We start from the raw sequence: 55,869 nt of genomic DNA on the forward strand, positions 1-55,869 counted from the left end.
TCGTATTGTCGCGTGATATGCGTGGTTGGGTGGTGTGCTATGTGTTTTTGTTGGATGGGAGGCCGACCGAGTTCGAGCTCAGGGCGGCGTCACATGGGTAGAAGAGACAGGAAGAGACAGATCCCCGCCCCGATCAGCATCGCCAGTTGCGGGTGCTCACCCAGCACATCCAGCCCGCGCTTGACCCAACCACTGAGCGCATCGCCACCGCGATAGACCACCGTGTCGATGAAGTTCTTGGCGCGGTACTTCTGCTCGGCCGGCAGCACGGTGTACAGCATCTCGCGCCCCGGCCGTACCAGCGCATACTCCCCCGCACGGCGCACCACCATCACCACCACGAACACCGCAAACACCGGGGCCAGGGCCAGCCACAGGAAGCCGGCCACCATCACCAGCGGCACCGCCACCAGCAACACGCCCACCCCCATGCGCCGCGCGATGCGCCCTGTGAAAAACAACTGGGTGAGGATCGCCAGCGCCTGCACCACGGTGTCGATCAGGCCGAACACCTGGGTCTGGCGGGTGCGGTCGGTAAAGGTCTGTGCCACCAGCCGCGCCTGCTCGAAGTACAGGAAGGTACTGATGCTGGCCAGCAGCACCACGAACAGCGCCAGCATCAACAGGTAGGGCGAGCGAAGCACCTCGCCGGCCCCGGCAAACGGGTTGCCGCCCAGCGGCCGGGAGCGCGGGTGTTCGGCCTCCGCCGGCAAGGGCGCACGGTCGCGCCAGCGCTGCAGGTAGGTTGCCGCGCCGATGCTGCCCAGCAGAAACAGCGTGGCCAGCAGCACCAGCCCGGCATGCCCGACCACGCCCACCAGCAGGGTACCCAGTATCGGCCCCACCAGCCCGCCCAGGCTCGCACCGGCTGCCAGCAACCCGAACAGGCGCTTGGCCTGCTCGTTGCTGAACAGGTCGGCCAGTACGCTCCAGGCCAGCGAGATGCTCAGCAGGTTGAACACCGACAGCCAGATGTAGAACGCCCGGGCCACCCACAGGTTGTCGGGCTGCACCGCGAACACCAGGGCGAAGGCCAGCAGGTTGCTTGCCAGAAAGCCGTAGGTCCAGGGCAGGATCCTGCGCCGCCGGGCCCGCGCCACCACCCAGCCGAACAGCGGCAATGCCAGCAAGGTGACGATGAAGGTGCCAGTGAACAGCCATTGCAGGTTGTCGACGCCGCCGGCCACCCCCATGGTCTCGCGTACCGGTCGCAGCATGAAATAGCCGGCGAACAGCAGGAAGAACAGCGCAAGGCCGCCCACCACCGCCGGGGTTTCGTCGTCGTGAAAGGTGAACAGCCGGCCCAGCAGGCGCATCAGCCGAACATCTTGATCAGCGCCTGCTGCCGGGCCGTGTCGAGCAACGCGCCACTGCCGGCCTTGAGCTGGTCGCGTTGACGGTCCGGGCGGCTGGTGGCCGGGATCACGGTCGTCACTGCCGGGTGACTGAGGGCAAATTTGAGAAACAGCTGCGCCCAGCTGCCAATGCCGGCTTCGCCGGCCCAGCCCGGCAACGGCTGGCCCTTGACCCTGGCAAACAGCCTGCCGTCGTCGAAGGCGCGGTTGATCAGTACCGCCACGCCCTTGTCCTGTGCCAGCGGCAGCACCGTGCGCGCGGCGCCAGGCGCATTCACCGAATAGTGGATCTGGATGAAGTCCAGCGGCTCGCGGCGCAGGATGCGCTCCAGTTCGTCCAGCCCGCCATCGGTGTAATGGGTAACGCCCACGTAACGGGTCTTGCCCTGGGCCTTGAGTTCACGGGCGTAGGGCAGTTGGCGCTGCCAGTCGCGCAGGTTGTGCACCTGCAGCAGATCGACCTTTTCGGTGCGCAGGCTGCGCAGCGTCTGGGCCCATTGCGCCTGCGCCGCAGCCTGGCTGTCGGCGGCGATCTTGGTGGCCAGGAAGGTGCGCTCGCGCCAACCGCCCTCCTCCAACAACTGGCCCAGTATCGCGTCGGCGCCGCCATAGTTGGGCGAGGTATCGATGACCCGGCCGCCACCGTCGAAGAACACCTGCAGCACCGCTTTGAGCTGCTGGTACTCGGGGGAACCCGCCGTCACCTCGAAGCTGCCCGAGGTGCCGGCGCCGATCACCGGCAAGGCCTCGCCGGTGGACGGCACCTTGCGCTCGAGCAGCGCCGTGTGGGGCTGCGCCAGGGCGTGCGGGCGGCTCAGCAGCAGCCCCAGGCCAGCGGCCAGGGCAGCACTGGTGGCGAGAAAACGGCGACGCGTAGGCATGCGCAGGCCTCCTGCAAAGCGGCGTTGGAAGGGGTCAAAGGGTCAAGCATAGACCATGGCCCAACGGCGCCGATTTGCTCAATTGCCATGCGCTTCTATATTGAGCTAGTCCCTGTTGCGAGTGCCAAGCGTGGCCAGCACCGATCGGTTGATCATCTGCGAACACTGCGACTGCGTGTATGAACGGGTCGAGCTCGCCAAACACCAGAAAGCGCTATGCCTGCGTTGCGGCGCCGTGCTGCAGCGCCATAACGGCCTGGATGTACAGCAGCGCCTGGCGCTGAGCCTCACTGCAGCGATCCTGTGGATGTTCGCCAACTTCTACCCGGTGATGAGCATCAGCCTGCAAGGCCTGCACAACAGCGCCACGTTATGGGACTCGGTGCGCGCCCTGGCCACCGGGCCGATCACCTTCATCGCCCTGGTGGCCGCCATCGCGATCATCATCGCGCCGATGTTCCAGCTGTTGCTGCTGCTGTGGGTGCTGGTGCATGCCCTGGGCCGACGCCGCTCGCCGGCCTTCAGCCTGTGCATGCGCTGGCTGGAAACCCTGCGCCCGTGGAGCATGCTGGAGGTGTGCCTGCTGGGGTCGATGGTGGCGGTGTTCAAGCTGGCCGGGCTGCTCGATGTGCTGCCAGGCCTGGGGTTGATCGCCCTGGCCGCCCTGAGCCTGCTGATGATCCGCCTGGCCGGGCGCGATATCCGCGACCTGTGGGTGTACCTGTCTTGAACGCGCCGCCGCTGGCCAGCGAGCTGGGCCTGGTGCTGTGCCATGCCTGCGGGCTGGCCTGCGACAACCGCGACCACCCCACCCAGTGCCCTCGCTGCGCAGCGCCGCTGCATGAGCGCAAGCCCGAGTCGCTGACCCGAACCTGGGCGTACCTGATCGCCGCCCTGGTGTTCTACATCCCGGCCAACCTGCTGCCGGTGATGAACACCAAGCTGTTCGGTGCCGGCGACGACAGCACCATCATGAGCGGCGTGCTCGAGTTCTGGGCCCATGGCTCATGGGACATCGCACTGATCATCTTCATCGCCAGCATCGCGGTGCCGGCCACCAAGTTCGTGGCCCTGGGCCTGCTGCTGGTGACGGTGCAGCGCGGCAGTACCTGGGCCCAGCGCCAGCGTTCGAAGCTGTTCCGCTTCGTCGAGCTGATCGGCTACTGGTCGATGCTCGATGTGATCGTGGTGGCGCTGGTTGCCGCACTGGTCAAGTTCCAGGCCCTGGGCGACATCGAGCCGCGCCTGGGCATTCTGTTTTTCGGCATGGTGGTGGTGTTCACCATGCTCGCGGCCATGAGCTTCGACCCCCGCCTGATCTGGCAACCGCCCAACGGCAAGGAACCCGCGCATGAGTGAAGACAGCAACCACAGCGCGGCACAACCGGCTCGCCCGGCGGTGCAGACCCGGCGCTTCAGCGTGTCGCTGGTGTGGATCGTGCCGATCGTGGCAGTGCTGGTGGGCATCTCGCTGGTGGTGCACAACTGGCTGCAGGAAGGCCCCAGTATCCAGGTCACCTTCAAGACCGGCCAGGGGCTGGAGGCCAACAAGACAGCAGTGAAGTACCGCAACGTGGTGATCGGCCAGGTCAGCGAAGTGGAGCTCAGCCAGGACCAGAAGAGCGTCACCGCCACCATCAAGCTGGTCAAGCAGGCCGAGAACTTCACCCGCCAGGACTCGCTGTTCTGGGTGGTGCGCCCGCGCATCGGTGCGGGCGGCGTAACGGGTATCGACACGCTGTTCTCCGGTGACTTCATCGGCGCCGATGCCGGGCAGTCGGACACCCGCGCCAAGACCTTCACCGGCCTGGAGACACCACCGCCAATCACCTACGGCGAACCCGGCAAGCGCTTCAACCTGCATGCCTCCGACCTCGGCTCGCTGGGCGTCGGCTCGCCGGTGTACTACCGCAAGATCCAGGTCGGCCAGGTGGTGTCGTACGCGCTGGACGCCAACGGCAAAGGGGTCAATGTCGAAGTGTTCGTGCACGCCCCCAACGATGCCTTCGTCACCGACAACACGCGGTTCTGGAACGCCAGCGGCGTGGATGTCGAGGTGGGTGCCAACGGCTTTGCCCTGCGCACCGAGTCGCTGTCGTCGCTGATGGTCGGCGGCGTGGCCTTCAGGGCCCCGGACTACAGCCCCGACGACCAGCCGGCAGCCGAGGACAAGACCTTCGAGCTGTTCGACGACCGCCCCGCAGCCCTCGCCCCGCCGGCGGGCAAGGCGCAGTACCTGGCGCTGCGCTTCGACCAGTCGCTGCGCGGGCTCAAGGTGGGCGCACCGGTGGAGTTCCTGGGCATGGAATTCGGCCGGGTAGTCGCCATCAACCTCGACTTCGACGCCAAGACCCGCACTTTTCCGGTGAATGTGGGCATCGTGATCTACCCGCAACGCCTGGGCCAGGCGCATACCAAGATGCTCAAGGTGCTCAATCACAACCCTGACGATGAACAGGCCGGCGTCCGCCTGATGGGCACCTTCATCGACAACGGCCTGCGCGCCCAGGCCCGCAGCGGCAACCTGTTGACCGGGCAGTTGTACATCGCCCTGGATTTCTACCCCAAGGCGCCCAAGGTGACCTTCGACCCGACCGCGCGCCCCATCACCATCCCGACCATCCCCAGCAGCCTGGAGCAACTGCAGGAGCAGTTCCAGGCCATGGTCGAGAAGATCAACAAGCTGCCCATCGAACGCATCGCCGGCAACCTGGACGCCAACCTGGTGGAGCTGCGCAAGGCGCTCAAGCAGTTCAACGGCAAGACCCTGCCCGGCATCGAGGGCACCCTGCAGGACATGAGCACCACGCTCAAGAGTGCCAATGCGACCCTGGCCGACGACTCGCCACAGCGCGAGCAGCTGTCGCAGACCCTGGACGACCTGGGCCGCATGACGCGCTCGATGCGCGAGCTGGCCGACTACCTCAAGCGCAACCCCGAGTCGCTGCTGCGCGGGCGGCCCGACAATGCCCCTGCCGATGCCTTGCAACCTTCCTCGCGCCAATGAGCACTGGAGCCCGCCCCATGACCTATCTGCTCAAACCTTCGCTGCTTGGCATCGCGCTGTTGCTGGCGGCCTGTCGCAGCGAGCCGGTGCACTACCACACCCTGGTGCCTGCGCAGCTACAGGCCGGGGCGACCCGTGCGGTAGACGTACGCATAGAGTCCATCAGCGTGCCGCCCCAGGTCGACCGCGAGCAGATTGTCGTGCGTCAGGGCGACAGCGGCCTGGCGGTGCTCGACAGTGAATGGTGGGGCGCCAGCCTGGTGGATGAACTGCGCAGCGCCTTGAGCGGCCAGCTCAACAGCAATGCACCGCGCACCCTGGGCCTGCGCCTGGAGGTGCAGCGCTTCGACTCGGTACCCGGGCAATACGCCCTGCTTGAGGCGCGCTGGCGCCTGCGTACGCTGGGCGGCGATGCCAACCGCCCCGCCCTGCGCTGCCACAGCCTGGTACGCAGTGCGGCGGGCACCGGGATTGCCGAGCTGGTAGCAGCCCAGCAACGCAACGTGGCGCGCCTTGCAGGGCTCATAGCCCAGGCGGCCGATGACACCCGGGCCGGGTGCCCGGCCTCCGGTTCCTGAGGCATCGGGCCGGTCAGCTCACTGGGCCGTGCCCACCGGCATGCCCTGCGGCCCCGGTGTGACCACCACGTCCAGGTCGATATGCTTGAACTCGGGCTTGGCACCAAGGCGTGCATTGAAGCGGTAGTTGAAACTGAACGGATCGTTGGTCGGCACGTTGAGCGCGTGTCCGTAGATCGGCTCGACCGCCGCGGCGTCATACCCCAGCAACTGCAGCAGCGTGGGAAAGATGTTGTAGTGGCTGGAGCGGTCCTTGTTGGTCGCCAGTTGCGCCTGCCAGTCCAGGGTCTTCAGGCCCTGGCCCTGGATCACCACCAGCGGCACCAGGCCCTCTTCCTCCACCGGGTTCTCGCCACAGTGGGTGTTGAGCCCCGGGTTGCCGCGTTCATGCAGGTCCTGGCCATGGTCGGAGGTGTAGATGATCACCGCCTGGCTCAGGTCGGCCTGGGCAAACAGGCGCTTGAAGAATTCGCCCACGCTCCACAGCACGCTGTTCTTGTACGAGTTGCGGTACAGCACCCAGTCCTGCGGGGTACCACTGAACCCGTCGCGCTGACCGGTATCGGCGATGTCGGCATAGTGGCCCCGCGGCAACGCCGGCGTGTAGGTCATGAACGCATCCGGGTACTTGTCGTGCACCGGAAAATGCACCCCCACCTTGTTGATCACGATCAGTTGCGGCTTGCCGTCGCCCAGCAGCTCCACGAGCTTTTGCAGTGCGGCCATGTCGCGGTCGCGCACCGGGGTGGTATCGAACTGGATGAACTGGTCGATGTCGCGCTTTTCGGTGGCATCCATCAGGTTCTGCAGGTTGCCGCCGGTGCGCTGGCTGTCGATGTAGACGGTGCCAAGCCCGGCCTGTTTGGCGTACTGCCAGATCGACGGCAGGGTCGAGTTGATGCGCAGGTAATCGCTGCGGGTGCCGCCGTAGCGCAGCGTGACGTTGGTGTCGGCGCTGCAATTGGCGATGGAGGCGGCATAGCCGTAGTTGAAGATGCTGGCCCCCGGCTGGGGGTGGGTGAGGTTGCTGGTGACCCCGTTGGGGGTATTGAGGTCCAGGTAGTTGCCCGAAACGCTCTCGTCGATGATCAGCACGATATCGCGCGCCAATGGCGGGCCGCTGCGCGCCAGTGTCACTGGCTGGCGCGGGCCCACGCTGTCGTGCAGCGATTCGTAGAGGAACAGGTTCAGGTAGGCCAGCGGCGTGTACATCACCGGCAGGCCGCGTGCGCCCTCGCCGGCACGCACGAACAGGATGCCGGTCAACAGCGCCAGGCCCAGCAGCGGTGCGGCCCACGCCAGGGTGCCGGGCAGCCGCTGCACCGGGTCCGGGCGCAGGCCCAGCCCCAGCAGCAACAGCAGCCCCTTGGCCGCGACCCCCAGGATCACGCTGTGGTACTGCTCAAGCGCCTCGCCGATGAACCCACCCGAATACACCATCGAAACGAAGGCGCTGTAGGTGAGGTACTCGGCGGTTATGCGCGTATAGGCGTCGAAAAACACCGCGCTGGCACAGAACCCCACTGCAAACAGCCAGCGCACCAGGCCCTGGCGTATGTTCGCGCACAGCCACAGGGCAGCCACCAGCAGCACGAACACACCGGCATACAACACCAGTGCCACCCCCAGCCCGATCGCCTCGAGACGCTCGAGGTAGTACGCATGGAAACTCAGAAGGTAGACCAGCAGCAACAGTCCCTTGATGTAAACGCGCATGACTTCCCCGCCAGAAATGTTTCCCCCCAGCCCACTGAGGTTTCCCACACGGTAGCAGGATGCCGACAAAGCGCAAACCACAGTTTGTCAAAAAAATGACGAAATGCAGGGCGCCGATTATGACGTTTTTCAAGCGGGAATCTGATGCATTCGCGAAACAACCCACATTCCACGAGCCACGTTTTACGCGGGCTACGACCGTTCATCGCATTGACAACCGGCCAAGTGCCAGCCCATTTCGACGCTAAGGTACGGATTGGAAAAGGGTTGATGGCAAAACAGTGGAACTCCTACCACCTGTAACTCTACAGATACATGCCATAGGTTTGACACAAACCGGCTCAGCTGGTCTATACCGAATTCACACCCGCTGTTTCACTTTCATTACTCCATACGAGGCACGCCAGCATGGATGTGAGCGTATTTGGCACCGGTTATGTCGGACTTGTGCAAGCTGCCGCCTTGGCTGACGTAGGTCACCGGGTACTTTGTGTCGATGTAGACGCCCATAAAATCAGTCAGTTGCGACAAGGTGTTCCACCTATTCATGAGCCTGGCCTGTCGGGCATGCTCGAGGAAAACATCAAGGAAGGTCGGCTGTCGTTCAGTACCCAGGCCAGCGATGCCGTCGCCCACGCCGAGCTGATCTTCATTGCAGTCGGCACCCCACCGGACGAAGACGGCTCGGCCGACCTTTCCCACGTGCTGGGCGTCACCCGGCAGATCGCCGGCCTGATGGGGGCGCACCGCACCCTGATCATCAAGTCCACCGTGCCGGTGGGCACCGCCGACAAGGTGGCCGCGCTCGCCCGCGAGGAGCTCGACCGGCTGGGCAAGCATCAACTGCAGGTGCGCGTGGTCTCCAACCCCGAGTTTCTCAAGGAAGGCAGCGCCCTGGCCGACTGCATGCGCCCGGATCGGATCATCGTCGGTACCGCCGATGACCAGGCCCAGCAGCAGTTGTCCGAGCTGTACGCGCCGTTCTGCCGCAATCATGAAAAGCTCATGTTCATGGACAACCGCAGCGCCGAGCTGACCAAGTACGCAGCCAACGCCATGCTCGCCACGCGCATCAGCTTCATGAACGAACTGGCCAACCTCAGCGAGTTCCTCGGCGCCGACATCGAATCGGTGCGCAAGGGCATCGGCTCGGACCCACGCATCGGCTACCACTTCATCTACCCGGGCTGTGGCTTTGGCGGGTCGTGCTTCCCCAAGGACCTGCGTGCGCTGCTGCATACCGCCGAACACAGCGGCATGCCGCTGCGCCTGCTGCAGAGCGTGAGCGAAATCAACGACAGCCAGCGCCAGATCCTGTTCAGCAAGCTCAAGCGCAGCTTCCCCGGCAGCCTGAAGGGCAAATCCATCGCCCTGTGGGGTCTGGCCTTCAAACCCAATACCGACGACATGCGCGAAGCCCCCAGCCGCTACCTGATGGAGGCGCTGTGGGCCGAGGGCGCCACGGTGCGCGCCTTCGACCCCGAAGCCATGGCCGAATGCCGGCGCCTGTATGGCTACCGCGACGACCTGCAACTGTGCGCCACCCGTGACGACACCCTGGAAGATGCCGATGCGCTGGTGATCTGCACCGAGTGGAAGACCTTCCGCGTGGTGGATTTCAACCTGCTGGCGCAAAAGCTGCGCCAACGCCTGATCATCGACGGACGCAACCTCTACAGCCCCGAACAGGTGGCAACCTTCGGCCTGACCTACAGCGGCATCGGCCTGCGCCAGGTACAACCGCAGGTATCGGCGCCATGAGAATACTGGTCACCGGTGCGGCCGGCTTCGTCGGCGCACACTGCACACTGCGCCTGTTGCGCGACGGCCATCAGGTCGTGGGCCTGGACAATTTCAACGACTACTACGACCCCGCGCTCAAGCAAGACCGCGTGCGCTGGGTCCAGGCCCAGGCCGGCGATTTCGACCTGCGCCGCCTGGACCTGGCCGACGGCCCAGGCATCGAGGCGCTGTTCGCCGAGTTCGCCCCCGAGGTGGTGATCCACCTGGCCGCCCAGGCCGGGGTGCGCTATTCGCTGGACAACCCGCGCGCCTACGTGGACAGCAACCTGGTGGGTTTCCTCAACATGCTCGAGGCCTGCCGCCGCCATCCGGTGCAGCACCTGCTGTATGCCTCCTCAAGCTCGGTGTACGGCAGCAACCAGCGCACACCCTATGCCGTGCAGGACGCAGTGGACCATCCGCTGTCGCTGTACGCCGCGAGCAAGAAGGCCAACGAACTGATGGCCCACAGCTACAGCCACCTGTTCGCCATCCCCACCACCGGGCTGCGCTTTTTCACCGTGTACGGCCCCTGGGGGCGCCCGGACATGTCGCCCATCCAGTTCGCCCAGGCCATCAGCCAGGGCCACCCGCTCAAGCTGTTCAACTACGGCCAGCACCAGCGCGACTTCACCTACATCGACGACATCGTCGAAAGCCTGGTGCGCCTGATCCCGCTGGCCCCGGTCAGCGACCCGGCCTGGGACCGCCTGGCCAGCGACCCGGCCAGCAGCCACGCGCCCTGGCGCATCTACAACATCGGCGGGCAACGGCCGGTGGCCCTGACCGACTACGTGGCGCTGCTGGAAAAACACCTGCAGCGCACCGCCCAGGTCGAGTTGCTGCCCCTGCAGCCAGGTGACGTGCTGGACACCTGCGCCGATGCCAGTGCCCTGGCCCAGGCCACCGGCTTCACCCCGTGCATCTCGCTGGACGAAGGGCTGCGCCGCTTCGTCGCCTGGTTCGTCGATTATTACGCGCACACGCCCGACGACGCTGTGCGGTCCATCGGGCAAACGCCGGTTGCCGCGCCCGAGCATCAACGGAGGGTGGTATGACAGGCCAACAGAAAAGTGCTGAAACCCAGGCCCTGCGCCAGGACAAACGCATGGACCCCAATCACCGCATGCGCATCGATGCGGCGATTCACATGCAGGGCCGTGGCTGGATGACCGGGCGCGCCGGCGGGCGGCCGTGGACGCTGTCGCGCACCAACCGCGTACTGTCGTTCATCGGTGCGCTGATGATCGTGCTGTTGATTTCACCGCTGCTGCTGGTGCTGGCCGTGCTGGTCAAGCTGAGCAGCCCCGGCCCGGTGTTCTTCGTGCAGCAGCGCACCGGCTACCGCGGGCGCAGCTTCGGCATGTACAAGTTCCGCACCATGGTCGCCAACGCCGAGGACCTCAAGGAGTCGGTGCGCCACCTGAACAAGCACGGCGCCGACGCCATCGACTTCAAGATCGACAAGGACCCGCGCGTAACCCGCATCGGCAGCTTCCTGCGGCGCAGCAGCCTGGACGAGCTGCCCAACCTGTTCAACGTGATCCGCGGCGAAATGCGCCTGGTGGGCCCTCGCCCGACCTCCTTCAACGCCTATCGCTACAAGGACAGCCACCTGGCGCGCCTGAGCATCTACCCCGGCATGACCGGCCTGTGGCAGATCTCGGGGCGCAGCAACATCGACTTCGACCAGCGGGTCGAGCTTGACCTGAGTTACATCGCCGAACAGAGCTTGAGCCTGGACCTGAAGATCCTGCTCAAGACCCCCTTCAAAGTCTTCAGCGGCCACGGAGCAAGTTGAATGGACGGTTCTACTTCGAGAAGTCTGACCATCGCCACCCCCAGCGAAACCAACCTGACGTCCACCGTGCTGGACCAGGAGCAGCGCGTGCTGCTGCTGACCGCGGCCAATACCGGCAGCGGTACCAGCACCAGTGCGCTGGCCTTCGCCAAGCAGCTGACGCTGATGAGCGGCGGACCGGTACTGCTGGTGGACAGCAGCCCTACCAGCAACAGCCTGACCCAGCAGATGGGCCTGCAGAAGCTGCCCGGCTTTCGCGACCTGCTGTTCGAGCAGGACACCCCGCCCGTGCTGCAGGACTGCCTGGTGCGGGTGTCAGACCAGCCTTTCGACATGTTGCCGTGCGGCCAGTACCGGCGTGGCAACGAACGCCTCAACCCGGACCGCCTGCGTGCCCTGCTGAGCCAGCTCAGCGCGCACTACCGCTTCGTGGTCATCGACGGCGAGGCGGTGTACTCCAGCGTCGACAGCCTGGTGATCGGCACCCTGGTCGATGGCGTGATCCTGGTGGTCACCGCCGAGGACACCCGCTGGGAGGTCGCCCAGGCCGCCGCCCAGCGCCTGACCCAGGCCGGCGCCAAGCTGATCGGCAGCGTGTTCAACCGACGCCGCTACTACATGCCCAAATGGCTTTACAACAATCTCTGAGCAGCCAGGCTAAGGATGACGCTATGAATGTGAATCTGTTCGCCCTGCTGGCGCTGCTGCCTCTGGCAGCCTGCACCAGCCAGGAGCCACGCCAGATGCCGGTGCAGATCATGACTGCCAACGCGGCCAACGCCCAGGACACCGAGCTGCCACGCGGCGAGCAGGCGCTGCGCCCGGGGGACGTGCTCGATGTGATCTTCCATATCAGCACCAGCGGCTCGCAGGCCTATCGCATCCAGCCCGGTGACACCGTCGGCCTGGGCTTCCTTGCGGCCAGCTCGCTCAACGGCAACCAGCTGGTGCTGCCCGATGGCACCATCGAACTGCCACGGGCCAACACCTCGGTGAACGTCGCCGGGATGACCCCGGACGAAGCGCGCCAGGCCATCCAGCAGGCCTACCGCAACAAGCGCCTGTTCCAGCCCAACCGCGACCAGATGACCGTGCAGGTGATCAGCCCGCTGACCAACGAACAGAACCTCAAGAGCGCACTCAACCACCCCGCCACCGGCATGAGCCGCGAGATCACCGTGGGCACCGACGGCCAGGCCAGCTTTCCGGAGGTGGGCGCCGTGCCGCTGCAGGGCATGACCGTCACCCAGCTGCAGACCTTCCTCAACAAGCGCTACGCCGACCTGCCCGGGCGCATGACGGTGGACGTGATGCTCAAGTCCACTGCGGTCAACGAGATCTATGTGCTCGGTGAGGTGGCCCAGCCCGGCGCCTATCCGATCCGGCGCCCGGTATCGGTGCTCGAAGCCCTGACCCTGGCCCGCGGGCCCAGCCTCAAGGCCCGGCTCGACTCGGTGGTGATCATGCGGCGCAACGGCAACCAGGTGCAGGCCGTGCCCTACAACGTCGACAAGGCCCTGGACGCCAGCGCCGCGCAGGTGGCCTACCTGCAGCCCGACGACATGCTCTACGTGCCCAAGACCAAGCTGGCCAGCGCCGGCGAACTGGCCCGGCAACTGGCCGACGTGGTGCTGTTCCAGGGGGTGGGCTTCAGCTTCTCCTACCGCGTCGACAACAAAGACAGCGATAACTAAACCCAGGCAGGTGCACGCGCATGACTACCAAAGAAAACTACCTGCATGAATTCTTCAGGATCCTCTTCGCCAACCGTCAGTTGGTGAAGCGGGTATTCCTGGTGTTCGCAGTGATTGCCCTGTTGCTGCCGCTGGTGCTCAAGCAGAGCTTCGACATCACGGCCGAAGTGATCGTGCAGTCGAAAAAGCTCTCCCAGAGCGATACCAACACCGCCCTGGCTCAGGAGACCGACAAGTTCATTCCGCCTTCGCTGGCCGACATGGAGACCGAGAGCAACATCCTGCGTTCACCCACGCTGATCCGCCAGACCATCACCCAGCTGCGCGACGAGGGCCTGTATGACGTGCCCCCCGGCCTGCTGCAGCGCCTGGTGTTCGGGCCGATCCGCAGCCTGATCGTCAACCCGCTGCGCGAGTATGTGGTCAACCCGGTGCGCAGCCTGTTCGGGCTGGAGGTCGACCCGGTACGCGATACCCAGCTCGACACCCTGACCGACGACGCGATCAAGGACCTGAAGATCGAGACCCTGCCCGGCTCCAACGTGGTATCGATCACCTACAGCTTCCCCGACCCCAAGGTCGGTACGCTGTTTGTCAGCCGTCTGCTCGACAACTACCTGCGCAACCGCCAGAACCTGCAGTCCAACGAACTGCCGCAGGAGTTCTACGAGCAGAAGAAGATGCAGTACCAGGTGCGCATGGATGACCTGGAAAGCAAGCGCCTGGGCATGCTCGAAGGCATCGGCTCGTCCGACCCCAAGGAAGAGATCACCTTCCGCCTCAATGCCATCAACACTGAGGAACAGGCACTCAACCAGTACCGCGATCGCCTGCTGCAGAGCCAGCAGTGGCTGGAATACCTCAAGACCAGCCTGGCTGCGGCCAGCAACGCCAACATGCGCGACTTCGCCTTCCCCTTCACCTTCACCCAGACCGTCGACAACGTGGCCTTCGAGGACCGCGAGATCAAGCAACTGGGCGAGCAGCTGACCACCCAGGTACTGACCTACGTCAGCGACCTGGCAGTGTTCCAGCCCGGCAGCGAGCAGATGCTGTTGCAGCGCGAGCAGATCGCCAAGACCCGCCAGCAGTTTCTCAAGATCGTCGCCAACCGTATCCAGGAGCGCGAGAAGGACCTGGCCGTGGTGCAGAACGTGATCGCGCAGAAAACCCAGCGCATCGCCGACTACAAGAGCCGCGTGCACCAGTTGCAGGAAACCCAGAGCAAGGCGCGTCAGCTGGATACCGAGATCGATGCCCTGCACAAGGCGTTCTTCACCTACACCCAGCGCTACGAGGAAGCCCGTGGCGAGCGCCTGCTGTCGGGTGACGTGTCCAACGCACGGATTCTCAGTGCGCCCTATGAGCCCGCCGAGCCGGCCTTTCCCAAACCGATGCTGATCATTCCGTTCGGCATGCTCACCGGCCTGCTGCTGGGCATCGCTCTGGTGTACGTGCGCGAGTTCTTCGACCATCGCTTCAAGCACCCGGCGCAGATCACCCAGCAGCTGGGCTTGCCGGTACTGCTGGTGATCAACGACCAGACCCCGGAAACGCACAACCCGCACAAGGGCTGGTCGCTGCCACGGCTTGTGCACTGGGTGCGCAATTGAACGCAGCCATGAGCCCGCAGCGGCCGATCATCCACCTGCTGGGCAGTGGCGGCTTCTATGGCGCCGAACGGATGTTGCTGGACCACTGCCAGGCCACCCCGGGACAGCACGTGGTGCTGTTTCTGGGCGCGCCGCAGACGCTGGTGGCGCGGTTTGCCGCCGCCGGCGTGGACTGTCGCACCTGCAACGGGCTGGGCGAGGTGTTGCGGGCGCTGGACCAGTACCGCAGCCAGCAGCCGCTGATCAACAGCCACAACTTCAAGGGCATGCTGTTCGGCTGGGTGGGCGCCACCCTGTGGCGCCTGCCGATGGTCGCCACCCAGCACGGCTTCACCCCCAGCAGCCGCAAGCAGCGGCTGTACACCTGGCTGAGCCTGCAACTGTGCCGCACCGCCACCATCGGCAAGGTGGTGTGCGTGGCCGAGAGCATCCGCCGGATCCACCTGCGTGCCGGCGTGGCGCAGCGCAAGCTCGATGTCATCCCCAACGGCCTGCCGGATGCTGGCGCCCTGCCCGCCCATGCCCACGGCCACGAACGCTGGCTGGCCGGCTACGTGGGGCGCCTGAGCAGCGAAAAGGGCCCTGACCTGTTCCTCGATACGCTGATCCCGCTGTGCCAGCGCCACCCGCATCTGGACGCGGTGATGCTCGGCGACGGCCCGGAACGCGAAGCCCTGCAGGCCCGCGTCGATGCCGCCGGGCTGCACGAGCGCATCCGCCTGCCAGGCTTTCAGGAAGACATGCGCCAATGGATGGCGCGCCTGGATGCGCTGGTGATCAGCTCGCGCACCGAAGGCACCCCGATGATCCTGCTCGAAGCCATGCAGGATGGTGTGCCGGTGGTGGCCTTTGGTGTCGGCGGCATCCCCGACGTGATCGAGCACGGGCGCAGCGGGCTGCTGGCACCGCCCCTGGCGGTGGACGAACTGGCCGCCCAGCTCGAAGCGCTGATGCTCGACCCGGCCCAGGCCGGCGAGCTGATCGCCCAGGCACGACGCACCCAACGTGAACGTTATCACCTGCCGACGCTGGCGCAACGCTGGGCCCAGGTCTATCGCGGCACGGCAGGTGCGGCCAAGGAGACCTGCGCATGATCATTCCCCTGTCCCTGATCGGCCTGCTGGCGATCGTCAGCGTGGTACTGCTGGCCAGCCCCTACCCGTTCCTGGCCCCCGGCGCGGTGATCGGCCTGGCGGGCGTGCTGGTGCTGTACCGCCGCCCGGCGTGGGGCCTGCTGGCCATCATCACCCTGGTGCCGCTGGAGGGCCTGTTCAAGGACAGCGAGCTGACCGCCTCGAAATTCATCGGCGCCGCGCTGGCCATGGTGCTGCTGCTGCAACTGGCCGTGGGGCAACTGCCGGGCGAACGCCTGCGCAGCTCCATGTGGCGCCTGCTGCTGGCCTTTATGGCGCTTTACCTGCTGAGCTTTCTGGCCAGTGAAAGCAGCGAGATGTCCATGGGGCACTTTCGCGAACTGGCGGTGGGCCTGGTGCTGTTCGTGCTCACCCTGCTGATCGGGCGCGAACTCAACCTGCCGATGATGTACCGCCTGGTGACCCTGAGCGTGGGCGTCACCTGTGCCATGGCGATGTTCTCGGCCAAGTACCAGGACGAAGGCCGCGCCTCGGGCCTGCTCGAAGACCCCAACGTGTTCGCCATGCTCATCGCCATCGCGGTGCCCATGGCCCTGTGGCTGGTGTTCAGCAGCCCCAACCGCCTGCAGCGGCTGTTCTGGCTGGCCTGCGTGGTGCTGTTGCTGGCCGGCATGACCAAGACCAACTCACGTTCCGGGCTGGTGGTGCTGGCCATCAGCCTGGTGATCGGCCTGGTGCACTACCGCGAAAAACTCACGCACCTGCGCCCGCGCCACCTGGGCTTCGCCATGCTCGGCCTGGCCATCGTGCTGCCTGTGGCGGTCGCGGTGATGCCGGCCAGCTACATCGAGCGTATCCAGTCGCTGGCCTTGCTCAAGTCCGGGGTCAATGCCTACAAGGACGACTCCCTGGGCCGGCGTTCGTCCTACATCGTGGTGGGCAGCAAGATGATCCGCGAACATCCGCTGCTGGGCACCGGCCCCGGTACCTTCCCGCTGGAATACGCCACCACCGGCTACGCCAAGGCGTTCTCGGCCAACCGCAAGGTCGGCGACCTGTACCGCCGTGCCCACAACACCTACCTGGAAATCTTCAGCGAAGTCGGCGTACCGGCGGGCCTGGCATTCGTCGGCATGGTCATGCTGGCCCTGTACAACCTCTGGCATGCACGGCGCCTGTGGCTGCAAAAGGGTGATCAGGGGCAGGCCGACATGCTCACGCACCTGTCCACCAGCATGCTTGCCATCGGCCTGTTCCTGATGTTCCTCAGTGCGCCGAACCACAAGTACCTGTGGATTCTGCTGGCGCTTTCCAGCGTGCTGCGCCTCAAGGCCGAACAGGCGCGCCCCGTGCAGGTGGCCGGATGAAGATCAGTATCGTGATGCCGATGTTCAACGAGGCACGCCATATTGCCCGCACCCTTCACTCGGCGCGTCGGGCCGCCGACCTTGCCGGCCTGGACTGCGAGCTGATCGTGGTGGACAACGGCTCCTCCGACGATGGCCCGCAGATTGCCCGTAACCTCAGCGCCAAGGTGCTCGACCTGCCGGGGCTGACCATCGGCGCCTTGCGCAACCGGGGCGTGCAGGCCAGCTCCGGGGAATGGGTGGCGTTTCTGGATGCCGACATCGAGGTGCCGGAGCAGTGGCTGAGCCTGCTGCTGGACCTGCATGCCCAGGGCCGTGGCGATGTATTCGCGCTGGACTGCGACACCCCGCGCCAGGCGCCCTGGTTCGCCCGCGCCTGGCAGCGACGCACACTGCGCGCCGGCCGGCCGGCGCTGCACAGCATGCAATGGCTGCCCACCCCCAACCTGCTGATGCGCCGCGACTGGTTCGACCGGGTGGGCGGTTTCAACGAAACCCTGCGCACCGGCGAAGACAAGGACTTCACCTGGCGCCTGGCCCAGGCCGGTGCCCGCCTGCTGGCCCTGCGCGCACCGGTGGTACTGCACTGGGGCTACGAGGGCAGCTGGAGCGAATGGCTGGGCAAGGAGCTGTGGCGCCAGGGCAGCAACCTGCAACTGCTGCGCAGCAATGGCGCGAGCCTGCGCCTGCTGCGCTTCCCGTTGCTGTCCCTCGGGGCCTGGGTGCTCGATGCGCTGGCATTGTCCGCGCTGCTCGACGGCTTTCCGCATCTGGCAATGCTGCTGCTGTTCTTCACCAGCCTGCCGGCGCTGGCGCTGAGCCTGCGCCAGAGTCTCAAACACCGCGACCCGGTGTTCACCCTGCAACTGTGGGGCCTGCACTGGGTTCGCCTGCACCTGGCTGGAGCGGCCTTCGTGCTCAGCCTGTTCAACTGGAACGCAAGGAGGCCCGCACGTGGCTGAGTTCATTTTCTGGCTTTGCCTGCTGTTGCCTTTCTATGCCTGGCTGGGCTACCCGCTGCTGCTCACACTGGTGGGGCCGCTGTTCCCGCGGCACACCCCGCCGCCGCTGCCGCCGCAACGGGTCAGCGTGGTGGTTGCGGCGCACAACGAGGCGCGCAACATCGAGAACAAGCTGCGCAACCTGCTGGAGCAGGACTGTCCGCTCGCCAGCCTGCAGATCGTGGTGGCCAGCGACGGCTCCAGTGACCAGACCGTGGCGCTGGCGCGCACCTTCGACGACCCGCGCATCCTGGTGCTGGACCTGCCACGGATGGGCAAGAACCGCGTGCTCAATGCCGCCGTCGAGCACTGCAGCGGCGACATTCTGGTGTTCACCGATGCCGACGTGCACTGGGTGGAGGGCACCTTCGCCGCACTGCTCGCGCCCTTCGCCGACCCCGAGGTGGGCGGCACCGTGGGCAACATGACCATCCCGGTGGCAGGCAAGGGCCTGAGCCTGGGCGAGAGCCTGTACCGCCACTACGAAGCCTGGCTGCGCCGGGTCGAAAGCCGCACCGGCTGCACGGTGTCGGCCGACGGTGCGTTGCAGGCCCTGCGCCGCGAGCTGTACCAGCCGATCCCGGACCGGGTCAACGACGACTTCTTCATCAATACCTGCGCCCCGGTGGCACACAAGCGCGTGGTCTACGTCGACCAGGCCAGGGTGCTGGACTACGGCGTGGACGAGGCCGAGCGCCAGTTCAGTCGCCGCCAGCGCGTCACCGTCGGCGGGCTGATCAGCCTGGCGGCCCGGCGCGAACTGCTCAACCCGCTGCGCCACGGGCTCTACGCCATCGCCCTGATCAGCCACAAGCTGGTACGCCGCCTGGCCCCCGTGCTGCTGGTGCCCCTGCTGCTGGCCAACCTGTGGCTGCTCGACGGCCAAGGTTTCTATCGCCTGACCCTGGCCGCCCAGCTGCTGGGTTATGCCATCGCCGTGGTCGGCCTGCTGGACAAGGGCCACCGCCTGCCCAAGCCGTTTCGCCTGGCCGCCTTCGTGCTGGTGACCCTGGCCGGCATGAGCGTGGGCCTGTGGCAGTTCCTGCGCGGGCACAGCTACAACCAATGGAACCCCGACCAGACCCGATGAGTGCCTTCATGCCGATCAAGACCAGTCTCAAGCGCGCCAGCGGTTGGTTGTACCTGCACTCCCCGAAGGGCCGCAGCCAGCTGCGCGGCGCCGGGGTCATCCTGATGCTGCACCGGGTGCTGGCCGACGACGCCAGCGCGGCCCTGCCCCATCGCAACGAACTGTGCGTGGGCCCGCAGGCCTTCGAGCGCCTGCTGCGCTGGCTGCGCCAGCACTTCGATTGCGTGCACCTGATGGACCTGCTCAAGGACCATCAGCAGCCCAGGGGCGACAGCCGCCCCAAGGTTGCCCTGACCTTCGACGACGGCTGGCGCGACAACGCGCTCAATGCGTTCCCGTTGCTGCAGCAGTACCAGGTACCGGCCAGCATCTTCCTGTCCACCGACTACATCGGCAGCCGCCAGCGCTTCTGGTGGGAGAGCCTGGGCGAAACCCTGTGGGGCAGCCATGGCGAAGGCCCGCGCCACACCCTGATCGAAGCGTTGCGCAAGATCGGCCGGCCGCTGCCGGCTGCCTACTTCATGAACCAGCGGCCCAACGCCCGCAGCCAGCCGCTGGCCGGCTACCTGCAAAGCCTCAAGACCCTGAGCCCGGCCGCCCTGCATCAACTGACAGACGCCTGCCCGGCCGAATCCCTGCCCCAGGCCCTGGACTGGCAGCAGGTACGCGAACTGGAAGGCTCCGGGCTGATCAGCTTCGGCCCGCACGGGGCCAGTCACGCGCTGCTGCCGGGGCTGGACAACCAGCGCCTGGATGAAGAACTCAGCCGCAGCCACCACGCCTTGCAGCAAGGCTGCCAGCAGCCGCTGCCGGTGTACTGCTACCCCAACGGCGACCATGACGCCCGGGTACGCGCGCGCCTGGCCGCCCATCGCTACCCCTTCGCCCTGAGCACCCGCGCCGGGATCTGCCAGGGTCATGACGACCCACTGGCGTTGCCGCGCATCGGCGTGAGCCAGCGCAACGCCAGCCGCCCCTCGCTGCTGGCCTGGCGCATCAGCCGCGGAGGCCGCTCATGAGTCGAGGCAACTACCTGCGCCACCTGCTGCTGAGCATGGGCACACGCCTGGCGATGATCGCCCTGCGCCTGGCGCGCAACGTGCTGCTGGCGCGCATCCTGGGGCCCAGCGAGCGCGGCCTGTTCGCCCTGCTCAGCACCCTGCCCGACCTGATCAGTGCCGCCACCAGCGGCGGGCTGAACACCGCGGTGGGCTATCAGGCGGCGCAGCAACGCTCGATGGGCCTGCTGCTGAGCCAGGTGCTGATCTACGGGTGCCTGCTGGCCGGGGTGCTGACCCTGATCTGCGTGGCGCTGATGCGCGAATTCGGCACTGAACTGGAAGTGACCCTGCAACTGGGCCTGCTGGCCTGGCTGTTGCTGCTGGCGGTGCCGCTGACGGTGCTCAAGAGCGGCCTGCTCACCCTGCACAACGCCACCGGCGGGGTGGGCGCATTCAACGCACTGCGCCTGACCGAATCGCTGGTGCCGCTGCTGCTGTTCGTGGGCATGTTCTGGATGTGGCAGCACGCCGCGCTGGAGGCCGCGCTGATCAGTTGGCTGCTGGGCTTGGGGCTGGTCGCGCTGCTGGGCCTGGTGTGGCTGGGCCGCCAGCACGACATCACGCTGTGCTGGAACCGCGGCGGGCAGCGCGAGCTGCTGGCCTACAGTGCGCGCAGCCACCCGGACGTGCTGTTCCAGCAGGTCATCCTGCGCTCGGACTACCTGTTCATCAGTGCCTTCCTGGGCAGCGCCGCCCTGGGGCACTACGCCATGGCCAGCGCCGCCGCCGAACTGCTGCTGATCATCCCCGAGGCCGTCACCACCCCGCTGATGAAGCGCCTGCTGCAGCAGGATGCCGGCATGGACAAGCTCACCCCGCTGGCCCTGCGCCTGACTGCCACCGTGATGCTGGGGGCCTGCCTGAGCATGGCCCTGGTGGGCGAATGGCTGATCGTCACCCTGTTCGGCGCGGCCTACCAGCCGGCCTACCCGGCCCTGCTGGCACTGCTTCCCGGCTTGTTCGGCCTGTGCTACGCAAGCATCCTGCGCCTGGACCTGCTGGGCAAGAATCGCCCCGGCGCGGTCTCGCTGATGATGGGGGTGGGCGCGGCGGCAAACCTGATTCTCAACGTGGTCCTGATTCCCCGTTTTGGCATCGCGGGTGCGGCCCTGGCCTCCTCCATCGCCTACCTTGGGGTGACGGTGGCCATGCTCGTGCTGTACTGCAGGCTGAGCGGCGTACCGTTGCTGCGGACCTTGTTTGTGTTGCCTAGCGATCTGTTGCCTTTGCGCCAGATGCTGCAACGGAGAACGGTATGAAACGTACATGGATGTTGTTACCCGGCCTGCTGCTGGCCGCCACTGCCCACGCCGCCACCCTGCGCTGGCCGGACATTCGCGACGGCAGCCTGTACCTGGCGCCGCAGCGCAGCGCCCCGCTGCAACTGAGCTGGGTGCCGGCCTGGCAGGCCGATGCCAACCAGGAACAGGTGTACCTGCTCGACGCCACCGGCAAGCTCGATGCGCAACGCATCATTGCCCCCCATGAAGGCCGCGGCCAGCTGAGCTGGCCACTCACCGCCGGCACCGGCACCTACCAGGTGGCCATCCCCGGCTACAGTTTCAGGCGCTACCGCCTCGAATACGACGACACCACCAGCGCCCAGTTCGCCCCCGCCAAGGTGCACTTCAGCCTCGAACTAGACCGCGCCACCACCCTGTACTTTCGCGTCAAAGCCGGTGAAACGGCAGTGCTTGCCGGCAAGTATCACGACGGCGTGCGCAACCTGACCCTGGAGCGTGTTTACGATGGCAAGCGCCTCAGGCTGGCGCTGCTCGAACACCGGGCCTACTGGCAGTTCGATCAGGTGAACCTGCCCGCAAGCGCCCAGGACCAGACATGGCGCCTGAACTTCGAAGGCACCGGCAAGGTGGCCTTCTGGCTGGACGGCAGCGCCAACCTGTTCGCCCTGCGCCCCCAGGACCTCGCCCCACTGGTGCACCGCGACGGCCAGGTAAGCCTGCGCAGCAGTGCCAAGGTACTGGGCCCCACGCCCAGGCTGGGCAACAACCTGCCCTACGTGATGCCGCCACCGTCCAGCCATGCGGTGATCGATGCGCTGCAACTGCAGGCCGCCGGCTACTACACCTTTGCCGACGTGCTGGCACGCAAGCCGCGCTACGAACTGCCGTTTCGCCAGCTGTACCAGGAACGCTTCGGCATTCACCACGACATCACCCTGATGGCCGCCACCGGGCGCAAGTCCGACCTGATGCGCAGCCGCGCCAACGATGGCGCGCTGGACGACTGGCTGGCCACCAGCGTCGCCCTGGGCGGCAAGGGCCTGCATTACATCGCCTTTGCCGACGAACCCAACCTCAACTACGCCGACTACGCCACCTACCGCACCTTCTTCGCGGCCATGGCCCAGCGTGTGCGCGCCTACCCCGGCGCCCATGAAGCCGGCGTGCGCATCGCCATGCCGGCCAGCTCGCGGCTGGTCAACGGCCCGTTGCGCGGCGATGCGGCGCAGCGCGTCGGCCTGGACTGGGCACGGCGCCTGCTCAAGGAATTCGAACCGCAGATCGACGCCATGGCCTGGCACGAGTGGATGGTCCGCGACCTGCTCGCCACCCGCACCTACCGCGACTCGGTACGCCGCGCCGCCGAACTGGTGGGGCTGGACGCCAACGGTCGCCCGCGCAAGGCGCTGCTGCTCGACCAGACCAACCTGTCCAGTGGCTCGACCCTGAGCCTGTACGAGCAGAACACCCACTATGCCGGCGTATGGTGGGCCTCGGTGGTCATCAATGCGTCCCAGGACGGCCTGCTGGACATGCTCAACTGGTTCCACATCGCCGACGAGCCCGAGTGGCCCAAAGGCATGGTCAAGGTGCTGGGCAACAACCGCTTCGAGCTCAAGCCGGTGGGCCTGGCCCAGCAGTTCATCGCCCAGCACTGGCTCGACCAGGTGCTGCACCTGGACAACGACGCCTTCGAGGTCGATGCACTGGCCATGGCACGCGGCGCACAGCGCAGCCTGCTGGGCGTCAACAAGGGCGAACGCCTGCAACACGTCAGCTTCGCCACCCCGGCCAGCCGATGCCCGCAGGCCGCTGCCACGCTCACCCTGTTCGGGCCGGACAACCAGCCGCGCGCCGCGGCACTGGATTGCCAGCACGGCCAGGTACGTTTCGAACTGCCCGGGCAGACCCTGTTTGCCCTGCGATGGAGCGCCTCATGAACACAGTGCCGAAGATCTCTTCCCCTGCCGGATACGGGAGCCACCATGAATATCGTCAGCAAGTTCAGCCAGCGCGTACACCAGAAAGGCCTGCGCGCCACCCTTCGCAGCGCGTACAAGCGCTACGTGTTCTTTCACTGGGAGCTGCTGTGGATGGAGCGCGACCTGGTCAGCCCGGTGCCGCCGCATACCCTCAAGCCCTATGCGCCACTACGCGTGGAGCGCATCACGGTGCACAACGTGCAAGGCTTTGCCAAGCACTTCGGCGACCGTGTCGAAACCATGCGTGAACTGGCCGCCGAAGGGCATACCGGGCTGATGTTCCTGGACGAAGACAGCCACGTGGTGGCGTTCATCTGGGGCAGCCCGCGTCACTACCACGACCGTCATTACTATGGCTGCTGGTTCCCGGTCGAGCCGGGCGAGTTCTTCGAGTTCGGCGGTGAACTGGCGCGCCAGTACTGGGGTACGTCGCTGTCGGTCGACCTGCAACTGGCCCTGTGGCGCGCCATGGCCGAACAGGGCTGCGACAAGGTGGTCGACGTGTGCGAGACCCACAACATTCCGGCGCTCAAGCTGCACCTGCGCATGGGCTACGTCGAGCAGGGCCGTGTGATGCACGTGTACTGCCTGTTCGGTCGCTGGAAATTCTTCCGCGAAACGCGCTACAGCGGCTCGCGCCTGGATGCCTTGCGCAAACCGGCGCCGCGCAGCACTACTGCCACGGTGTCCTGAACCGATGACCCTGACCTTTACCTGGCACGCCTCGTTGCGTGCCGACGACTTCCCCGCCGACGCCTACGAGCAGTTGCGCGAGCGGCTGCCCGCTGCCACCCCCTTCAACAGCCTGGCCTGGCTGCGCGCCGCCGAGGCTGCCTTGCCGGCCAGCCAGCACCTGCAGGTACTGCTGGGGCACGCACAAGGACGCCTGGTGCTGTGCCTGCCGTTGGTCCGCACCCTTGAGCGCCACGGGCCGCTGGACTTTGCCGTGGTGCACCACCTGGGCTACCCCATGAGCGACCGCATCGGCCTGCTCATCGACCTGCCGACCAGTGCCGCCGGCCAGGTACTGGCAGCCATTCGCACGCGCCTGCCCCATGCCCTGCTGCAACTCAACGAGGTAACGGGCGATTCGCCCTGGCTGCAGCAGTGGGCACGCCGCAGTTCCACCCACGAACAGCGCACCGCCTGCCGTGCGCCGGTGCACCAGATAAGCGAGGCCGACCGCCAGGAAGTCAGTGGCGACCCGCGCTACAAGTTGCGCCGCGCGCGCAAGCGCATCGCCGCCTGCGGGGCACAGGTGCGCCGAGTAACCCCCGATACCGCCAACGCAGCTTCCTGGCTGGAAGCCGTCAGCGCGGTCGAGGCCGTGAGCTGGAAAGGCGACGACGGGGTCGGCATCTTCTCGGTGCCCGCACAGCGCCAATGGATGTTCCAGGCCTTCACCGCGCTGGCGGCCGATGGCCGTCTGCGCCTGGTGGTGCTGGAACTGGACGGGCGCTGCATCAGCTACCGCCTGGGCCTGCTCGAACGGGGCCGCCTGTACGACTACAACCTCGCCTTCGTGCCGCAGTATGCCGACCTTGGCAGCGGCCGGGTGCTGCTGCAGGAATGGATCGACTGGGGGCTGGACGAAGGCTGGACGTGGATCGACGCTTCAAGGGTGAGCCTGGAGAACTCCAGCCACCAGCTGCATGAGCGCATGACCGGCCAGGTCGAGCACCTGCGCCACAGTTTCTACAGCTGGCGCCCGTCGGGCCTGTGCCTGGGCATGGCGCTGCGCCTGTGGCAACGCATCAAGCCCTGGCTCAAACGCCGCCAACAGCAGCCCGTGCCGGCACCTGCCACTTCCCCCACTGCCACACCCACAGCACAGGAGCGCCCGGATGCCGTCCCAAGTCATAGTCAACGCTGACGATTTTGGCCTCAACGAACACACCAACGCGGTGATTCTGCGCGCGTTCCAGTGCGGCCTGATCAGCTCTGCCACCGCCATGGCCAGCATGCCGGCATTCAAGGCCGCCTGCGCGCTGGCCCAGCAACCGGCCCTGCGCGGGCGCGTGGGCCTGCATTTCAACCTGACCTACGGGCGCCCGCTGAGCGAGCCGATCCGCGCGCTGGCGCAGTTCTGCAATGCCGAGGGCGAGTTCGACCTGGGCCTGTCGCGCAAGCGCCTGTGGCTGGGGCGCGCGGCCCGCCAGGCGGTGCACGAGGAACTGGCCGCGCAATGGCAGCGCTGCCTGGACCATGGGCTGACCCCCAGCCACCTGGACTCCCACCAGCACGTGCACAACCTGTGGCCCATCGGCGAAATCGTCGCCCGCTTCGCCGCCCGCGAAGGGGTGCCGATACGCCTGGCCCGCAACGTGGGGCACAACATCGGCCCGGCAAAACGCCTGTTCAAGACGTTGCTCAACCAGCGCCTGCGCCAGTTGGCCAGGCTGACCGCCGACCATGTGTGTACCCCCGTCGACCTGCGTGACGGTCTGGCCCCACGCCATGGCGTGCTCGAAGTGGTGGCGCACCCCAGTGCCCTGGGCAGCCACGACTTCGGCGATGCCTACCTGGGCAGTGGCGAGTCCTTGCAGGCCTTGCTCGACCAGCGCCTGGCGGGCGTGCCCAGGGTCGGCTACGCGTCGCTGCGCGAGGCGCGCCAGAGCACCCTGGGCACTGCCTCCAACAGATAACTACCACCGCTTCGCCCGGCTGATCGGTTGTGCTGTCGGTCCACGGACTGGAGCACGACCATGCCTACCTCCCCTTCACGCATTCCCCACTCACCGTTCATCGTCCAGCGCCTGCCCACCTGGCTGAAACACACCAGCGCCCAGGACGCCGAAGACCTTCGGCGCCATCTGGCCCTGACCCATGTCATCCCCGATGCCGAACCGGACTGGCTGGCCAACGGCCTGCCCGATCAGCGTGACGCCGTGCGTGCAGCCAGGCGTCGCTATCGGCGGGCCAGCCAGACACTGGCAGGCACCCTCAAGGCCTTCCAGGGGTTGCTGGCATTTGCCGAGCCGCTGCTGCAGGCGCGCCTTGACGCCGAACTTGGCGAAACCCTGAACCTGCACACCACCGACCTGGTGCAGTTTCACGAAGAGGCCGACCTCTGGCAGCTCGCCACACGTACCACCTACCAGAAGCAGAGCCTGCTGCAGGCAGCGCTGCAAAACTTCGGTGACGACGTGACCTTCCTCGGCAAGAGTGCGATCACCCTGCAAGGCCATTTCCACCTCGACCTGACCGACGCCGGCCTTGCCTACCGCTATCCCCGCCATCGCCTGTCACCGGCCGTGTTCGCCCGCCTGTGCCGCGAACTGGACCTGGGCGCCCGCTACCAGCAGCACCTGCAGGCAGTGTTCGAAACACCTGCCACGCAAGACAGGGTGCGTCGCGACTCGATCGATGCCAATCGCCAGTTGCTACGCCTGGGGGTCACCGTGGCGAAAGCGCGCCAGCGCATCGGGCCAACCGCCTGCCGCCGGTTGCTGGCGCTGCTGGACGCGCCCGCCGCAGCAGGCGCCGAGGCCCCGCCAGTGCAGGCGAGCCTGCTGAGCATGAGCGGCGTACCGTTGCACGACATCCTGCTGTTTGCCCTGGCATCTGAGCAGCAGGCAGACAGCCTGCTGCTGTACCTGCCCGGCGACCCGGACGATGCCCTCACCGAGCATGCGTCGATGCCGGCGCTGGAGCGCTACCTCAAAGGGCGCCTCAACCACCCCGGGTTTCGCAGACTGTTTCAGCGCTACGTACCGCTGCAACAGCAGCAACACCTGTTCGATGTGCTCGGACACAACCTGGCCCGGCAGGTGGTCGACAAGGACGGACCGTGGCACTCGCAGGAGCAGGACAGCCTGTACCTGAGCCTTGCCCCGGTTGCCGGCGAGCTGTTCGGCGTGCTGCAGGACCGCCACCTGCAACGCCTGAAGGATGAAGCACGGGTACTCATGGTGCCCACCGCTGAAGCCGACGAGAAAGCGCGCAAGGCCCGCCTGGAACAATGGGAGACACGCGCGCTGAACGTGCTCAATGCCGCGGCGATGTTCGTTCCCGCGTTGGGCCCGGTCATGCTGGCGGTCACTGCGGTACAGCTGATCAAGGAGGTGTATGAAGGCGTGGAGGACTGGCAGGACGGCGACGTCGAGGGCGCCATGGCGCACCTGCAGTCGGTGGCGATCACTGCCGGCATGCTGGCCGGTTCGGTGCTGGCGATCAAGGCAGCACCAGCGCTGGTCGATGCGTTGATCGAAGTGCCACTGCCCGATGGCAGTAGGCGCCTGTACCTGCCCGACCTGGCACCCTACCGACTGGACACGCCGCTGCCCGCCGAGGTGACAGCCAACGACCAGGGCCAGTACCGGCACGCGAACCGGCACTACATCAGGCTCGGCGCCGACCTGTACGAGCAGCAGTTCGATGCGCACCAGCAGCAATGGCAACTGCGCCACCCCGAGCGTGAAGACGCCTATCGCCCCGCGCTGGAGCACAACGGCCAGGGTGCCTGGCGCAGCGTGCATGAACAGCCGCTGAGCTGGTCGCGGGCCACCCTGCTGCGCCGTCTGGGCCCGCTTGCGCAAGGCCTGAGCGATGCAGAACTCGAACAGGCCTGCCAGGTCAGCGGCACCCGCGAAGACGCGCTGCGTCGGTTGCACGCCGCCAATCTGGGCCTGCCACCCTTGCTGGCCGATACGCTGCAACGGCTCAGGATCGTCCGGCAACTGCGCGCCGAAAACGTCCCGGGCAGCGTCGGCAAGGCCCTGTTCGAGCAGCGTTACCTGGCCCTGGTGCCCCCGCAGCCGCACATCACGGCCCTGTGCGCACGCTTGCCCGGGTTGAGCCCGGTGCTGGCCCGCAGCCTGCTGGACACAGTCGGCCCGGCCCGGCTGGCACGCTGGGTGCCACCGGCAGCCATCCCCACCAAATTGCTGGAAGAGGCCGCCACGCTGGCCGCCCGTGTTCCCCTGGTACGCGCGACCGAAGGCCTGTACTGGCCAACCCTGGCAACGCCGCAAAGCACGCGCCTGGCGCTGTTGTGCCTGGAGCACGCCCCCGGCTGGGACACCTCGGTGGTGCTGGAAGCACGCACGGGTGGCCCGCGCGGCCCCCTGCTGCAGCGCGTGGGTCGTGCCACCCAGGCGCAGCGCAGGGTTCTGGTGCACGGTGCAGAAGGCTACCAGACCTTCAAGGACGACCTCCCGCTGCACGCGCCCGGCGACGACCTGTTCGCGGCCCTGCATGACAGCATCGCTCCCCGCTATCGCCAGGTGCTGGGCCTGGACACCAGGGCGGCGCTGCAGCAACGCGTGCTGTCGATGCTCGAACGCCCCCGCGGCGAACTTGCCACCTGGCTGTGGTCCGGCGAGGTCCGCGGCTGGGCCAGCGAAGCACGCCTGCTGGGCGGCAGTGACCGCCCCGGCTACCCGCCGGTGTCGCCTGCCAGCTCCTCACAGGAGGCCCGCTACCGCACGCTCTACCCGCATGCCAGCGGCGAAGAGGCGCGTGCCACACTGGCGGCCTGGGAGGCCAGCGAGATTCCTGCACAGGCGCGCTTGCGCACGCTCGAACAAACCCTGCAACGCCTGAAAAGCGCGTTGACCCTGTGGGCCCTGCCCAGTACAGCCCGGCAATCAGCGCGGGAAGAAATCATCGCCGCCTGGCAGCGCCTGTCGGTGCGCGAGGTCGCCGACGGCGAAGCCATCATTCAACTGAACCTGGACTTTCTAGACCTGACCGACGGTGACCTGGAAAGCTTCCCTGTGCTGGAGTCCAACTTCGATCACGTGAATGAGCTGTCGCTGGAGCAGAACTCCCTGACCCGGCTGCCTGACGCCTTCCTGCGCCACTTCACCCAGCTGCAGCGCGTCAGCCTGAACGGCTGCGAACTCACCAGCCTGCCCACCGGGCTGGGTGATCGGCTCAGCGTGCTGGACCTGGCCAACAACCGCCTGGTCTGGGACGAGCACCTGCAGCACGCCCTCGAAGGTTACCCGCAGTTGCGCGACCTGAGCCTGGCGAACAACCCGCTGGCCACCCCGCCCGACTTCGCCCGCCTGAACCGGCTGCAGGGCGTGGACCTGTACAACTGCAGCCTGGCGACCTATCCGGCAGGGCTCGATCAGCTGGACGCGCCGAACCTGGTGGACCTGTCCGGCAACCAGCTGCAGGAGCTGCCACCGACCGCCATCCTCTCACCTCCGCTGGCCCGGGCGCTGCGCCTGGAACACAATCCGCTGAGCGATGCTGCCCTGCAGGCGGCCGATGCCTACTACACCACCCACCGTATCGACCTGCTGGTGGCCGAGATCGATTACAACGAACTGCTCGACGACGCCACGCCACAACAGCGGGCCAGCTGGCAACGACTGCAGCAGAGCCTGCCGTCGGGGTTCTTCCGGGACCTGCGTGCCATGTTCGACAGCCCGCCCTACATCGTCGCCCCACTGACCTACCGGCGCCGCCTGTGGCGCCTGCTGACCTGGATGGACGCCAATGCGCCCCTGCGTGAGCAGATTCTCGCCCGCACAGGCGGCACCCTGCTCGACCTCGAACAGTTGGGCGAGGTGTCACAGGCCCTGGCCATCCCGGACCTGGCAACCCGCTCGCGCACCCTGCTGGCGACCATCGTCAACCACGTGCGTCTCAGAAAGCTCGGCTTCGGCGTGCTGAGCCTTTCTTTCAACATGTCCGAAGACAGCTACGCGACGCTCTACCAGTGGGCGCTCAAACGTATCACCCGCCTGCCGGGCCTGGACCTGGCCCAGGCGGCGCGTGCCGACGAGCCGGTGATCATCGACGCACTGGTCGATGTGATGCCGCTGCCGGGCGAAGCCTGGATAGAACAGCAGCGCAACTTGCTGCTGGCGGTCGACCCGACCACCTCCCACGGCCTGGACGAAGTACTGGCCATGAACCATGAAGAGGAACCGGTCTACCCTGCATGGGAGCACCACTTGCGCGAACGCTTCGCCGCACAGTTCGCCGCCTCGCGGGCAGCGCTGGACGACAGCCTGGAGCAGGCAGCCGAAACGCTGAGCGAAGGTGAACTGCTGGTGGAGGCGCAGCGCTTGCGGCAGGTGTACGAACAACGCCTCGTCGACCTGCGCAGAACCCTGACCGAGGGAGTGGCGCGAGGCACCATCGACTGACAGGCGGGCGCCGGCCCGGAGCGCACCCGGGCCAGGCTGGCTTTTGTGCCGGGGCCGGCGTTATGCTCGGCTGAACCGTTTCATTCACCATGGAAAAGAGGTATTGCGTCATGGATCGTCTGGACTCGCTGTTTCCCGCTGCCACGGATATCCCCGAGGCCTATCGCCTGGGCGACCCGCTCGAGCAGCGCGACTACCTGGTGGATGGGCAGCTGCACCGCTGGGAAGGCCCGCTGGCCACGGTGCGCAGCCCGGTGTGGCTCAAGACCGACGACGGTGAGCAGCAGGTGATACTCGGCAGCGCCCCGCTGCTGGACGCCGATACCGCCCTCACCGCCCTGGACGCCGCCGTGCGTGCCTACGACAAGGGCCGCGGCGTGTGGCCGAACATGCGCGTGGCCGAGCGCATCCAGCATGTGGAGGCGTTCCTGGCCCGCATGCGCGAGCAGCGCGCGGTGGTGGTCAAGTGGCTGATGTGGGAGATCGGCAAGAACCTCAAGGACTCCGAGAAGGAGTTCGACCGCACCTGCGACTACATCGTCGAGACCATCGGCGCCCTCAAGGAACTCGACCGGCGCTCCAGTCGCTTCGAACTGGAGCAGGACACCCTCGGCCAGATCCGTCGCGCGCCCCTGGGCGTGGCGCTGTGCATGGGCCCCTACAACTACCCGCTCAACGAGACCTTCACCACCTTGATCCCGGCGCTGATCATGGGCAACACCGTGGTGTTCAAGCCGGCCAAGTTCGGCGTGCTGCTGATTCGCCCGTTGCTGGAGGCGTTTCGCGACAGCTTCCCGGCCGGGGTGATCAATGTCATCTACGGGCGTGGCCGCGAGACCGTCAGCGCGCTGATGGCCAGCGGCAAGGTCGACGTGTTCGCCTTCATCGGCACCAACAAGGCCGCCAGCGACCTGAAGAAGCTTCACCCGCGCCCGCACCGCCTGCGCGCCGCGCTGGGGCTGGACGCCAAGAACCCGGGCATCGTGCTGCCCGAGGTCGACCTGGACAACGCGGTCAACGAGGCGGTCACCGGCGCCCTCTCGTTCAACGGCCAGCGCTGCACGGCGCTGAAGATCCTGTTCGTGCACGAGCAGGTGGTGGACGCCTTTCTCGACAAGTTCCAGCGCAAGCTGGCCGACCTCAAGCCCGGCATGCCATGGGACCCGGGCGTCAGCCTGACCCCGTTGCCCGAAGCAGGCAAGGTCGACTACCTGGGCGGCCTGGTAACCGATGCAGTAGCCCACGGTGCCAAGGTGATCAACCAGGGCGGCGGCCAGAGCCGCGGTTCGTTCTTCTACCCGGCGCTGCTGTACCCGGTGAACCCACAGATGCGCGTGTACCACGAAGAGCAGTTCGGGCCGGTGATCCCGGTGGTGCCCTACCGCGACCTGCAGACAGTGATCGACTACGTGCTGGATTCGGATTTCGGTCAGCAGTTGAGCATTTTCGGCACCGATTCGGCCACCGTGGGCCGGCTGGTCGACACCTTCGCCAACCAGGTCGGGCGCATCAACCTCAACGCCCAGTGCCAGCGCGGGCCGGACACCTACCCCTTCAACGGGCGCAAGAACTCGGCCGAAGGCACCTTGTCGGTGCATGACGCATTGCGCGTGTTCTCGATCCGCACCCTGGTGGCCACCAAGTTCCAGGAGGCCAACAAGCAGTTGATCAGCCAGATCATCCGCAACCGCGAGTCGAGTTTCCTGACGACTGACTACATCTTCTGATTGCGTGGTGGGCAAAACGGTACAAGCATAGGCTTGGATCGCGGCGCACCTATCGCGGGTCAAGCCCGCTCCCACAAAGGCAGTGATGAACACGTGGGAGCGGGCTTGACCCGCGATAGGGCCCGTGTAGGCAACACACTTTTTGCGTACCAATGGAGGAAAAAATGGCCACCCAACCCATCCCCGACGGTCAGCACAGCATCACCCCCTACCTGGGCATCAAGGACGCTGCCAGGGCCATCGACTTCTACAAGGCCGCCTTTGGCGCCACCGAAATGTTCCGCCTCGACGCCCCCGATGGCCGTATCGGCCATGCCGAGCTGAAAATCGGCGATTCCTCGCTGATGCTGGCCGACCCCTGCGACCAGGCCGGCGGGCTCACCAGCAGCCAATCCCTGCAGGGCAGCGCCATCGGCCTGCACCTGTACGTCGAAGATGTCGACGCTACCTTCGCCCAGGCGCTGAAGGCCGGCGCCACCCAGGTCAACGCCGTGCAGAACCAGTTCTACGGCGACCGCAGCGGCACCCTCAAGGACCCGTTCGGCAACCTCTGGTTCGTCGCCACCCACGTCGAAGACGTGTCGGTCGAGGAAATCCGCGCCCGCGCGGCAAAAATGTTCAGCCCGCAATGAACGCCACCTGCACGCGGCGATGGTCGCGTGCAGGGCTTTGAATTAAGGTGGCATGCACAGGAAGGCTGGCCAGGATCGTCCATGCGAATCATCGAGAAAAACGCCGCGCTGGTGCGCACCCTTACCCCCGCCGAAGAGGAACTGCTGCGCGGGTTCGTGCTGGGCGCCCTGGAGGGCCCGCGGCTGCTGCAGGCCAACCAGTTGCTGATGAAGGTACGCGCCGCCGGGCAGTGGCTGGCCTGCGACTGCCAGCCCAAAAGCATGCCGGTACTCAACGTCAACCTCAACGGCAGCACCGGCACGCTGTTTCTCAAGAACAACCCCGGCACCACCGAACATGCGCCGGGCTGTGCCTTCACCAAGGACGAACGCGACACCGACGCCAGCCACAACGAGGCCGACACCCCGCCGGCGGCCTGGCTGGCACCGGACGCGCCGTTGCGCCTGATCGGCGATTTCCAGCGTGCCGCTGCCGGCAGTGGCGACGGCAACGGCAGCGGCGACAGGCGCGAACAGCATCGCCTGCTCTCGCTGCTGCTGACCCTGATCGAAGCCAGCGGCCTGAACGTCTATGCCACCCACCTCAAAAAGGACCTGACCGCCCAGTTCGCCGAACTGCGCAGCGTCGCCACCCGCTACCCGCTGATCGACCGCGTGCCCGCCAGCAACTACCTGGAAACCCGCCCGGACATGAAGCACATGATGATGCTCAAGGCACGTCTGCGCGACACCACGGTGTTCGGCACACATCGGCGCCATGGCCTGCTGCTGGACTGCGTCAGCCAGATCAAGGCGCGCAAGGTGCTCACCGAGCGCAGCGAAGACGGGTTCGACTTCCAGGGCCACCACCTGCTGTGGGGCGGTAGCCGCACCCCCGGCCCGCTGCTGGCGCTGGCTATCTATTCCCCCGCCACCGCCGGCAGCCACTTCTACGAGCTGATCCATGTGGCCAGCGTGCCGGTGCTGTCGCGCGCTCACCTGTTCCCGGTGTACCGCGACGAAGAGCGCGAACCGCTGAAGATGCTCGTCTCGCTGATCGACTGGATGGCCGGCAAGGGTGTGAAGGTGGTGATGCGCCGGCCGGTGATCGGCGGTCGAGTGATGGACGAACTGGTGCTCAGTTCCGACCAGGACAGGGTGCTGTCCGTGTCGCTGACCGAACAGCCGCTGGGCCCGGAGCCCGAAACGGAAAACTTCAGGCGCTTTGCCGATTTCAAAGGCCTGGACACCTTCCGCAAGTACGTGGCGGGCTTCTTCATGCGGGGTCGCGACTAGACCGTCCGTCGCTCACGCCGCACCCTCGGCGCATGACGACGGACCAATGTCAGGTAGCCCACATGAAAGGAGTTCGACCATGACCCGCACCCCGATCACCGCTCTGCTGTTCGCCGCGCTGCTGGGCGCCCAGGCCACCGTGGCCCTGGCCGCAGGTACCGGCCCGACCAACCCTGCCCCCGGCAACGGCGTGCCCAACTCCACCCTTCCTGGGGCCGGGGTGGATGTACCGGCCCCGTCCAACGAGCCGTCCATGCCCAACGGCACCGACCCACGTACCCAGGGCAACGATGACGGCCGCCAGGGCGGCATGAACACCGATGACACCCGTGGGCAGATGCCCGAGGGCACCGGTTCCGAGAGAAATGGCCACGAAGGCTCCGAAAGCAACAACCGCGGCGGTGTCAGCGGCCCGGCTGGCAGTTGACCGCTGCGCCCGCAAGCTGGCTCCTACCGGCGATACACACCCTGTAGGAGCCGGCCTTGCCGGCGAAGGCCCAAGCACTGCAACCGCTTGAGTGCCGCCCCTGCTGCCCCTATCATCCCCAGCCTCTTCCACCTGGGGCTCCCCGTGTCTGACCCTCGCCTGAAACGCCTTGGCGCTTGCCTGCTGGCAATCCTTGGCAGCGCCTACCTGGCGCAGAACATCGTGCCGTGGCGCCAATTGATGGCCGATGAACGCACCGGGCCGGCCCAGACACGCCTGCTGCAATTGAGCGATGGCAGCCAGCTTGCGCTCAACCACGCCACCCATGTGGACATCCGCTTCACCGCGCAGCAACGACGCCTGGTGCTGCACGACGGCGAAGTGCTGGTGCAGGCCAGCAGCGACCCGCGCCCGCTGATCGTCGAAACCCCGAGCGGTGAAGTCCGCGCACACTCCGGGACGTTCAGTGTCGATCATCTGCACAGGGGCTCCCAGGTCAACGCCTACGCGGCTGATGTACAGGTCCTGCCACGGCTGGGCACCCCCAGCCTGCTGCCCAGCGGCAGCGGGCTATGGTTGCGCCGCGCCGGCAGCAGCTGGCAATGGCCAGCCCGGCCCAGCCGAATCAACACCCGGGCCTGGCCCGCCGGCAGCTAGCAGTCGAAGCGGTCCACCGCGCGGCGCCGCTCGTTGTCGTCGCGCATGTCGTAGTTGGCCGTGGTCTGGATGTTGCTGTGATGCGCCAGCTTCTGCGCTATCGACAGGTCGTGCTCCTCGATCACCCGGGTGATGAACGAACGGCGAAAATCGTGGGGCATGATCTTTACGCCCACCTGGGTTCCGCGTTGGCGGGCGATGTAGTAGATCGCGTGCTTGGTGATGCGCTCGCGGGTGATATGGCTGCCGCGGCGGATGCGGTTGAACAGGAAGGTATCGTCGGCCTGGCCCTCGGGCAGCTGCGAGCGGCGAAACTCCAGCCAGGCATTGAGCTTGTCGAAGGCCCACACCGGGGCGTACTTGATCAGCTGCTTGTTGCCCTTGCCCAGCACCTGCAGGCTGCGCTCGGCAAAGTCGATCTGCCTGAGGTCGAGGTTGACCGACTCGCTCTTGCGCATGCCGGTGCCGTACAGCAAGGCGATCACCGCCGCGTCGCGCAGCCCCTGCGGGCGCGGGTCGGCAGCGCAGGCCTCCATCAGTTCGCGGATCAGCGTGCGCTTGAGGTTGCGCCCCACCGGCAGGCGCGTGCCCTGGGCGGCCTTGACCGTGCGCATGCGCAGCAGCTGGTCCTGGCTGATCAGGCCCAGGCGCCAGGCTTCGTTCATCACCCCGCGAATCGCGTTGACGTACAGCGACGTGGTGTTGGGCGCATAGCCGTCGGCGCGCAACGCCGCCACCAGCGCAGTGACATGCCCCGGTTCGAGCAAGTGCCAGGGCACCTCCTTGATGTCGATGTCCTCGAAGTCCAGACGGTCGGCGGCGTCCTGCAGGATGTACTTCATGGTCAACTGGCTCGACGGGGCCAGTCGGGCGAGGTATTGCAGCAGGGGGTTGTGGAGCGATGCGTGCAGTGAATCAGGCAAACCGTGGGGTTCCTCTAGCGCAGTAGGGCAAATTCAGCTGGGGATGATACCCCTAGTCCACCAGGTAAAGCTTGATGGTTTCCCGGGTCAGCGAGATCACCTCGTGGGTGTAGCCCTCGGCATCGCTGGTGCCGTATTCCAGATACCCGTCCTTGCGCTGGATCACGTAGGCCACGCGTGGCAGCGGCCTGCCGGTTTCGCTGTCGGTGATGGGCAGGCGTGCACTGTAGAGCGGCGCCTCGACCTGCCTGGCGAAGGGTGCCAGCGGCGTGGCGTCGTCCAGCGTCGGCGCGGCCCACACAAAAGGTGGTATGTACGGGCTGTAGTCGTGCTTGTTCACTTCGGCCAGCAGCACCGAAACCGGGATGCGCATCACCAGTGAAAAGTACGCGTGATACGGGAACGCGGTGATGTACAGCTTGCACGGGATTGTGGTTCTGTTCTCGAGCAGGCGCTGGATGGTTTCGCGGGTCAGTTCAGTGCTGCTGGAGCGGCTCGGCAGGGTCTTGTCGAAGCTCATCTGCGCCAGGTAGTTGAAACTGCCATCGGGCGCGCGGCTTTCGAACTCGGGCGAGCCGGACAGGTTGTAGGTGATGACGTGTTCGAGGTCGAAGTTCTCGTCGCCGTCCAGCGCGCACACCAGCCGCTCGCTGATCTGGCCATTGCCGGTGTGGCGTTCGAACAGGCTGAGCAGGTCTTCGTCGGCCTGAAAACGCAGGTCGTAGCGGTACGGGTTGTCGCTGAACGACACAAAGCGCAGGGGCAACGGGTCGATGCCGTGGTCCTTGACGCAGCCACTGCTCAACAGTGCACCGGCGGCCAGCGTGAAGCCGAGGGCGAAGCGGTGAAACACAGGCATGCGCCCTTCTTCCATGAGTGTGGCGGGCGCGCAGGATGCCCTAGCAGGCACTCTGCGGCAAGTGTCACGGTGCTTTGTGCAATGCCTCGTGAACCGCTGGCGCAGCGTGACCAACTGGTGTATCAAGGCGCCCTCCCGCCCCCATGGATGACACATGCGCCTGCTTCCACTGATCGTACTTGGCCTGCTGGCTGCCCAGCTCAGTGCCTGTTCACTGTTCATCCCGCGCGCCAAGGCCACGGTCGAACCGATTTCCCTGCAAAAGCAGCTCGACAGCAACCACAGTGTGTACACCCTGACCTTCGCGGCAGATGTGGATGTGCTCGACGCCTTCCGGGGCAAGACCAGCCAGTTGGGCACGCGCATCGAATGCTCGATCACCGAGGATGAGAACCTCGCCTATGACCACCGCATGACGTATTCGCTGATCGGTGAGATCGAACGCGATGACCGACCGCCCCGTGATGGCCTGTTCACCTCGAAACTGAGCTTTCAGAAAAAAGACCAGTACCGCGACCTGAGCGACGCAGCGGCCCTCGACATGCTGGCAAGAAAGCCGGTACTGCCATGCACCATGAAGGCGTCCGGCTTCTTTGTGGGCTACTACTATTCGAAGCCGTTCACCTTGCAGGCCAGCGACCTGATCCGACTGATCAAGGGGCCGGTGCCTTCGCAGCGCCTATTTCTCAAACACTACTGAAGAACGTGCGGCGCCCTTGAAAACAGGTGCTTGACCTCAACCTAACTTGAGGTTTTACCCTTGCGCCTCCCTTGAGTGGAGTCGCCCCATGAGCACCAGCCAACCCGCTGTATTTGTGTTGTCCAACCCCGAAGGCCTGTACGACCCCAGCGCCAATGCCTATTCACACGTGGCCGAGGTCAGCACCGCCGCCAAGCTGCTGTACATCGCCGGCCAGGGGGGTGAAGACCCTGCCGGTACGCTGTCGCCCGACTTTGCCGAACAGGCGCGCCAGGCACTGCTCAACCTGCGCACCGCGCTGGAATCCAGAGGTGCGAGCCTGGCCGATGTATTCAAGCTGACCCTGCTGATCGTGGACCATAGCGAAGCCAGGCTGGCGCTGTGGGCGGCGGCTGCCAACGCCGCCTGGGGCCAGCTCAGCAAACCGACCTGCACCCTGATACCCGTGCCGCGCCTGGCACTGGACGGCATGCAGATCGAAGTCGATGCCGTGGCGGCCCTGCCCGCTTCGAGCTGATGGCCCCTAGCGCAGCGTGCACTGCGTCTGCACGATCGAGCGGTTGATGCGGTCCAGCTCGCTCTCGGCAACGACCCTGTTGTGGACGTTGAAGGCCATTTCATAGGCCTGGTTGGCAAACGCGGTGCAGTTGGGCCGTTCGAGAATCACCGCATCCATGCGCAACGCGTAGATGACCAGGGCGTCCGCCGACTGACCGGCGCGTTCGCGGTAGGCATAGCGTTGCTGGCGGGCCTGCTCGAAGTTGGCCTGCACTGCCTTTTCATAGTTGGCCTTTTGCGTGCGCTGCACAGTGGCCACCGGCACAGTGAGCAATTGATACACCGCCTGCTCGTAGGTCTTGGGGAAGCGGACTTCGTTGGTTTCGTGCAGCAACGTCTGGTTCATCACGTACAAGGTGGTGGTCGGACAGTAGTCGAAGCGCCCGCAGGCCTTGCTTGCCTTGGCTTGCAGGGCATCTGGCTGAAACCGCTGCGCCGACCAGCCCAGGGCCAGGTTGTACTGCTTGAGCGCCGTGTAATCGGCCTTCAACGCCTTGTTGAACGCCGCGAAGCACGCCGTGGTCTGCGCCGTCTGCGCATCGCCACAGCCTTTCACGCCAGAGATGTCGTCCAGCGAGTCGCCGCTGTAGTCGAGGGTCAGCGCTGGCCGTGCAGGCGTTGTCGACACCGCCACACCCTGGGTCTTGAGTGCACTGTAGCGGGCCGTCATTGCTTGCAACCTGGTACCGTCGGCTTTCTGCACGGCGGCGATTTCCAGCAGTTGCTTGACCGCGTCGAGGTCCTGGGGCTTGAGGTCCTTGTTGCCGGTCAGTGCCTCCAGCAGGTCCAGCGTGGCATTGGCATCACCGGCTTCGGAGTCCATGCGCAGCGCGCTCAAGGTCGACGCATAGCGGCTCTGTTGCACGAACTCGCCAAGGTTCATTTCTTCAAGGCTTGCGTACTTGAGCGGCTGTGCAATCTGCTGGCTCATGTCCTGGGCACACGCCAGCGAGGCGTACAGCAGGGTGATGGCAAGGGTAAGGCTGGTCTTCATGGACGTCCTGACAAGGCAACGCCACCGCAATGGTCGCGGTGGCCCACACCTGCATCGGCACGGCTGGCGCTTCCTTTAACTCAGTACACGGCCCCCACCGGGTACACGAATGCATTCACGTCATAGAAGGGCGTGCGCTGGTAAAACCAGTGCAGGCGCGCACTCGGGCTGTCGGCGAACGCCTTGTCGTCCTTGAGGCGGGCCTCGAACTCGGCCTTGAGTGCCGGGCTCGCGGCCAGCATCTTGCGCGCCATCGGCTCCATCACGTATTCCTCTGGCTCCTCCGCCGCCACCAGGGTCGCGTTGAAGAAACCCCAGGCCCAGAACGAGTCGGGGCTTTGCGGGTGCAACAGATTGATCGCCAGCACACCCAGCGGCTGGTCGACGTCGATCAGCACCGAACCCGCCGCAAAGGTCTGCATACGCTCCAGCGGGTTGGCCACGCCACTGACCAGCAGATGCCCTTCATAGCCCGGAATCTCGTTGGCTGCCGCACGGTCCGGCTCGAAGCCACCGGCCACCTTCACCTCATCCATGCGGTACAGCGTCACCGCCATCGCCGTGGGCTGCTCGAGGGTGCGCATGCGGATGCCATGCGCCTTGAGCCGCGCGATCACCTCGGCCCACTGCGCCGGCACCACGTACTGGCGTGGGCGCTTGACCACCAGGTCGGGCTCGGTGTTGCCAGTGACCGGCACCGTCAGCGGCTTGGGCACGTTGCCCCACACGATCGTCCTGGCACCGGTGATCGGCGACTGTTCGTAGCGGTAGTCGCCCACCTTGAAGTCCACCTGCTCCTCCTTGCCCGGCTTCCAGGTCAGCACCACCTCGCGCTGGGCCGCGAGCCGGGCACGGTCACTGGCAATGGCCTGCTGCAGCGAAGCGGCCTGTTCGCCGAGCACCTGGAACATCGTCTTGAGCATCACGTAGTTGCCCAGCACCTGGGTCTGATACGGGTGCAGTGCATGCTGCTCGATCAGAATCGACGGCACGTTGCGGATATCGCCGTACTGGTTGGAGAAGCGCGCCAGGTCGGTGCGGTACGGGTAGTAGCCCTGGGTCGGGTCCTGGTTGTCGTTCATGCTGATGCACTCGTGCACCACATGCCCCTCGCCCTCCAGCGCCTGGTACACCGGCGCACGCATCACCGTGTCCATCCACGCGCTGCTGGCCGGCGACCAGCCATTGCCGTTATGGCAATACGAGCTGTCGTAGGGGTACATCGCGCCATCGGTGGAGTGGGTGTCGGCGAAGAAGCTCAGCTCGTAGGTGTTGAACACCCAGGCCACGTTGCGGATCTCGGCGCTGTCGAGCTTGGTGAAATCGCGGTTCAGGTTGAGGTTGCGCCCGTTCACGCGCCAGCCACTCTGGCGGGGGCCGTTCTGGTTGATTCGGCCATAGGCGCTGCGACGGATATCGCCGTCCACGTTGACACTGGGGATGAACAGGATGTTGACCTTCTGCAGCAGGCCGGCCAGCGGCTTGCTGCCGGTGGTCATGTCGCGCAGCAGCATGAACATCGCGTCCTTGCCGTTGGACTCGCCGGGGTGGATACCGGCCTCGATAAAGAGCGTCGGCTTGCCGGAACGCTTGAGCGCGGCGGGTGACTTGTCGGCCTCCAGCGAGGCCACCACCAGCAGCATCGGGTGGCCCTCGGCGCTTTTCTCCGGCAGCTCGCTGAGCACGATGGCGCCATTGGCGGCGGATGCCAGTTGCTGAAGGTAATCGCGGGTTTGCGCGTAGGTGCTGGTGTCGGCAAAGCCGGTGGCTTCGGCGACGGTGATCAGGGGGTTGCCGGCGGGCGCGATACAGCGGGTGCTGGTGAGGGTCTGCTCGAACATTGCCGGCAGAATGCGTTGCTTGGCGGCCTCGGGGTAGCCGCTGTCATCGATATAGGCCGGGGCGCCGGGCAAGGCCGCAAGGGCGGGCAGGCTGCCGAGCAGCAGCAAGGTGGCCAGCAGGGGCTGCGGGTGCAGGTCGTTCATGATGGGTCCTTATCATGCGTAAGCAGGCAACCTTAGCTGATAAGGGGCAATGTCACCGCGATGGGATGCCGGCGAAGCGCCGCGCGAGCGGCGCTCGGTGCCGGGAGCGCCGTTGCGCCACGCCGTTCTACCGCGCCGCCAACCCCATCTGCCAGAAATCCGCCTCCAGCCGCGACGCCTGGGCAAAGATCGCCACCAGCTCGGTGAAGCGCTGCTCGGTCATGCTGCGCGCCGCCAGTTCGTCCAGGTGCAGGCGCGCTGCAGCAGCCACGCCCTGATACCCCTCCCCGGCATACTCGCCAATCCACTCGCGGTACGGATGATCACCCAGCGCCGCCACCCCGTCGGGGCTCAGCGCCCGGCCGATCTCGGCGTAGCCAATCACACAGGGCGACAGCGCCACATGCAGGTCCAGCAAGTCGCCCGCCGCGCCGCAATCGAGCACGAAGCGCGTATAGGCCACGGTGGCCTGGTGCTCCGGCGCGGCCTCGATGTCAGCCTTGGACAAGCCCCAGCGCGCGCACAGGCGTACATGCAGGTCGGTCTCGTCCAGAATCGCCGCAAGCCCCGCCTGGGCGGCACGGATGTCCGAAGGCCGGCGGCTCTTGTACGCGGCCAGCGCCCAGGCCCGCGCGAACTGGATCAGGAACAGGTAATCCTGCACCAGGTAGGTACGAAACGCCGTTTCGGGCAAGCTGCCCTGGCCCATCTGGCGCACGAAGCTGTGGTCCACGTAACTGGCCCACTCGGTCGGTGCAGCAGCTTTCAAACGGTCGAAAATATCCATCGTTCACTCCCCCTGTGGGTACACGGCATCGAAAAACTCAAGCTCCAGCGCCACGGCACGCAAGAAGAAATCGGTGCTCAGCGCCTCTTCCTGGGGGCCCACACGGTCGAGTTCGGCACCCAGGAACGCAACGAAGTCGGCGAAGGCCGGGTTGTCGTGCAAGGTGATCCACTCGGCGTGCACGAAGTTGTCCGGCAGCGGCCTGGGCGCCTTGAGCGCCCAGTCCAGGTACAGGCCCTCGGCCACGTTGAGCACCGCCAGCACCGCCGCATAGGATCGGGTGGCCGCCGCCTGGCGCATGATCGCCTTGAAGCCGGCCGTGGGCTGTGTGTCGGCCGGCGCGGTGCGTTGCGCCTCGCTCACGCCCAGTGCCTCAAAGGCGCGCAGGAAATAGGTGTTTTCATCGCTGGCGATCATGCCGGCGAAACGCGCCAGGCGCAGGCGCGCATCGAAGGTGTCGGCGGTGGCAATGGCCGCGCCGAGCAGGGTCAGGAAGCTGTCGATGAAGCGATGGTCCTGCACCAGGTAACGCACCATCACCGGGTCCGGCAGGCTGCCGTCGCACAGCTGGGTGACGAAACGGTGGCCGACGGCGGCCGACCAGGTGGGTTCGCTTTGTTTGCGCAGGTGTTCGGTGAAACGTGGGGCAGTCATGGAGCGGCCTCGCAGTGAGACCGGCAAAGAAGGCAGGCGCTAGATCCCATCCCTTCGCCGGCATGATCCGGATCAGGTTCGAAGGGTCACCGCGCTGCAGATGCCAGCGGTTTCTCAGCCCGTTGCCGGGGCTCCCCTTGGTGCGCACACTGTATACAGCGATGTGGGCAATGTGCAATGCGCAGGCACCGCATCGATGCCATCGCGGGTCAAGCCCGCTCCCACAGGAGCTGGCGCCGTCCTTGTGGGAGCGGGCTTGACCCGCGATAGGCATTCACACCGAAACCGCTTTCAACATCCCCCGCTCGACAATGAACCCGATCACCGCCTGCAAACCCTGCCCCGTCTTCAGGTTGCTGAACGTCCACGGCCGCTCGGGCCGCATGCGCCGGGTGTCCTTTTCCATGACCTCCAGCGACGCACCCACATAGGGCGCCAGGTCGATCTTGTTGATCACCAGAAAATCCGACTTGGTGATCCCCGGCCCGCCCTTGCGCGGGATCTTCTCGCCCTCGGCCACGTCGATCACGTAGATCGTCAGGTCGGCCAGCTCCGGGCTGAAGGTGGCACTCAGGTTGTCACCGCCACTCTCGACGAAGATCACTTCCAGGTTGCCGAACTTGCGCGCCAGATCCTCCACCGCCGCCAGGTTCATCGAGGCATCTTCACGGATCGCGGTATGCGGGCAGCCGCCGGTCTCCACGCCGACGATGCGCTCGGGCTCGAGCGCGCCGGCTTCGGTAAGGATGCGCTGGTCTTCCTTGGTGTAGATGTCGTTGGTGACCACGGCAATCTGGTAGTCATCGCGCATGGCCTTGCACAGCGCTTCGAGCAGCGCGGTCTTGCCGGAGCCGACCGGGCCGCCGACACCGACGCGCAGGGGTTGCTGGTAGCTTTGCATGGCAGTTTCCTCAGGATCGGAACAATCGGGTGTATTGGGTTTCATGGCGGGCAGAGGCAATCGCCAGCAACGGCAGGCCGCCGCCCAGGTGTTCATCAGGTACGTCCAGCGCCCACTCCAGTACCGCAGGCAGCTCCTCGCACAACTCGCGCAGTAGGGTCTGGGCCGCCTGCTGACCGAACGGCACCAGCTTGACCCCGGCCATCACCGCCCCTTCCAGCCAGGCAAAGCCATGCCCCAGGGCCAGCTCACGCAGCGGGATCTGCCAGTGCACGGCCAGCCAGGCCATGCCGCCCAGCTGGCTCAGCTCGACGCTGCTGCGCCAGGCCGGCGCCTGACACAGCTGCCAGCCATCGAGCAGGCGCGCCAGGGCCTTGCCGCGCTGGCGTTCCTCCAGGCGCAGCTCGGCGGTTTCGCGGTTGGCCAGCAAAAAGCTGCTCCAGTGGGCGAACGCATCGGCATCTTGCGCGCGGCACGCGCTGTACAGCCGTTGCAGCAGCGGCCAGTCGAGGTGGCCGAGGGTGTCGTGCAACTGCTCGCGCTGCCAGGCGCCAAAGCCGTCGGCCCCCGTCACCCAGCCCGCCTCCACCGCCCACTCCAACCCCTGGGAATAGGTGAAGCCCCCCACCGGCAGGTTGGCGCTGACCAGTTGCAGCAGGCGCAGCAACTGCAGGTTGGCGCTCATCAGCCGGCCAGCACCAGGGCGGCACCGGCCAGCAGGCCGCCGCCACAGGCCTTCTGCAGCCCGGGGTGACGGCGCAACAGGCGCCCGGCGCCATAGCCTGCCAGCAGCAACAGGCCGCTGACCGCGACAAAGCCTGCGCTGAACACCCAGAACGCGCCCGGGCTGGCTTCGACGCCGTGGGCCCAGCCGTGAAACAGCGCGAACACCGGCATGACCAGCGCCAGCAGCACCTGGCGGCTGGGCAGCAGCAGCGCCGCGGCGGCCACCAGCAGCGAGCCGATGATCATGCTCTCCATGCCGATCACGCCCCCGAACAGATGGCCCATCAGCGCGCCGCCGAACATCGCCGCCAGCGTGGCCAGCGGCAGCGCCAGGGTGCGCCCGGTCAGGGCGGCCAGCACCCCGGTGCCCAGCAGCATCAGCAGGTGGTCAAGCCCGGTGAGCGGGTGCAGCAACCCGTCCTGCAGGGGGTTGCTGTCGTGGCCGGGGTGGGCGAACGCAGGGACGGCGATCAGCAGCAAGGCAAACGCGAGGGTCTTTTTCATCGTGCAACTCCATGTCGAAATCAGTGGGCGTGGCCAGGCACGCGAACAAAGGGGTGATCGTTGTGGCTGTGGCTGTGCGGCGCGCTCTGGTAGGCGCCGGCCTCGGGCTCGAACGGCGCCTGCTCCACCGTCACCTCAAGGCCGAAGCCACGCACCATGTCGTCCAGCACATGGTCGTGCTGGTACCGCACGAAATCGCGCTCGATCTGCAACGGCACATGCCGATTGCCCAGGTGATAGGCGGCGCGGGCCAGCGCCAGCGGGTCGGCGCAGCGCACCGTCGAAACCTGCTCCGGCGCCGCCAGCACGCGAATCACCTCACGCCCCTGGGCGTCGGCCAGCAGCTCGCCGCCGCGAATCAGCTGGCCGCGTTCGAGCATCAGCCCGGCCTCGCGCCCGTCATCCAGGGTGATGCGCACGCGGCTCTTGATGCGCGTATCCAGGCTCAGGGTGGCAGTGGCGCCGATGTGTGCGGCCTGGTTCAGGCGTTGCGTCAACAGGATCATGCTCGCTCCTCAAAACAGAAAATAACGCTGCGCCATCGGCAGCACGCTGGCCGGCTCGCACACCAGCAGCTCGCCGTCGGCGCGTACCTCATAGGTTTGTGAATCCACTTCGATGGTGGGCATCAGCCCGTTGTGCAGCATGTCGGCCTTGCGCACCGTGCGACAGCCCCGGGCCACGCCGATCAGGCTGCGCAGACGCAGTTCATGGTGAACGCCACGCTCCACCGCGGCCTGGGACAGGAACGTCATGCGCGTGGCGTTGCGCGCCTGGCCCAGGGCGCCGAACATCGGCCGGTAGTGCACCGGCTGCGGCGTCGGGATCGAGCCGTTGATGTCGCCCATCGGCGCCATCACGATCATCCCGCCCTTGAGCACCAGTGCGGGCTTGACCCCGAAGAACGCCGGCGACCACAGCACCAGGTCGGCCAGCTTGCCGGCCTCCAGCGAACCGACTTCATGGGCGATGCCATGGGTCAGCGCCGGGTTGATGGTGTACTTGGCGATGTAGCGCTTGACCCGGAAGTTGTCGCTGCGCGCGGTGTCAGGCGCCAACGGGCCGCGGCGCAGTTTCATCTGGTGCGCCACCTGCCAGGTGCGCAGCACCACCTCGCCCACCCGGCCCATGGCCTGGGAGTCTGACGAGGTCATCGAGAACGCGCCGATGTCGTGCAGGATGTCTTCGGCGGCAATCGTCTCGCGGCGGATGCGCGACTCGGCGAAGGCCACGTCCTCGGGGATGCTGGTGTCCAGGTGGTGGCACACCATCAGCATGTCCAGGTGCTCGTCCACGGTGTTGACGGTGTACGGCAGGGTCGGGTTGGTGGAGGACGGCAGCACGTTGGCGTAGCCCGCCGCACGGATGATGTCCGGCGCATGCCCGCCGCCCGCGCCCTCGGTATGGAAGGTGTGGATGGTGCGGTCGCCGATGGCGGCCAGGGTGTCTTCGATGCAGCCGCTTTCGTTGAGGGTGTCGCTGTGCAGCGCCACCTGCACGTCCATCGCCTCGGCCACGCCCAGGCAACAGTCGATGGCCGCCGGGGTCGAGCCCCAGTCTTCGTGCAGCTTGAGCCCCACCGCCCCGGCCTCGATCTGCTCGCGCAGGGCCTGGGGTTGCGAGGCATTGCCCTTGCCCAGCAGGCCGATGTTGATCGGCAGTTCGTCGGCGGCCTGGAGCATGCGCGCCAGGTACCAGGTGCCCGAAGTACAGGTGGTGGCGTTGGTGCCGGTGGCCGGCCCGGTGCCGCCGCCGATGAAGGTGGTGATGCCCGACACCAGCGCCTCGTCGACCTGCTGCGGGCAGATGAAATGAATGTGCGAGTCGATGCCGCCGGCGGTGACGATCTTGCCCTCGGCGGCGATCACCTCGGTGCCCGGCCCCACCGCCAGGGTCACGCCGGGCTGCACGTCGGGGTTGCCGGCCTTGCCGATGCCGAAGATGCGCCCGTTCTTCACGCCGATATCGGCCTTGACGATGCCCCAGTGGTCGATGATCAGGGCGTTGGTCAGCACCAGGTCCATGGCCTCGGCGGCCAGCATCTGGCCCTGGCCCATGCCGTCGCGGATCACCTTGCCGCCGCCGAACTTGACCTCTTCACCGTAGACCGTGAAGTCCTGCTCGACCTCCACCCACAGCTCGGTGTCGGCCAGGCGCACGCGGTCGCCCACGGTGGGGCCGAACATGTCGGCATAGGCACGCCGGGAAATACGGCTCATGCCACGGCCTCCAGCTTGCCCATCACCCGGCCCTGGAAGCCATACACCTCGCGCTTGCCGGCATAGGCCACCAGGTTGACGGTGCGCGCCTGGCCCGGTTCGAAGCGCACGGCAGTGCCGGCGGCGATGTCCAGGCGAAAGCCGCGGGTGGCCTCGCGCTCGAACACCAGAAAGGCGTTGACCTCGTAGAAGTGATAGTGCGAGCCGACCTGGATCGGCCGGTCGCCATGGTTGGCCACGCTGACGCTGATCGTGGCGCGACCGGCGTTGAGTTCGATGTCGCCGTCGGCGACCTGGATTTCTCCGGGAATCATGGGCTGCTCCTGGGCAGGTCAGACGATAGGGTCGTGGACGGTGACCAGCTTGGTCCCGTCGGGAAAGGTCGCTTCCACCTGCACGTCGTGGATCATCTCGCTGACGCCTTCCATCACCTGGTCACGCCCCAGCACTTCGCGGCCCAGGCTCATCAGCTCGGCCACCGTGCGCCCGTCGCGGGCACCTTCCATCACGCTGGCACTGATCAGCGCCACCGCCTCGGGGTAGTTGAGCTTCAGCCCACGGGCCAGGCGGCGCTCGGCGAGCAACGCGGCGGTGAACAGCAGCAGTTTGTCTTTCTCTCTCGGGGTCAGCTCCATGGTGCGGTCTCTCAAGTGGCCCAGATGCGCGGCGGGCATGGCGGCAAGCCGACGACGGTCGGTCGCAGGGCGCGCCACAGCCGCTGCAGGGTGGATTGCAGGCGTTGGTTGTCGTGGTCGAGCAGGCGCACCACCAGCAGCTGGCCAAGCAGCGTGGCGCCGGCGGGCACCGGCAGCGGGTGGATCAGTTCGCGCACCTGTTCAAGCAGTTGCTCGTTGGCCGGGGCGGCGCAGAAGGTGGCCAGCAGCGGGTGGCCGCCCAGCTTGTGCAGGTGCCCACCCTGCAGGCGCAGGCGCTCGTGCAGGCCGGGATCGTCGGGCATGTCCACCTGCAGCCGGCTGTCCACGGCGCCATGGCTGAAGGCCTCGCCCATTACCGGGCGGCCCAGGCACAGGGTTTCCCAGGCCAGCAGGCGCGCGCCGGGGGCCAGGCTGAAATGGCTGTGCAGCGATACCCGCGCGCCGGGGAAGCAGATGCTGTCCTGGGGCAGCCACTCCAGGGTGCTGCCCTCGGCCAGGTGAAAGCGCTGGCGCAGCACCGAGGTGGGCCCGGCGCTGCGGTAGAACTTGGTGGCACCGGGCATGGTCAGCAGCGCATGGCTGCCCGGCTCCAGGTGCAGGTTCAGGGCCAGGCGATCCCCCCCCACCACCCCGCCCGGGGGGTGCAGCACATACACATGGCAGGGGTCGCCTTCGGGGTAGAACGGGCGCTGCACCAGAAGTGGGCCGAAATGCTGGCGTGCACCAATTCGGGTCCGCCCCTGACCTGCGACGAAGCGCAGGTTCAGTTCGGCGTTCCAGCCGGCCGGATCAACCGGCGCGGGGATAAATCGTTGAGCTTGCGTCATGCACGGCGGCCCTGGGCAATGGAGTGGCGACACGGCAAGGCCGGTGTCTGACCAATCGATCAGCTATCGATGCCAGGGGCAATGCAGGTTGCGAGCCAATGTTGTGCATTGGCGTGGCCACGGCGTAGGAAACGCCCTGCGATGGTTACTGCTGGCCAAACAGGTCATGGGCGTCGAGCAGCCGGTAGGCGATCTCGGGACGTTTTTCGAGGGCGCGGCGGATGGCCGCCGGTATGCTCTGGCGGGTCTTGCGGCACAACCCTGGCGGGCCTTCGACCTCGATACGGATACCGCGCATGGTGCGCACTTCATTGGGGCCGGGGGCGATGTGCACCTGGATGCCAAGCTGATCGAACAGGCGGCGCTGCAGGTGTTCGAGGTCGGGCAGGCTCTGCAGGTTTTCCAGGCGTTGGAGCAGGCGGTTTTCTTCCTGGCGGGTCAGGCGCAGAATGCGCAGGTCGGCGCCCGGCGTTTCGAGCAGGCGTTCGCGCTCGCAGATGCAGGCACCGGGTGGGCAGGGTTGGCGCAGCGGTATGATGGGCTCCATGAGGCCCAAGCATAGTCACCGGCCCCTGCGCCGGCAACGCCGGCTCCTGCCCGGTTTGCGTCGCCTGCAGGCGCCGGCGTTGCCGGCGAAGGCGTCACTGGAGATCCTTGCATGAAACAACCCGAACTCGACCTGTTCGGCCCACCCGCCCTCGGCGCCCCCGAATGGATCGGCAAGCAGACGCTGCTGCTGCCAGGCTTTGCCCTGGACCTCGTCGAGCCCCTGCTGCCGGCCCTGCGCACGGTGCTGCGCGCCGCACCGTTTCGCAATCAGCTCACCCCCGGCGGGCGCACCATCGAAGTGGCGGTCACCAATTGCGGGCCGCTGGGCTGGGTCAGCGACCGCCTGGGCTACCGCTACAGCCCCTTCGACCCGCTCACCGGCAAGCCCTGGCCTGCCCTGCCCACGCTGCTCGCCGAGCTGGCCGCTGCCGCCGCAGAGGCAGCCGGCTTCGCCCATTTCAGGCCCGACGCCTGCCTGATCAACCACTACCAGCCCGGCAACCGCCTGACCCTGCACCAGGACCGCAACGAACGCGACTTCAGCCAGCCCATCGTGTCGATCTCGCTGGGCCTGCCGGCGGTGTTCCTGTTCGGCGGGCACACCCGCAGCGAGCCCACCCGCAAGGTCGGCCTGCAGCACGGCGACGTGATGGTCTGGGGCGGCGAGGATCGCCTGCGCTTTCACGGGGTCAACCCGCTCAAGGACGGCGAGCACCCACTGCTGGGCGCCCGCCGCATCAACCTGACCCTGCGCAAGGCCGGTCAACCCGATTGAACTCCCGCCGGTCTGCGCCCCTCCCACTTCATAGGGTTTGTATGAACGATGGAGCACGGCAATGGCCAAGCCACTGCAGGAATACCAGCGCAAGCGCAACTTCGACGCCACCCCGGAGCCGGCCGGCAAGGCCCGCCGCGGTGCGCGCGCGCAGGCATTGCAGTTCTGCATCCAGAAGCACGACGCCAGCCACCTGCATTACGACTTTCGCCTGGAGCTGAACGGCACCCTCAAGAGCTGGGCCATCCCCAAGGGCCCGTCACTGGACCCGAAGGTCAAGCGCCTGGCCGTCCACGTCGAAGACCACCCGCTGGACTACGCCAGCTTCGAGGGCAGCATCCCCGCAGGCCATTACGGTGCGGGCGAAGTGATCGTGTGGGACCGCGGCGTGTGGCTGCCCGAGGGCGACCCGGCCAAGGCCTATGCCAGCGGCAAGCTGCGCTTTCGCCTGCAGGGCGAAAAGCTGAACGGCACCTGGCATCTGTTTCGCACCCGCCTTGGCGGCAAGAAGGAACAGTGGATGCTGGTCAAGTCCGACGACGAGGCTGCCCGCGCCGAGGCCGACTACGACGTGCTGCAGGCCCAGCCCGACAGCGTGCTCAGCGAGCGCAGCCTGATCCCGCGCACCAAGGGCAAGGGCAAAGACAAGGACAAGGACAAGCCCAAGGCCGCACCCCCGCCTCGCCGCCCAGCCAGGGCCGGCACACTGAGTGCGGCCAGGAAGGCCACCCTGCCCGCCGCCCTCACGCCGCAACTGGCCACCCTGGTGGAAACCCCGCCACAAGGCGACTGGCGCTACGAGGTCAAGTTCGACGGCTACCGCATCCTGGCGCGCATCGACGGCGACGACGTGCGCCTGTTCACCCGCAACGGCCACGACTGGACCACGCGCATGCCGCTGCAGGCCAAGGCCCTGGCCAGCCTGGGGCTGAGCTCGGCCTGGCTGGATGGCGAAGTGGTGGTGGCCAACGCCGAGGGTATCGCCGACTTCCAGGCCCTGCAGAACGCCTTCGACAGCGACACCGATGCCAACATCGTCTACTACCTGTTCGACCTGCCCTACCTCAATGGCATGGACCTGCGCCAATGCCCGTTGCAGGAGCGGCGCGCCGCCCTGGCGGCCGTGCTTGAACCGGCCGACGAACAACGCCTGCGTTTGAGTGCCGACTTCGACGAAGCCCCCGAGTCCCTGCTGGCCAGCGCCTGCCAGATGCAGATGGAGGGCCTGATCGGCAAACGTGCCGACAGCCTCTATGTATCGCGGCGCAGTCACGACTGGATCAAGCTCAAGTGCAAGCAGCGCCAGGAATTCGTGATCGTCGGCTTCACCGAACCCAAGGGCAGCCGCGCCGCGTTCGGTGCCCTGCTGCTGGGAGTGCACGACGCCGACAGCGGCCAGCTGCGCTACGCCGGCAAGGTCGGCACCGGCTTCAATACCGCCACCCTGCAGAGCCTGCTTCAGCGCCTCACCCCGCTCGAGGTGAAAAAGCCCGCGGTCGCCAACCCACCCACCGGCGCCGAAGCCCGCGGCGTGCACTGGCTCAGGCCACAGCTGCTGGCCGAGGTGGCCTACGCCCAGATGACCCGCGAAGGGGTGGTACGCCATTCGGTGTTCCATGGCCTGCGCGAAGACAAGCCGGCCCGCGCCATCGGCCTGGAGAAACCCGTGAAAGCGCCTACCCGCAAAGCCTCCGACAACACCCTGCGCATCACCCACCCCGACCGGGTGATCGATGCCAGCAGCGGCACCGACAAACGCCAGGTGGCCGAGTACTACGCCCAGGTCGCCGAATGGATCCTGCCGCACCTCAAGCGTCGCCCCGTGGCGCTGGTGCGCGCACCGGAGGGCCTGAGCGGCGAGCTGTTCTTCCAGAAGAACGCCGCCCAGCTGAACATCCCGGGCCTGGAGAGTCACGACAAGGCCGAGGCCGGCCAGGCAGTGATGATCATCGACCGCGCCGACACCCTGCTGGGCGCGGTACAGATGAACACCCTGGAACTGCACACCTGGAACGCCACCGCCAGGGACTTCGACAAACCCGACCGTTTCGTGCTCGACCTCGACCCCGACCCGGCATTGCCCTGGAAGGCGATGGTCGAAGCGACCCAGCTGACCCTGGCACTGCTCGACGAACTGGGCCTGCAGGCGTTTCTGAAAACCAGTGGCGGCAAGGGCATGCATGTGGTGGTGCCGCTGACCCGGCGTGCCGGCTGGGACGAGGTCAAGGCGTTCAGCCATGCCATCGTCACCCACATGGCCGGGTTGTTCCCCGACCGGCTGTCCGCCGTTTCGGGGCCGAAGAACCGCGTGGGGCGCATCTTCATCGACTACCTGCGCAACGCCCGTGGCGCCACCACCGTGTGCGCCTATTCGCTGCGCGCCCGCGAAGGGCTGCCGGTGTCGGTACCGATACGCCGCGAAGAGCTCACCGAACTCAAGGGCGCCAACCAGTGGAACCTGCACAACCTGGGCGAGCGCCTGGCCAATGGCGACGACCCCTGGGCCGACTACGACAAGACCCGCCAGTCGCTCACCGTGGCGCTGCGCAAGCGCATGGGCGTGGCATGAAGGGCCTGGACTGGATCGACCTGCTGCAGTGGCCGGCCATGCTGCTCACCCTGGTGGCAGCCTGGTGGATCGGCTCGCGTCAGCCGCGTCGGCGGCGCATCGGCTTCTGCTGCTTCATGGCCAGCAACCTGCTGTGGGTGGTGTGGGGCTGGCAGACCGAGGCCTGGGCATTGATCGTGCTGCAGTTCTGCCTGTGCGCCATGAACCTGCGCGGCCTGAAAAAGAATACCTCGACCCACGCTGCGTGCCCCAAGGAGTCCGCCTCATGAGCATTGTTCAAACCTTCGACCTGGGCCGCCTGGACACCCTGCTGCGCCAGTTCGCCGAGCGCCCGCAACCGCTGAACCTGGACAGCCAGCTGCTCGAACTGATGCAGGCCCTGCAGGCAGCCGGCCTGGAACGCCTGCCGTTGCCCGGCCAGGGCCAGACGCTGCAGCGCTGGCAGACCCTGGCGCGGGTGGCCGGCGCCGACCTGGCCCTGGCCAAGCTGTATGAAGGGCATACCGATGCCCTGGCGATACTCGCCGAATGCGCCGGGGCGCACCTGGCCGGCAACGGGATCTGGGGCGTGTGGGCGGCCGAGCCGCCCAGTGCACGGGTGCGCATCGTGGCTCGCGACAACCAGCGGGTGTACCTGCAGGGGCGCAAGGCCTGGTGCTCCGGCGCGCTGCAGATCGACCACGGCCTGCTCACCGCCTGGGACGAAGACGAACAGCCGCAACTGGTGGCGCTGGACCTTGCCGAGACGGGTCTGCACCGGGTGGCAGACGGCTGGCAGGCGGTGGGCATGGGCATTACCGCCAGCGTCGAGCTGGAACTGGAACACACCCCGGCGCACCTGGTGGGTGGCCCTGGCCAGTACCTCAGTCGCCCCGGCTTCTGGCACGGCGGCGCCGGCATCGCCGCCTGCTGGTACGGCGCCGCCGAGGCCCTGGCCGACTACCTGCGCGAACACTGCCGCCAGCCACGCCCCGACCCCCACGCCGACGCCCACCTGGGCGCGGTGGACGCTGCCCTGTGCGGCGCCGCTGCAGCCCTGCGCGAGTGCGCCGCACAGATCGACGCACAGCCCCAGGCCGATGCCCAGTTCGCCGTACGCCGGGTGCGTGCCCAGGTCGAATACGCCGCCACCCTGGTGCTGACCCACGTGGGCCGCGCCCTGGGTGCCACCCCGTTCTGCCGCAACAGCCACTTCGCCCGGCTCAGCGCCGACCTGCCGGTGTTCCTGCGCCAGAGCCACGCCGAGCGCGACCTGGCCGAACTGGGCCGGCAACTGGCCGGGCGTGAAGCCGGCGGGTGGCAGCTATGAGCGTCGACAACCCGATCAAGGCAGCCGGCAGCGGCACGCCATTGTCGCTGTGGCAGGCGTCCAGCGCCCTGGCCCAGGTCGCCACGGTGCAGGCCGATGAGCTGCTGCCCCCCGGTGCGCGCCTGGTGGTGGTGGCGCCCCACCCGGATGACGAGGTGCTCGGTTGCGGTGGCCTGCTGTCGACCTTCTGCGGCCGTGAGCAGGCGTGGCTGCTGGTGTCGGTGACCGATGGCGAAGGCAGCCACCCCGGCTCGCTCGCCTGGCCAGGCGAGCGCCTGCGCGTGCAGCGCCCCCTGGAAAGCCGCGCAGCCCTGGCCGCGCTGGGGCTGGACGTCGACCGGGTGGCCTGGCAGCGCCTGCACCTGGCCGACAGTGGCGTGGCCGCGCACGAAGCGCAGCTGGCCCATGCGCTGGTGCGCTGCCTGCGCCCCGACGACCGGGTGCTGAGCACCTGGCGCCTGGACGGCCACTGCGACCACGAGGCCGTGGGCCGTGCCAGCGCACAGGCGGCGCAGACCGTGGGCGCGCAGCTGATCGAGGTGCCGATCTGGGCCTGGCACTGGGCCCGGCCGGACGACCCGCGCCTGCCGTGGCGCCGTGCGCGCAAGCTGGCGCTCAGCCCGCAGCAACTTGCGCGCAAGCGCGCCGCCATCGCCGCGCATGCCAGCCAGCTCCATGCCGATGGCGAGCAGCCACCGGTGTTGAGCCAGACCACCCTGCAACGCCTTCTGCAACCTTTCGAACTGCTGTTTCTATGACGGGTGTTTCCATGAGCGTATCGCCGCAGTATTTCGAACAGCTGTTCGAGCACGATGAAGACCCCTGGGCCTTTCGGACCCGCTGGTACGAGAAGCGCAAGCGCGACCTGACCCTGGCCTGCCTGCCGCGCCAGTACTACACGCGCATCTTCGAGCCCGCCTGCGCCAACGGCGAGCTCAGTGCAGCGCTGGCCGAGCGCACCGAGGCCCTGCTGTGCCAGGACCTCAATGCCACTGCCGTGGAGCTTGCGCGCCGGCGCCTGGCAGCCTGCCCCCAGGCCAGTGTGAGCCAGGGCCACCTGCCCGGCGACTGGCCGGGGGGCGAGTTCGACCTGATCGTGCTCAGCGAGATCGGCTACTACCTCGACCCCGCGCAGTGGCTGCAGGTGATCGAACAGGCCGTGGCCAGCCTGAGCCCTGGCGGTGCGCTGCTGGCCTGCCACTGGCTGCACCCCATCGACGGCTGCCCGCAGGATGGCCGCCAGGTACACGCCCTGCTCGATCAGCGCCTGCCGCTGTACCGCGCCGTGCGCCACGAAGAAGCCGACTTCCTGCTCGAATACTGGTGTTGCCAGCCGTGTGCCATTGACCTGCAGGAGCCTTGCCTATGATCGGCGTGATCGTCCCCGCGCATAACGAAGAACAGTACCTGCCGGCCTGCCTGCGCGCCCTCGGGCAGGCGGCGGCGCAGGCCGAGGCCCTTGGCGAGCGCGTAGAGATCGTGGTGGTGCTCGACCAGTGCAGCGATGCCAGCCAAGCCATTGCCCTGGCGCACGGCGTGCACACCCTGCAGGTCACTGCGCGCAACGTGGGCTACGCCCGGCGTGCCGGCGCCAGCTGGATGCTCGAGCGCGGCGCGCGCTGGCTGGCCTGCACCGACGCCGACAGCTGCGTGCCGGCCGACTGGCTGGTGTGCCAGCTGGACTGCGCCGCCGACGCCGTGTGCGGCACGGTGCACGTGGAGCAATGGCAGGCGCACCAGGATGCGGCGTTGCAGGCGCGTTACCTGGCCCACTACCAGGCCCGCGAGGACCACCGGCACATCCATGGCGCCAACCTGGGCATCTGCGCCAGGGCCTACCAGCGGGTCGGCGGGTTCCGGCCCGTGCCGCTGGACGAAGACGTGCAACTGATCAGCGACCTTGAGCTGAGCGGCGCGCGCATCGTGTGGACGGCACGCAACAGCGTGTCCACCAGCAGCCGTGGCGACTGCCGGGCGCGGGGCGGCTTCGGCGACTTCCTCACCACGCTGGCGGCTACCCCGTGAGCCGTGGCGCGGCGCAGGTGCATATCGGCATCTCGGGCTGGCGCTATGTGCCGTGGCGGGGCGACTTCTACCCCGAGGGCCTGCGCCAGAAGGACGAGCTGCACTTCGCCTCGCGGGCGGTCAACAGCATCGAGATCAACGGCACCTTCTATGCGCTGCAACGTCCCGAGCGTTTCGCCGGCTGGGCGGCCGAAACGCCGCCAGGCTTCGTGTTCAGCGTCAAGGCGCCGCGCTTCATCACCCACGTGAAGCGCCTGCG

54 protein-coding genes and 1 riboswitch (1 of these 55 only partly in view) are annotated in these 55,869 nt (G+C 66.7%); of the genes, 36 read left to right on the plus strand and 18 right to left on the minus strand.

The annotated features are described in order from the left end of the window. Positions 1-89: 89 nt before the first annotated feature. Positions 90-1,316 (minus strand): NTP/NDP exchange transporter, encoded by a 1,227-nt coding sequence (locus tag MF6396_RS18035; protein WP_078481189.1) that lies wholly within the window; start codon positions 1,314-1,316, stop codon positions 90-92. Beyond that, positions 1,316-2,236 carry an aldo/keto reductase gene (locus MF6396_RS18040; protein WP_078481191.1) on the minus strand — a complete coding sequence of 307 codons (921 nt, stop codon included), beginning with the start codon at positions 2,234-2,236 and terminating at the stop codon, positions 1,316-1,318. Before MF6396_RS18040 ends, MF6396_RS18035 begins: the two co-directional genes overlap by 1 nt. Before the next feature lie 130 nt (positions 2,237-2,366). Here MF6396_RS18040 and MF6396_RS18045 point away from each other — a divergent pair, with 130 nt between their 5' ends. From MF6396_RS18045 to MF6396_RS18060, 4 genes are read left to right on the plus strand one after another with little or no spacing between them, the layout of a single operon-like run. Further along, positions 2,367-2,966: a paraquat-inducible protein A gene (locus MF6396_RS18045; protein WP_043860615.1), complete on the plus strand. Its 600-nt coding sequence runs from the start codon at positions 2,367-2,369 to the stop codon at positions 2,964-2,966. Beyond that, positions 2,963-3,595, plus strand: coding sequence for a paraquat-inducible protein A (locus MF6396_RS18050; protein ID WP_043860614.1), 633 nt, complete (start codon positions 2,963-2,965; stop codon positions 3,593-3,595). The genes MF6396_RS18045 and MF6396_RS18050 overlap by 4 nt, the downstream gene beginning before the upstream one ends. Next, positions 3,588-5,243: a PqiB family protein gene (locus MF6396_RS18055; RefSeq protein WP_078481192.1), complete on the plus strand. Its 1,656-nt coding sequence runs from the start codon at positions 3,588-3,590 to the stop codon at positions 5,241-5,243. Before MF6396_RS18050 ends, MF6396_RS18055 begins: the two co-directional genes overlap by 8 nt. Before the next feature lie 17 nt (positions 5,244-5,260). Further along, on the plus strand, positions 5,261-5,821 hold the full coding sequence (locus MF6396_RS18060; protein ID WP_043860612.1) for a PqiC family protein: 561 nt from the start codon (positions 5,261-5,263) through the stop codon (positions 5,819-5,821). A gap of 18 nt (positions 5,822-5,839) precedes the next feature. Here the strand turns inward: MF6396_RS18060 and MF6396_RS18065 are convergent, their stop codons facing one another. After that, a complete protein-coding gene (locus tag MF6396_RS18065; protein WP_058540222.1) occupies positions 5,840-7,537 on the minus strand; it encodes a sulfatase-like hydrolase/transferase in 1,698 nt (565 codons plus the stop codon). 408 nt (positions 7,538-7,945) lie between these two features. On the opposite strand from MF6396_RS18065, the gene MF6396_RS18070 reads away from it, so the two are divergent. The 22 genes from MF6396_RS18070 to MF6396_RS18175 all read left to right on the plus strand — a co-directional run bounded on the left by MF6396_RS18070 (position 7,946) and on the right by MF6396_RS18175 (position 35,090). Beyond that, on the plus strand, positions 7,946-9,298 hold the full coding sequence (locus MF6396_RS18070; protein WP_078481194.1) for a UDP-glucose dehydrogenase family protein: 1,353 nt from the start codon (positions 7,946-7,948) through the stop codon (positions 9,296-9,298). Continuing rightward, entirely contained in the window at positions 9,295-10,377 is a 1,083-nt protein-coding gene (locus tag MF6396_RS18075) for an NAD-dependent epimerase (protein ID WP_043860609.1), read from the plus strand. The genes MF6396_RS18070 and MF6396_RS18075 overlap by 4 nt, the downstream gene beginning before the upstream one ends. Further along, the gene (locus MF6396_RS18080; RefSeq protein WP_043860608.1) at positions 10,374-11,120 is read left to right on the plus strand and encodes a sugar transferase; all 747 of its coding nucleotides are present in this window, start codon (positions 10,374-10,376) and stop codon (positions 11,118-11,120) included. The genes MF6396_RS18075 and MF6396_RS18080 overlap by 4 nt, the downstream gene beginning before the upstream one ends. Beyond that, a complete protein-coding gene (locus tag MF6396_RS18085) occupies positions 11,121-11,768 on the plus strand; it encodes a CpsD/CapB family tyrosine-protein kinase (protein ID WP_043860607.1) in 648 nt (215 codons plus the stop codon). A 23-nt stretch (positions 11,769-11,791) separates the two neighbouring features. Further along, on the plus strand, positions 11,792-12,814 hold the full coding sequence (locus MF6396_RS18090; protein WP_078481195.1) for a polysaccharide biosynthesis/export family protein: 1,023 nt from the start codon (positions 11,792-11,794) through the stop codon (positions 12,812-12,814). A 20-nt stretch (positions 12,815-12,834) separates the two neighbouring features. Then, a complete protein-coding gene (locus MF6396_RS18095; RefSeq protein ID WP_043860605.1) occupies positions 12,835-14,427 on the plus strand; it encodes a GumC family protein in 1,593 nt (530 codons plus the stop codon). 8 nt (positions 14,428-14,435) lie between these two features. Beyond that, the gene (locus MF6396_RS18100; RefSeq protein WP_078481197.1) at positions 14,436-15,521 is read left to right on the plus strand and encodes a glycosyltransferase family 4 protein; all 1,086 of its coding nucleotides are present in this window, start codon (positions 14,436-14,438) and stop codon (positions 15,519-15,521) included. Then, entirely contained in the window at positions 15,518-16,888 is a 1,371-nt protein-coding gene (locus tag MF6396_RS18105) for an O-antigen ligase family protein (RefSeq protein WP_054914458.1), read from the plus strand. Before MF6396_RS18100 ends, MF6396_RS18105 begins: the two co-directional genes overlap by 4 nt. Continuing rightward, the gene (locus MF6396_RS18110; protein ID WP_078481199.1) at positions 16,885-17,850 is read left to right on the plus strand and encodes a glycosyltransferase; all 966 of its coding nucleotides are present in this window, start codon (positions 16,885-16,887) and stop codon (positions 17,848-17,850) included. The genes MF6396_RS18105 and MF6396_RS18110 overlap by 4 nt, the downstream gene beginning before the upstream one ends. Further along, complete coding sequence (locus MF6396_RS18115) at positions 17,843-18,979, plus strand: glycosyltransferase (RefSeq protein WP_078481201.1); 1,137 nt, start codon at positions 17,843-17,845, stop codon at positions 18,977-18,979. Before MF6396_RS18110 ends, MF6396_RS18115 begins: the two co-directional genes overlap by 8 nt. A gap of 8 nt (positions 18,980-18,987) precedes the next feature. Then, positions 18,988-19,998, plus strand: coding sequence for a polysaccharide deacetylase family protein (locus tag MF6396_RS18120; protein WP_078481266.1), 1,011 nt, complete (start codon positions 18,988-18,990; stop codon positions 19,996-19,998). Next, positions 19,995-21,299, plus strand: a complete 1,305-nt coding sequence (locus MF6396_RS18125) for an oligosaccharide flippase family protein (RefSeq protein ID WP_054914457.1) — start codon at positions 19,995-19,997, stop codon at positions 21,297-21,299. Before MF6396_RS18120 ends, MF6396_RS18125 begins: the two co-directional genes overlap by 4 nt. Continuing rightward, complete coding sequence (locus MF6396_RS18130) at positions 21,296-23,224, plus strand: hypothetical protein (protein ID WP_078481203.1); 1,929 nt, start codon at positions 21,296-21,298, stop codon at positions 23,222-23,224. Before MF6396_RS18125 ends, MF6396_RS18130 begins: the two co-directional genes overlap by 4 nt. Positions 23,225-23,269: 45 nt before the next feature. Beyond that, entirely contained in the window at positions 23,270-23,959 is a 690-nt protein-coding gene (locus tag MF6396_RS18135) for a GNAT family N-acetyltransferase (protein WP_043860598.1), read from the plus strand. A 4-nt stretch (positions 23,960-23,963) separates the two neighbouring features. Then, the gene (locus MF6396_RS18140) at positions 23,964-25,139 is read left to right on the plus strand and encodes a GNAT family N-acetyltransferase (RefSeq protein WP_078481204.1); all 1,176 of its coding nucleotides are present in this window, start codon (positions 23,964-23,966) and stop codon (positions 25,137-25,139) included. Then, positions 25,111-25,911, plus strand: a complete 801-nt coding sequence (locus tag MF6396_RS18145) for a carbohydrate deacetylase (protein ID WP_078481267.1) — start codon at positions 25,111-25,113, stop codon at positions 25,909-25,911. Before MF6396_RS18140 ends, MF6396_RS18145 begins: the two co-directional genes overlap by 29 nt. Positions 25,912-25,971: 60 nt before the next feature. Next, a complete protein-coding gene (locus tag MF6396_RS18150; RefSeq protein ID WP_078481206.1) occupies positions 25,972-30,372 on the plus strand; it encodes a leucine-rich repeat domain-containing protein in 4,401 nt (1,466 codons plus the stop codon). A 110-nt stretch (positions 30,373-30,482) separates the two neighbouring features. Further along, on the plus strand, positions 30,483-32,099 hold the full coding sequence (locus tag MF6396_RS18155) for an NADP-dependent glyceraldehyde-3-phosphate dehydrogenase (protein WP_054914453.1): 1,617 nt from the start codon (positions 30,483-30,485) through the stop codon (positions 32,097-32,099). 164 nt (positions 32,100-32,263) lie between these two features. Next, on the plus strand, positions 32,264-32,731 hold the full coding sequence (locus tag MF6396_RS18160; protein WP_043860593.1) for a VOC family protein: 468 nt from the start codon (positions 32,264-32,266) through the stop codon (positions 32,729-32,731). Between the two features lie 81 nt (positions 32,732-32,812). Next, positions 32,813-34,006: a hypothetical protein gene (locus MF6396_RS18165; RefSeq protein WP_078481207.1), complete on the plus strand. Its 1,194-nt coding sequence runs from the start codon at positions 32,813-32,815 to the stop codon at positions 34,004-34,006. Between the two features lie 79 nt (positions 34,007-34,085). Further along, complete coding sequence (locus MF6396_RS18170; protein WP_177346333.1) at positions 34,086-34,433, plus strand: hypothetical protein; 348 nt, start codon at positions 34,086-34,088, stop codon at positions 34,431-34,433. 144 nt (positions 34,434-34,577) lie between these two features. Next, positions 34,578-35,090: a FecR family protein gene (locus MF6396_RS18175; protein ID WP_054914451.1), complete on the plus strand. Its 513-nt coding sequence runs from the start codon at positions 34,578-34,580 to the stop codon at positions 35,088-35,090. On the opposite strand, the gene MF6396_RS18180 is transcribed toward MF6396_RS18175, so the two are convergent. Continuing rightward, on the minus strand, positions 35,087-35,932 hold the full coding sequence (locus tag MF6396_RS18180; protein ID WP_235593661.1) for a site-specific integrase: 846 nt from the start codon (positions 35,930-35,932) through the stop codon (positions 35,087-35,089). The genes MF6396_RS18175 and MF6396_RS18180 overlap by 4 nt on opposite strands. A gap of 133 nt (positions 35,933-36,065) precedes the next feature. Further along, positions 36,066-36,872, minus strand: coding sequence for a hypothetical protein (locus tag MF6396_RS18185; RefSeq protein ID WP_043860589.1), 807 nt, complete (start codon positions 36,870-36,872; stop codon positions 36,066-36,068). 154 nt (positions 36,873-37,026) lie between these two features. Between MF6396_RS18185 and MF6396_RS18190 the strand changes: the two genes are divergently transcribed. Together MF6396_RS18190 and MF6396_RS18195 are read left to right on the plus strand one after the other, a co-directional pair. Next, on the plus strand, positions 37,027-37,572 hold the full coding sequence (locus MF6396_RS18190; RefSeq protein WP_043860588.1) for a hypothetical protein: 546 nt from the start codon (positions 37,027-37,029) through the stop codon (positions 37,570-37,572). A gap of 88 nt (positions 37,573-37,660) precedes the next feature. Beyond that, positions 37,661-38,089, plus strand: coding sequence for a RidA family protein (locus MF6396_RS18195; RefSeq protein WP_078481208.1), 429 nt, complete (start codon positions 37,661-37,663; stop codon positions 38,087-38,089). Positions 38,090-38,095: 6 nt separating this feature from the next. Here the strand turns inward: MF6396_RS18195 and MF6396_RS18200 are convergent, their stop codons facing one another. From MF6396_RS18200 to MF6396_RS18260, 13 genes are all read right to left on the minus strand, one after another. Continuing rightward, on the minus strand, positions 38,096-39,124 hold the full coding sequence (locus tag MF6396_RS18200; protein ID WP_078481209.1) for a hypothetical protein: 1,029 nt from the start codon (positions 39,122-39,124) through the stop codon (positions 38,096-38,098). A gap of 80 nt (positions 39,125-39,204) precedes the next feature. Beyond that, positions 39,205-41,109, minus strand: a complete 1,905-nt coding sequence (locus MF6396_RS18205) for a M14 family metallopeptidase (protein ID WP_078481211.1) — start codon at positions 41,107-41,109, stop codon at positions 39,205-39,207. A gap of 127 nt (positions 41,110-41,236) precedes the next feature. Then, positions 41,237-41,896 carry a TenA family protein gene (locus MF6396_RS18210; protein WP_043860584.1) on the minus strand — a complete coding sequence of 220 codons (660 nt, stop codon included), beginning with the start codon at positions 41,894-41,896 and terminating at the stop codon, positions 41,237-41,239. Positions 41,897-41,899: 3 nt separating this feature from the next. Next, positions 41,900-42,550, minus strand: coding sequence for a TenA family protein (locus MF6396_RS18215; protein WP_054914446.1), 651 nt, complete (start codon positions 42,548-42,550; stop codon positions 41,900-41,902). A 32-nt stretch (positions 42,551-42,582) separates the two neighbouring features. Continuing rightward, positions 42,583-42,698: riboswitch (TPP riboswitch) on the minus strand. 126 nt (positions 42,699-42,824) lie between these two features. Further along, the gene (ureG, locus tag MF6396_RS18220) at positions 42,825-43,451 is read right to left on the minus strand and encodes an urease accessory protein UreG (protein WP_078481212.1); all 627 of its coding nucleotides are present in this window, start codon (positions 43,449-43,451) and stop codon (positions 42,825-42,827) included. A gap of 10 nt (positions 43,452-43,461) precedes the next feature. After that, positions 43,462-44,136 carry an urease accessory protein UreF gene (locus MF6396_RS18225; RefSeq protein WP_054914445.1) on the minus strand — a complete coding sequence of 225 codons (675 nt, stop codon included), beginning with the start codon at positions 44,134-44,136 and terminating at the stop codon, positions 43,462-43,464. After that, positions 44,136-44,681 carry a HupE/UreJ family protein gene (locus tag MF6396_RS18230; protein WP_058540237.1) on the minus strand — a complete coding sequence of 182 codons (546 nt, stop codon included), beginning with the start codon at positions 44,679-44,681 and terminating at the stop codon, positions 44,136-44,138. Before MF6396_RS18230 ends, MF6396_RS18225 begins: the two co-directional genes overlap by 1 nt. A gap of 20 nt (positions 44,682-44,701) precedes the next feature. After that, positions 44,702-45,187: an urease accessory protein UreE gene (gene ureE, locus MF6396_RS18235; RefSeq protein WP_043859638.1), complete on the minus strand. Its 486-nt coding sequence runs from the start codon at positions 45,185-45,187 to the stop codon at positions 44,702-44,704. A gap of 9 nt (positions 45,188-45,196) precedes the next feature. Further along, positions 45,197-46,900 carry an urease subunit alpha gene (ureC, locus tag MF6396_RS18240; protein WP_043859639.1) on the minus strand — a complete coding sequence of 568 codons (1,704 nt, stop codon included), beginning with the start codon at positions 46,898-46,900 and terminating at the stop codon, positions 45,197-45,199. Next, on the minus strand, positions 46,897-47,214 hold the full coding sequence (locus tag MF6396_RS18245; RefSeq protein WP_054914443.1) for an urease subunit beta: 318 nt from the start codon (positions 47,212-47,214) through the stop codon (positions 46,897-46,899). The genes ureC and MF6396_RS18245 overlap by 4 nt, the downstream gene beginning before the upstream one ends. Positions 47,215-47,232: 18 nt before the next feature. After that, the gene (locus MF6396_RS18250) at positions 47,233-47,535 is read right to left on the minus strand and encodes an urease subunit gamma (RefSeq protein WP_043859641.1); all 303 of its coding nucleotides are present in this window, start codon (positions 47,533-47,535) and stop codon (positions 47,233-47,235) included. Between the two features lie 11 nt (positions 47,536-47,546). Beyond that, entirely contained in the window at positions 47,547-48,383 is an 837-nt protein-coding gene (locus tag MF6396_RS18255) for an urease accessory protein UreD (protein WP_078481213.1), read from the minus strand. Positions 48,384-48,528: 145 nt separating this feature from the next. Further along, the gene (locus MF6396_RS18260; RefSeq protein WP_054914649.1) at positions 48,529-48,930 is read right to left on the minus strand and encodes a hypothetical protein; all 402 of its coding nucleotides are present in this window, start codon (positions 48,928-48,930) and stop codon (positions 48,529-48,531) included. 111 nt (positions 48,931-49,041) lie between these two features. Here MF6396_RS18260 and alkB point away from each other — a divergent pair, with 111 nt between their 5' ends. From alkB to MF6396_RS18300, 8 genes are all read left to right on the plus strand, one after another. Next, a complete protein-coding gene (alkB, locus tag MF6396_RS18265; protein WP_054914441.1) occupies positions 49,042-49,707 on the plus strand; it encodes a DNA oxidative demethylase AlkB in 666 nt (221 codons plus the stop codon). Between the two features lie 61 nt (positions 49,708-49,768). Continuing rightward, the gene (gene ligD / locus MF6396_RS18270; protein ID WP_078481215.1) at positions 49,769-52,276 is read left to right on the plus strand and encodes a DNA ligase D; all 2,508 of its coding nucleotides are present in this window, start codon (positions 49,769-49,771) and stop codon (positions 52,274-52,276) included. Next, positions 52,273-52,545 carry a hypothetical protein gene (locus tag MF6396_RS18275; protein ID WP_078481216.1) on the plus strand — a complete coding sequence of 91 codons (273 nt, stop codon included), beginning with the start codon at positions 52,273-52,275 and terminating at the stop codon, positions 52,543-52,545. Before ligD ends, MF6396_RS18275 begins: the two co-directional genes overlap by 4 nt. Then, positions 52,542-53,585: a hypothetical protein gene (locus tag MF6396_RS18280; protein WP_054914439.1), complete on the plus strand. Its 1,044-nt coding sequence runs from the start codon at positions 52,542-52,544 to the stop codon at positions 53,583-53,585. The genes MF6396_RS18275 and MF6396_RS18280 overlap by 4 nt, the downstream gene beginning before the upstream one ends. Then, positions 53,582-54,343, plus strand: coding sequence for a PIG-L deacetylase family protein (locus MF6396_RS18285; RefSeq protein ID WP_078481218.1), 762 nt, complete (start codon positions 53,582-53,584; stop codon positions 54,341-54,343). The genes MF6396_RS18280 and MF6396_RS18285 overlap by 4 nt, the downstream gene beginning before the upstream one ends. An 11-nt stretch (positions 54,344-54,354) precedes the next feature. Beyond that, positions 54,355-54,954 (plus strand): class I SAM-dependent methyltransferase, encoded by a 600-nt coding sequence (locus MF6396_RS18290; protein WP_054914437.1) that lies wholly within the window; start codon positions 54,355-54,357, stop codon positions 54,952-54,954. Further along, the gene (locus MF6396_RS18295; protein WP_043860031.1) at positions 54,951-55,610 is read left to right on the plus strand and encodes a glycosyltransferase; all 660 of its coding nucleotides are present in this window, start codon (positions 54,951-54,953) and stop codon (positions 55,608-55,610) included. The genes MF6396_RS18290 and MF6396_RS18295 overlap by 4 nt, the downstream gene beginning before the upstream one ends. After that, positions 55,607-55,869, plus strand: partial view of a DUF72 domain-containing protein gene (locus tag MF6396_RS18300; protein ID WP_078481219.1) — the 5' end (the start) only. The gene runs 658 nt beyond the window's last position; only the first 263 of its 921 coding nucleotides appear in the window; its start codon is at positions 55,607-55,609; its stop codon lies off the right edge, out of view. Before MF6396_RS18295 ends, MF6396_RS18300 begins: the two co-directional genes overlap by 4 nt.

This window comes from Pseudomonas sp. MF6396, assembly GCF_002018915.1.
Taxonomy (GTDB): domain Bacteria; phylum Pseudomonadota; class Gammaproteobacteria; order Pseudomonadales; family Pseudomonadaceae; genus Aquipseudomonas; species Aquipseudomonas palmensis.

Excerpts from the sequence above, each read along its gene's own strand:
- MF6396_RS18035 (WP_078481189.1), bottom strand. The coding sequence starts at position 1,316 with ATGCGCCTGCTGGGCCGGCTGTTCACCTTTCACGACGACGAAACCCCG.
- MF6396_RS18040 (WP_078481191.1), bottom strand. The coding sequence starts at position 2,236 with ATGCCTACGCGTCGCCGTTTTCTCGCCACCAGTGCTGCCCTGGCCGCT.
- MF6396_RS18055 (WP_078481192.1), top strand. The coding sequence starts at position 3,588 with ATGAGTGAAGACAGCAACCACAGCGCGGCACAACCGGCTCGCCCGGCG.
- MF6396_RS18060 (WP_043860612.1), top strand. The coding sequence starts at position 5,261 with ATGACCTATCTGCTCAAACCTTCGCTGCTTGGCATCGCGCTGTTGCTG.
- MF6396_RS18065 (WP_058540222.1), bottom strand. The coding sequence starts at position 7,537 with ATGCGCGTTTACATCAAGGGACTGTTGCTGCTGGTCTACCTTCTGAGT.
- MF6396_RS18070 (WP_078481194.1), top strand. The coding sequence starts at position 7,946 with ATGGATGTGAGCGTATTTGGCACCGGTTATGTCGGACTTGTGCAAGCT.
- MF6396_RS18075 (WP_043860609.1), top strand. The coding sequence starts at position 9,295 with ATGAGAATACTGGTCACCGGTGCGGCCGGCTTCGTCGGCGCACACTGC.
- MF6396_RS18080 (WP_043860608.1), top strand. The coding sequence starts at position 10,374 with ATGACAGGCCAACAGAAAAGTGCTGAAACCCAGGCCCTGCGCCAGGAC.
- MF6396_RS18085 (WP_043860607.1), top strand. The coding sequence starts at position 11,121 with ATGGACGGTTCTACTTCGAGAAGTCTGACCATCGCCACCCCCAGCGAA.
- MF6396_RS18090 (WP_078481195.1), top strand. The coding sequence starts at position 11,792 with ATGAATGTGAATCTGTTCGCCCTGCTGGCGCTGCTGCCTCTGGCAGCC.
- MF6396_RS18095 (WP_043860605.1), top strand. The coding sequence starts at position 12,835 with ATGACTACCAAAGAAAACTACCTGCATGAATTCTTCAGGATCCTCTTC.
- MF6396_RS18100 (WP_078481197.1), top strand. The coding sequence starts at position 14,436 with ATGAGCCCGCAGCGGCCGATCATCCACCTGCTGGGCAGTGGCGGCTTC.
- MF6396_RS18105 (WP_054914458.1), top strand. The coding sequence starts at position 15,518 with ATGATCATTCCCCTGTCCCTGATCGGCCTGCTGGCGATCGTCAGCGTG.
- MF6396_RS18110 (WP_078481199.1), top strand. The coding sequence starts at position 16,885 with ATGAAGATCAGTATCGTGATGCCGATGTTCAACGAGGCACGCCATATT.
- MF6396_RS18120 (WP_078481266.1), top strand. The coding sequence starts at position 18,988 with ATGCCGATCAAGACCAGTCTCAAGCGCGCCAGCGGTTGGTTGTACCTG.
- MF6396_RS18125 (WP_054914457.1), top strand. The coding sequence starts at position 19,995 with ATGAGTCGAGGCAACTACCTGCGCCACCTGCTGCTGAGCATGGGCACA.
- MF6396_RS18130 (WP_078481203.1), top strand. The coding sequence starts at position 21,296 with ATGAAACGTACATGGATGTTGTTACCCGGCCTGCTGCTGGCCGCCACT.
- MF6396_RS18135 (WP_043860598.1), top strand. The coding sequence starts at position 23,270 with ATGAATATCGTCAGCAAGTTCAGCCAGCGCGTACACCAGAAAGGCCTG.
- MF6396_RS18140 (WP_078481204.1), top strand. The coding sequence starts at position 23,964 with ATGACCCTGACCTTTACCTGGCACGCCTCGTTGCGTGCCGACGACTTC.
- MF6396_RS18145 (WP_078481267.1), top strand. The coding sequence starts at position 25,111 with ATGCCGTCCCAAGTCATAGTCAACGCTGACGATTTTGGCCTCAACGAA.
- MF6396_RS18150 (WP_078481206.1), top strand. The coding sequence starts at position 25,972 with ATGCCTACCTCCCCTTCACGCATTCCCCACTCACCGTTCATCGTCCAG.
- MF6396_RS18155 (WP_054914453.1), top strand. The coding sequence starts at position 30,483 with ATGGATCGTCTGGACTCGCTGTTTCCCGCTGCCACGGATATCCCCGAG.
- MF6396_RS18160 (WP_043860593.1), top strand. The coding sequence starts at position 32,264 with ATGGCCACCCAACCCATCCCCGACGGTCAGCACAGCATCACCCCCTAC.
- MF6396_RS18165 (WP_078481207.1), top strand. The coding sequence starts at position 32,813 with ATGCGAATCATCGAGAAAAACGCCGCGCTGGTGCGCACCCTTACCCCC.
- MF6396_RS18170 (WP_177346333.1), top strand. The coding sequence starts at position 34,086 with ATGACCCGCACCCCGATCACCGCTCTGCTGTTCGCCGCGCTGCTGGGC.
- MF6396_RS18180 (WP_235593661.1), bottom strand. The coding sequence starts at position 35,932 with ATGAAGTACATCCTGCAGGACGCCGCCGACCGTCTGGACTTCGAGGAC.
- MF6396_RS18185 (WP_043860589.1), bottom strand. The coding sequence starts at position 36,872 with ATGCCTGTGTTTCACCGCTTCGCCCTCGGCTTCACGCTGGCCGCCGGT.
- MF6396_RS18190 (WP_043860588.1), top strand. The coding sequence starts at position 37,027 with ATGCGCCTGCTTCCACTGATCGTACTTGGCCTGCTGGCTGCCCAGCTC.
- MF6396_RS18195 (WP_078481208.1), top strand. The coding sequence starts at position 37,661 with ATGAGCACCAGCCAACCCGCTGTATTTGTGTTGTCCAACCCCGAAGGC.
- MF6396_RS18200 (WP_078481209.1), bottom strand. The coding sequence starts at position 39,124 with ATGAAGACCAGCCTTACCCTTGCCATCACCCTGCTGTACGCCTCGCTG.
- MF6396_RS18205 (WP_078481211.1), bottom strand. The coding sequence starts at position 41,109 with ATGAACGACCTGCACCCGCAGCCCCTGCTGGCCACCTTGCTGCTGCTC.
- MF6396_RS18210 (WP_043860584.1), bottom strand. The coding sequence starts at position 41,896 with ATGGATATTTTCGACCGTTTGAAAGCTGCTGCACCGACCGAGTGGGCC.
- MF6396_RS18215 (WP_054914446.1), bottom strand. The coding sequence starts at position 42,550 with ATGACTGCCCCACGTTTCACCGAACACCTGCGCAAACAAAGCGAACCC.
- ureG (WP_078481212.1), bottom strand. The coding sequence starts at position 43,451 with ATGCAAAGCTACCAGCAACCCCTGCGCGTCGGTGTCGGCGGCCCGGTC.
- MF6396_RS18225 (WP_054914445.1), bottom strand. The coding sequence starts at position 44,136 with ATGAGCGCCAACCTGCAGTTGCTGCGCCTGCTGCAACTGGTCAGCGCC.
- MF6396_RS18230 (WP_058540237.1), bottom strand. The coding sequence starts at position 44,681 with ATGAAAAAGACCCTCGCGTTTGCCTTGCTGCTGATCGCCGTCCCTGCG.
- ureE (WP_043859638.1), bottom strand. The coding sequence starts at position 45,187 with ATGATCCTGTTGACGCAACGCCTGAACCAGGCCGCACACATCGGCGCC.
- ureC (WP_043859639.1), bottom strand. The coding sequence starts at position 46,900 with ATGAGCCGTATTTCCCGGCGTGCCTATGCCGACATGTTCGGCCCCACC.
- MF6396_RS18245 (WP_054914443.1), bottom strand. The coding sequence starts at position 47,214 with ATGATTCCCGGAGAAATCCAGGTCGCCGACGGCGACATCGAACTCAAC.
- MF6396_RS18250 (WP_043859641.1), bottom strand. The coding sequence starts at position 47,535 with ATGGAGCTGACCCCGAGAGAGAAAGACAAACTGCTGCTGTTCACCGCC.
- MF6396_RS18255 (WP_078481213.1), bottom strand. The coding sequence starts at position 48,383 with ATGACGCAAGCTCAACGATTTATCCCCGCGCCGGTTGATCCGGCCGGC.
- MF6396_RS18260 (WP_054914649.1), bottom strand. The coding sequence starts at position 48,930 with ATGGAGCCCATCATACCGCTGCGCCAACCCTGCCCACCCGGTGCCTGC.
- alkB (WP_054914441.1), top strand. The coding sequence starts at position 49,042 with ATGAAACAACCCGAACTCGACCTGTTCGGCCCACCCGCCCTCGGCGCC.
- ligD (WP_078481215.1), top strand. The coding sequence starts at position 49,769 with ATGGCCAAGCCACTGCAGGAATACCAGCGCAAGCGCAACTTCGACGCC.
- MF6396_RS18275 (WP_078481216.1), top strand. The coding sequence starts at position 52,273 with ATGAAGGGCCTGGACTGGATCGACCTGCTGCAGTGGCCGGCCATGCTG.
- MF6396_RS18280 (WP_054914439.1), top strand. The coding sequence starts at position 52,542 with ATGAGCATTGTTCAAACCTTCGACCTGGGCCGCCTGGACACCCTGCTG.
- MF6396_RS18285 (WP_078481218.1), top strand. The coding sequence starts at position 53,582 with ATGAGCGTCGACAACCCGATCAAGGCAGCCGGCAGCGGCACGCCATTG.
- MF6396_RS18290 (WP_054914437.1), top strand. The coding sequence starts at position 54,355 with ATGAGCGTATCGCCGCAGTATTTCGAACAGCTGTTCGAGCACGATGAA.
- MF6396_RS18295 (WP_043860031.1), top strand. The coding sequence starts at position 54,951 with ATGATCGGCGTGATCGTCCCCGCGCATAACGAAGAACAGTACCTGCCG.